At 55.3% G+C, this 57,671-nt stretch carries 50 protein-coding genes and 1 riboswitch (1 of these 51 running past the window's edge); of the genes, 28 read left to right on the top strand and 22 right to left on the bottom strand.

Going from position 1 to position 57,671, the window contains the following annotated elements:
• From ACR8BF_RS19805 to ACR8BF_RS19795, 3 genes are all read left to right on the top strand, one after another.
• Positions 1-745, top strand: the 3' portion of a protein-coding gene (locus ACR8BF_RS19805; protein WP_434745981.1) for a sugar phosphate isomerase/epimerase family protein. It extends 317 nt beyond the left edge of the window; the window shows 745 of its 1,062 coding nt (coding positions 318-1,062); its start codon lies off the left edge, out of view; the stop codon is at positions 743-745.
• Positions 746-796: 51 nt separating this feature from the next.
• Positions 797-1,777, top strand: coding sequence for a LacI family DNA-binding transcriptional regulator (locus ACR8BF_RS19800; RefSeq protein ID WP_434745980.1), 981 nt, complete (start codon positions 797-799; stop codon positions 1,775-1,777).
• Between the two features lie 165 nt (positions 1,778-1,942).
• The gene (locus tag ACR8BF_RS19795) at positions 1,943-2,668 is read left to right on the top strand and encodes a pirin family protein (RefSeq protein WP_179898354.1); all 726 of its coding nucleotides are present in this window, start codon (positions 1,943-1,945) and stop codon (positions 2,666-2,668) included.
• Between the two features lie 40 nt (positions 2,669-2,708).
• Here the strand turns inward: ACR8BF_RS19795 and ACR8BF_RS19790 are convergent, their stop codons facing one another.
• From ACR8BF_RS19790 to ACR8BF_RS19775, 4 genes are read right to left on the bottom strand one after another with little or no spacing between them, the layout of a single operon-like run.
• A complete protein-coding gene (locus ACR8BF_RS19790) occupies positions 2,709-3,530 on the bottom strand; it encodes an alpha/beta fold hydrolase (protein ID WP_292985942.1) in 822 nt (273 codons plus the stop codon).
• A gap of 48 nt (positions 3,531-3,578) precedes the next feature.
• Positions 3,579-5,207 (bottom strand): MFS transporter, encoded by a 1,629-nt coding sequence (locus tag ACR8BF_RS19785; protein WP_179898352.1) that lies wholly within the window; start codon positions 5,205-5,207, stop codon positions 3,579-3,581.
• A complete protein-coding gene (locus ACR8BF_RS19780; protein WP_434745979.1) occupies positions 5,194-5,616 on the bottom strand; it encodes a DoxX family protein in 423 nt (140 codons plus the stop codon). The genes ACR8BF_RS19785 and ACR8BF_RS19780 overlap by 14 nt, the downstream gene beginning before the upstream one ends.
• 2 nt (positions 5,617-5,618) lie before the next feature.
• The gene (locus ACR8BF_RS19775; RefSeq protein WP_434745978.1) at positions 5,619-7,496 is read right to left on the bottom strand and encodes an amidohydrolase; all 1,878 of its coding nucleotides are present in this window, start codon (positions 7,494-7,496) and stop codon (positions 5,619-5,621) included.
• A gap of 287 nt (positions 7,497-7,783) precedes the next feature.
• On the opposite strand from ACR8BF_RS19775, the gene ACR8BF_RS19770 reads away from it, so the two are divergent.
• From ACR8BF_RS19770 to ACR8BF_RS19750, 5 genes are all read left to right on the top strand, one after another.
• Positions 7,784-8,476, top strand: coding sequence for a hydrolase (locus ACR8BF_RS19770; protein WP_179898349.1), 693 nt, complete (start codon positions 7,784-7,786; stop codon positions 8,474-8,476).
• Between the two features lie 61 nt (positions 8,477-8,537).
• Positions 8,538-8,747, top strand: coding sequence for a XapX domain-containing protein (locus ACR8BF_RS19765; protein WP_179898348.1), 210 nt, complete (start codon positions 8,538-8,540; stop codon positions 8,745-8,747).
• A gap of 16 nt (positions 8,748-8,763) precedes the next feature.
• Entirely contained in the window at positions 8,764-9,018 is a 255-nt protein-coding gene (locus ACR8BF_RS19760; protein WP_292985936.1) for a XapX domain-containing protein, read from the top strand.
• A 43-nt stretch (positions 9,019-9,061) separates the two neighbouring features.
• On the top strand, positions 9,062-9,445 hold the full coding sequence (locus ACR8BF_RS19755) for a response regulator transcription factor (protein WP_179898347.1): 384 nt from the start codon (positions 9,062-9,064) through the stop codon (positions 9,443-9,445).
• Positions 9,445-14,985: a trifunctional serine/threonine-protein kinase/ATP-binding protein/sensor histidine kinase gene (locus ACR8BF_RS19750; RefSeq protein ID WP_434745977.1), complete on the top strand. Its 5,541-nt coding sequence runs from the start codon at positions 9,445-9,447 to the stop codon at positions 14,983-14,985. The genes ACR8BF_RS19755 and ACR8BF_RS19750 overlap by 1 nt, the downstream gene beginning before the upstream one ends.
• Before the next feature lie 28 nt (positions 14,986-15,013).
• Here the strand turns inward: ACR8BF_RS19750 and ACR8BF_RS19745 are convergent, their stop codons facing one another.
• Positions 15,014-15,634, bottom strand: coding sequence for a response regulator transcription factor (locus ACR8BF_RS19745; protein ID WP_313698795.1), 621 nt, complete (start codon positions 15,632-15,634; stop codon positions 15,014-15,016).
• Positions 15,635-16,449: 815 nt separating this feature from the next.
• On the opposite strand from ACR8BF_RS19745, the gene fdhF reads away from it, so the two are divergent.
• Both fdhF and ACR8BF_RS19735 read left to right on the top strand, forming a co-directional pair.
• Positions 16,450-19,422, top strand: a complete 2,973-nt coding sequence (gene fdhF, locus ACR8BF_RS19740) for a formate dehydrogenase subunit alpha (RefSeq protein WP_434745976.1) — start codon at positions 16,450-16,452, stop codon at positions 19,420-19,422.
• A complete protein-coding gene (locus tag ACR8BF_RS19735; RefSeq protein ID WP_179898343.1) occupies positions 19,422-19,907 on the top strand; it encodes a DUF1641 domain-containing protein in 486 nt (161 codons plus the stop codon). The genes fdhF and ACR8BF_RS19735 overlap by 1 nt, the downstream gene beginning before the upstream one ends.
• Before the next feature lie 16 nt (positions 19,908-19,923).
• Here ACR8BF_RS19735 and ACR8BF_RS19730 read toward each other — a convergent pair whose 3' ends face one another.
• Positions 19,924-20,334, bottom strand: coding sequence for a GFA family protein (locus tag ACR8BF_RS19730; RefSeq protein ID WP_434745975.1), 411 nt, complete (start codon positions 20,332-20,334; stop codon positions 19,924-19,926).
• 202 nt (positions 20,335-20,536) lie between these two features.
• On the opposite strand from ACR8BF_RS19730, the gene uilS reads away from it, so the two are divergent.
• Positions 20,537-21,397, top strand: a complete 861-nt coding sequence (gene uilS, locus ACR8BF_RS19725) for a UilS family quorum-quenching N-acyl-homoserine lactonase (RefSeq protein ID WP_434745974.1) — start codon at positions 20,537-20,539, stop codon at positions 21,395-21,397.
• A gap of 280 nt (positions 21,398-21,677) precedes the next feature.
• Here the strand turns inward: uilS and ACR8BF_RS19720 are convergent, their stop codons facing one another.
• The 4 genes from ACR8BF_RS19720 to ACR8BF_RS19705 all read right to left on the bottom strand — a co-directional run bounded on the left by ACR8BF_RS19720 (position 21,678) and on the right by ACR8BF_RS19705 (position 24,761).
• Positions 21,678-22,319 carry a DUF1109 domain-containing protein gene (locus tag ACR8BF_RS19720; protein ID WP_434745973.1) on the bottom strand — a complete coding sequence of 214 codons (642 nt, stop codon included), beginning with the start codon at positions 22,317-22,319 and terminating at the stop codon, positions 21,678-21,680.
• The gene (locus tag ACR8BF_RS19715; protein ID WP_179898339.1) at positions 22,306-22,860 is read right to left on the bottom strand and encodes a sigma-70 family RNA polymerase sigma factor; all 555 of its coding nucleotides are present in this window, start codon (positions 22,858-22,860) and stop codon (positions 22,306-22,308) included. Before ACR8BF_RS19715 ends, ACR8BF_RS19720 begins: the two co-directional genes overlap by 14 nt.
• A gap of 71 nt (positions 22,861-22,931) precedes the next feature.
• Positions 22,932-24,173 carry a protein-disulfide reductase DsbD family protein gene (locus tag ACR8BF_RS19710; protein ID WP_434745972.1) on the bottom strand — a complete coding sequence of 414 codons (1,242 nt, stop codon included), beginning with the start codon at positions 24,171-24,173 and terminating at the stop codon, positions 22,932-22,934.
• A gap of 24 nt (positions 24,174-24,197) precedes the next feature.
• The gene (locus ACR8BF_RS19705; protein WP_179898337.1) at positions 24,198-24,761 is read right to left on the bottom strand and encodes a peroxiredoxin; all 564 of its coding nucleotides are present in this window, start codon (positions 24,759-24,761) and stop codon (positions 24,198-24,200) included.
• 362 nt (positions 24,762-25,123) lie between these two features.
• Here ACR8BF_RS19705 and ACR8BF_RS19700 point away from each other — a divergent pair, with 362 nt between their 5' ends.
• Both ACR8BF_RS19700 and ACR8BF_RS19695 read left to right on the top strand, forming a co-directional pair.
• A complete protein-coding gene (locus tag ACR8BF_RS19700; RefSeq protein WP_434746207.1) occupies positions 25,124-26,332 on the top strand; it encodes an aldose 1-epimerase family protein in 1,209 nt (402 codons plus the stop codon).
• 422 nt (positions 26,333-26,754) lie between these two features.
• Positions 26,755-28,041 carry a methyl-accepting chemotaxis protein gene (locus ACR8BF_RS19695; protein ID WP_434745971.1) on the top strand — a complete coding sequence of 429 codons (1,287 nt, stop codon included), beginning with the start codon at positions 26,755-26,757 and terminating at the stop codon, positions 28,039-28,041.
• A 221-nt stretch (positions 28,042-28,262) separates the two neighbouring features.
• Here ACR8BF_RS19695 and ACR8BF_RS19690 read toward each other — a convergent pair whose 3' ends face one another.
• The gene (locus ACR8BF_RS19690; RefSeq protein ID WP_434745970.1) at positions 28,263-29,036 is read right to left on the bottom strand and encodes a HalD/BesD family halogenase; all 774 of its coding nucleotides are present in this window, start codon (positions 29,034-29,036) and stop codon (positions 28,263-28,265) included.
• 99 nt (positions 29,037-29,135) lie between these two features.
• Here ACR8BF_RS19690 and ACR8BF_RS19685 point away from each other — a divergent pair, with 99 nt between their 5' ends.
• On the top strand, positions 29,136-30,041 hold the full coding sequence (locus tag ACR8BF_RS19685) for a LysR substrate-binding domain-containing protein (protein ID WP_434745969.1): 906 nt from the start codon (positions 29,136-29,138) through the stop codon (positions 30,039-30,041).
• Between the two features lie 55 nt (positions 30,042-30,096).
• Here ACR8BF_RS19685 and uca read toward each other — a convergent pair whose 3' ends face one another.
• The 6 genes from uca to ACR8BF_RS19655 form a co-directional block, all read right to left on the bottom strand.
• Entirely contained in the window at positions 30,097-33,708 is a 3,612-nt protein-coding gene (gene uca, locus ACR8BF_RS19680; RefSeq protein WP_434745968.1) for an urea carboxylase, read from the bottom strand.
• Positions 33,709-33,820: 112 nt separating this feature from the next.
• Positions 33,821-34,456, bottom strand: a complete 636-nt coding sequence (locus tag ACR8BF_RS19675) for an urea amidolyase associated protein UAAP2 (RefSeq protein WP_434745967.1) — start codon at positions 34,454-34,456, stop codon at positions 33,821-33,823.
• A 10-nt stretch (positions 34,457-34,466) separates the two neighbouring features.
• Positions 34,467-35,195, bottom strand: a complete 729-nt coding sequence (locus ACR8BF_RS19670; protein WP_434745966.1) for an urea amidolyase associated protein UAAP1 — start codon at positions 35,193-35,195, stop codon at positions 34,467-34,469.
• On the bottom strand, positions 35,192-35,977 hold the full coding sequence (locus ACR8BF_RS19665) for an ABC transporter ATP-binding protein (protein WP_434745965.1): 786 nt from the start codon (positions 35,975-35,977) through the stop codon (positions 35,192-35,194). The genes ACR8BF_RS19670 and ACR8BF_RS19665 overlap by 4 nt, the downstream gene beginning before the upstream one ends.
• Positions 35,974-36,789: an ABC transporter permease gene (locus tag ACR8BF_RS19660; protein WP_090965396.1), complete on the bottom strand. Its 816-nt coding sequence runs from the start codon at positions 36,787-36,789 to the stop codon at positions 35,974-35,976. Before ACR8BF_RS19660 ends, ACR8BF_RS19665 begins: the two co-directional genes overlap by 4 nt.
• A 24-nt stretch (positions 36,790-36,813) precedes the next feature.
• Positions 36,814-37,869, bottom strand: coding sequence for a putative urea ABC transporter substrate-binding protein (locus ACR8BF_RS19655; protein WP_179898329.1), 1,056 nt, complete (start codon positions 37,867-37,869; stop codon positions 36,814-36,816).
• A 60-nt stretch (positions 37,870-37,929) separates the two neighbouring features.
• Positions 37,930-38,028: riboswitch (guanidine-I (ykkC/yxkD leader) on the bottom strand.
• 211 nt (positions 38,029-38,239) lie between these two features.
• Between ACR8BF_RS19655 and ACR8BF_RS19650 the strand changes: the two genes are divergently transcribed.
• A complete protein-coding gene (locus ACR8BF_RS19650) occupies positions 38,240-39,289 on the top strand; it encodes an ABC transporter substrate-binding protein (RefSeq protein ID WP_434745964.1) in 1,050 nt (349 codons plus the stop codon).
• The gene (locus tag ACR8BF_RS19645; RefSeq protein ID WP_434745963.1) at positions 39,289-40,014 is read left to right on the top strand and encodes a molybdate ABC transporter substrate-binding protein; all 726 of its coding nucleotides are present in this window, start codon (positions 39,289-39,291) and stop codon (positions 40,012-40,014) included. The genes ACR8BF_RS19650 and ACR8BF_RS19645 overlap by 1 nt, the downstream gene beginning before the upstream one ends.
• Before the next feature lies 1 nt (position 40,015).
• Here ACR8BF_RS19645 and ACR8BF_RS19640 read toward each other — a convergent pair whose 3' ends face one another.
• Positions 40,016-40,399 carry a cupin domain-containing protein gene (locus ACR8BF_RS19640; RefSeq protein ID WP_434745962.1) on the bottom strand — a complete coding sequence of 128 codons (384 nt, stop codon included), beginning with the start codon at positions 40,397-40,399 and terminating at the stop codon, positions 40,016-40,018.
• 265 nt (positions 40,400-40,664) lie between these two features.
• Between ACR8BF_RS19640 and ACR8BF_RS19635 the strand changes: the two genes are divergently transcribed.
• Positions 40,665-41,462, top strand: coding sequence for a MetQ/NlpA family ABC transporter substrate-binding protein (locus tag ACR8BF_RS19635; protein WP_162303273.1), 798 nt, complete (start codon positions 40,665-40,667; stop codon positions 41,460-41,462).
• 118 nt (positions 41,463-41,580) lie between these two features.
• Here the strand turns inward: ACR8BF_RS19635 and ACR8BF_RS19630 are convergent, their stop codons facing one another.
• Entirely contained in the window at positions 41,581-42,288 is a 708-nt protein-coding gene (locus tag ACR8BF_RS19630) for a phage antirepressor KilAC domain-containing protein (protein WP_434745961.1), read from the bottom strand.
• 381 nt (positions 42,289-42,669) lie between these two features.
• On the opposite strand from ACR8BF_RS19630, the gene ACR8BF_RS19625 reads away from it, so the two are divergent.
• Together ACR8BF_RS19625 and ACR8BF_RS19620 are read left to right on the top strand one after the other, a co-directional pair.
• Complete coding sequence (locus tag ACR8BF_RS19625; protein ID WP_292985893.1) at positions 42,670-43,104, top strand: 6,7-dimethyl-8-ribityllumazine synthase; 435 nt, start codon at positions 42,670-42,672, stop codon at positions 43,102-43,104.
• A 50-nt stretch (positions 43,105-43,154) separates the two neighbouring features.
• A complete protein-coding gene (locus tag ACR8BF_RS19620; RefSeq protein WP_434745960.1) occupies positions 43,155-43,628 on the top strand; it encodes a DUF1348 family protein in 474 nt (157 codons plus the stop codon).
• Positions 43,629-43,673: 45 nt separating this feature from the next.
• On the opposite strand, the gene ACR8BF_RS19615 is transcribed toward ACR8BF_RS19620, so the two are convergent.
• Positions 43,674-44,072 carry a hypothetical protein gene (locus ACR8BF_RS19615; RefSeq protein WP_179898321.1) on the bottom strand — a complete coding sequence of 133 codons (399 nt, stop codon included), beginning with the start codon at positions 44,070-44,072 and terminating at the stop codon, positions 43,674-43,676.
• Between the two features lie 357 nt (positions 44,073-44,429).
• Here ACR8BF_RS19615 and ACR8BF_RS19610 point away from each other — a divergent pair, with 357 nt between their 5' ends.
• From ACR8BF_RS19610 to ACR8BF_RS19600, 3 genes are all read left to right on the top strand, one after another.
• Positions 44,430-45,200, top strand: coding sequence for a MerR family transcriptional regulator (locus tag ACR8BF_RS19610; protein ID WP_434745959.1), 771 nt, complete (start codon positions 44,430-44,432; stop codon positions 45,198-45,200).
• Between the two features lie 121 nt (positions 45,201-45,321).
• On the top strand, positions 45,322-45,711 hold the full coding sequence (locus tag ACR8BF_RS19605; protein WP_434745958.1) for a DUF1090 domain-containing protein: 390 nt from the start codon (positions 45,322-45,324) through the stop codon (positions 45,709-45,711).
• A 464-nt stretch (positions 45,712-46,175) separates the two neighbouring features.
• Positions 46,176-47,450 (top strand): Glu/Leu/Phe/Val family dehydrogenase, encoded by a 1,275-nt coding sequence (locus ACR8BF_RS19600; protein ID WP_179898318.1) that lies wholly within the window; start codon positions 46,176-46,178, stop codon positions 47,448-47,450.
• A 42-nt stretch (positions 47,451-47,492) separates the two neighbouring features.
• Here ACR8BF_RS19600 and ACR8BF_RS19595 read toward each other — a convergent pair whose 3' ends face one another.
• On the bottom strand, positions 47,493-48,662 hold the full coding sequence (locus ACR8BF_RS19595; protein ID WP_179898317.1) for an ROK family transcriptional regulator: 1,170 nt from the start codon (positions 48,660-48,662) through the stop codon (positions 47,493-47,495).
• Positions 48,663-49,008: 346 nt separating this feature from the next.
• Here ACR8BF_RS19595 and ACR8BF_RS19590 point away from each other — a divergent pair, with 346 nt between their 5' ends.
• The 5 genes from ACR8BF_RS19590 to ACR8BF_RS19570 are packed head-to-tail and all read left to right on the top strand — an operon-like array spanning position 49,009 to position 53,990.
• Positions 49,009-50,205, top strand: coding sequence for an extracellular solute-binding protein (locus tag ACR8BF_RS19590; RefSeq protein ID WP_434746205.1), 1,197 nt, complete (start codon positions 49,009-49,011; stop codon positions 50,203-50,205).
• A gap of 9 nt (positions 50,206-50,214) precedes the next feature.
• A complete protein-coding gene (locus ACR8BF_RS19585; protein ID WP_179898391.1) occupies positions 50,215-51,123 on the top strand; it encodes a carbohydrate ABC transporter permease in 909 nt (302 codons plus the stop codon).
• Complete coding sequence (locus ACR8BF_RS19580; protein WP_292985881.1) at positions 51,113-51,952, top strand: carbohydrate ABC transporter permease; 840 nt, start codon at positions 51,113-51,115, stop codon at positions 51,950-51,952. Before ACR8BF_RS19585 ends, ACR8BF_RS19580 begins: the two co-directional genes overlap by 11 nt.
• A 2-nt stretch (positions 51,953-51,954) precedes the next feature.
• A complete protein-coding gene (locus ACR8BF_RS19575; protein ID WP_434746204.1) occupies positions 51,955-52,902 on the top strand; it encodes a carbohydrate kinase family protein in 948 nt (315 codons plus the stop codon).
• A 2-nt stretch (positions 52,903-52,904) separates the two neighbouring features.
• Positions 52,905-53,990 (top strand): ABC transporter ATP-binding protein, encoded by a 1,086-nt coding sequence (locus tag ACR8BF_RS19570; RefSeq protein WP_434746203.1) that lies wholly within the window; start codon positions 52,905-52,907, stop codon positions 53,988-53,990.
• A 69-nt stretch (positions 53,991-54,059) separates the two neighbouring features.
• On the opposite strand, the gene ACR8BF_RS19565 is transcribed toward ACR8BF_RS19570, so the two are convergent.
• Positions 54,060-56,000, bottom strand: coding sequence for a methyl-accepting chemotaxis protein (locus tag ACR8BF_RS19565; protein WP_179898312.1), 1,941 nt, complete (start codon positions 55,998-56,000; stop codon positions 54,060-54,062).
• Positions 56,001-56,522: 522 nt separating this feature from the next.
• Between ACR8BF_RS19565 and ACR8BF_RS19560 the strand changes: the two genes are divergently transcribed.
• Positions 56,523-57,653 (top strand): Fic family protein, encoded by a 1,131-nt coding sequence (locus ACR8BF_RS19560; protein WP_434746202.1) that lies wholly within the window; start codon positions 56,523-56,525, stop codon positions 57,651-57,653.
• Positions 57,654-57,671 lie beyond the last annotated feature (18 nt).

The following is a 57,671-nucleotide window of genomic DNA, read 5'->3' as shown; positions in this document are numbered from 1 at the left end:
AGGCGATCCCGCCCGGCGTACCGAATGGGCTATCACCACGCTGAAGCGGGCAGCCGCGGCCTCTGAGAAGTTAGGGTTGCGGGCTCACGCCACCTTTTCCGGCTCGCTCGCCTGGCCCTGGTTCTACCCGTGGCCACCGCATCATAAAGCGCTGTTTGACGAGGCGTTTGCCGAGCTGGCGCGCCGCTGGCTGCCGGTGCTGGAGGTGTTTGATCAGCATGGCGTTGACCTCTGTTATGAAATTCACCCTGGCGAAGACCTGCATGACGGTGTCACGTTTGAGCGTTTTCTGGCGGAGGTGAACCATCATCCGCGCTGCAATATTCTGTTCGATCCCAGCCATCTCCTGCTGCAACACATCGACTACCTGCAGTTTATCGACCTCTATCATTCGCGTATCAAAGCCTTTCACGTCAAGGATGCTGAGTATCAGCTCAACGGGCGCAGCGGAGTGTATGGCGGCTATCAGCCATGGCTGGCGCGTGCCGGACGGTTCCGCTCGCCGGGTGATGGGCAAATCGACTTCAGCCGCATCTTCAGTAAGCTGGCGCAGTACGACTATGACGGATGGGCGGTTCTGGAGTGGGAATGCTGCCTGAAAGAGGGTGAGACCGGGGCGCGTGAAGGGGCCGCGTTTATCCGTCGGCACATTATTCCTGTGTCTGACCGCGCCTTTGATAATTTTGCTCTGGCAGAGAACGGCCCGTCGGTTCGTCATCAACTGGGTCTGAATCGCGACGCCTGAAGCGAAGTTACTGTGGGTGGGTTTTGCAGGCGTTAAAACAGAAGGAACTCTATGTCTGTTCAGAAAATCGCGCGGATGGCCGGCGTCTCAGTCGCTACCGTTTCCAGAGTGCTGAATAACAGTGACAGCGTAAAACCGGTTAATCGGCAAAAAGTCCTCGCAGCAATCGAAGAGAGTAACTATCAGCCTAACCTGCTGGCGCGCCAGTTGCGCACGGCGCGTAGCTCAATGATCCTGGTGTTGGTTTCCGATATCTCCAATCCCTTCTGCGCTGAGGTGGTCAAAGGCATTGAGGAGCAGGCGGAGAAAAACGGCTATCGTATCCTGTTATGTAACTCGGGTACGGATATCGCCCGTTCGCGATCCAGCCTGCAACTACTTTCCGGCAAGATGGTGGATGGCGTTATCACCATGGATGCCTTCAGCAAACTGCCGGAGCTGAGTCAGCTGATAGGCGCGGCGCCCTGGGTACAGTGTGCCGAACATGATGATAACGGGCAGATCTCCTGCGTCGGCATTGATGATGACGCGGCTGCGCAGTCAGTGGTGCGCTATCTGGCTGAGCACGGGCGTCAGCGGATCGCGCTGATCAACCACGACCTCAGCTACCGCTATGCCCGTCTGCGTCAGCAGGGCTACATCCACCAGCTCGATAACCAGCAATTGACCTGGCAGGCTGTCGCGTTCGCCAGGGAGTTGAGTTTCAGCGCCGGTAAAGCGGCGATGAATCAGCTGTTAGCTGCTGAGATACCACCTGACGCGGTATTTGCGGTTTCCGATACGCTGGCCGCCGGGGCAATGGCTGCGATTCATCGGGCGGGCCTGCGTATCCCTCAGGACATCGCTGTGGTGGGTTTTGACGGCAGTGAATTGGCCGGGATGGTCTCACCGCCGCTGACAACGCTGGCGCAGCCCTCAAAAGAGATAGGACGTCGTGCCTGTGAACTGGTACTGCAAAAAATTGCCCGGCCCGACGCTCTGCCGCAATGTGTGATCATGCAGGGTGAGCTGGTCGTGCGAGCCAGCAGCTGAAAGCGTAATCCTTAACCCCTTCCTGCGCTAAACCTGCGCTCATATTGTCCACTTAAATGAGACAGTAATTGCCGATTCACGTCATTGTGTGACTGACAGGTTTACTTATATGCTGTCTCTATCGAAGGGCATCCGCACTTCCTCAGGATAACTAAGGGGCAGAATATGATTGAGCAAAGATTGTCAGAGCAACGCGGTGTGGGCGATCACGGCTGGCTGAATTCACGCCACACTTTCTCTTTTGCAAACTACTGGGATCCGAAACAGGCAGGCTTCTCCGATTTGCTGGTGATCAACGATGACCGGGTTGCCAAAGGACGCGGTTTTGGTGCCCACCCGCACAGCAACATGGAGATTATCTCTTATGTGCTGGAAGGGGCGCTGGAGCACAAAGACTCGATGGGCACGGGTTCGGTCATCGTCCCAGGCGACGTGCAGCTGATGAGTGCGGGCAGTGGTGTGACCCACAGCGAGTTCAACCACTCCGGCACCGAGGGTGTGCATTTCCTGCAAATCTGGGTGGTACCGGCAGAGAAAAACAGCCCGCCAGGCTACCAGCAGATCTCCGTCAGTGAGGCGGATAAACGCGGTAATTTGCGACTGATTATTTCGCCGGAAGGTGAAAACGGAGCATTACGGGTACGTCAGGATATTCGCATCTATGCGGGATTGTTCCAGGGCGATGAGCAGCAGACGATTACGCTCCCGGACGATCGCTACGCCTATATTCATGTGGCGCGCGGCAGTGTCAGAGTTAATGGCCTGCAGTTTAATGCCGGAGATGGCGCACGGGTTCGCGACGAGAAAACGCTGTCGTTCAGCCATGGTGAAGGCGCGGAGGTGCTGCTATTCGATCTTCGCCCAAATGAAGTGAATCATCCAGGCCGTTAAAACGAAAGCTGCGCGATTTACACCGCGCAGCTTTTTTGCCTTACCTGGCGTTAAGAAACGCCAGCAGATCCTGATTCAGTTGATCCTGATGCGTCACCGCGAAACCATGCGGCGCGTTGTCATAGACCTTGAGTTCAGCCCCCTCAATCATCTCAGCCGCCACTTTGCCGGTGGATTCAAACGGCACGATCTGGTCGTTACTGCCATGAATCACCAGTGTCGGTACATTCACTTTCGCCACGTCAGCACGGAAATCGGTCTCCGCGAAGGCGGTCACGCAATCCACGGTGCTCTTCAGTGAGGCCAGCAGCGCGATGTTCAGCGTCTGTGTCATTACGCCATCAGAAACGGTCTGCCCGGCGTTGGTACCATAAAACGGTGTAGCAAACTCTTTGATAAACTGCGCGCGATCCTTGAGCAGGCCATCACGTATTCCTTCGAATACCGACATATCGACACCCTGCGGATAGTCTGCCGTTTTGCCAAAGATAGGTGTGACGGCCCCGAGCAGCACCAGTGCCCCGACGCGATCGCTGCCATAGCTGCCGATATAGCGCGTGACGTCGCCGCCACCCATGGAGAAACCCACCAGCGTCACGTTCTGCAGATCGAGATGGGTGATCAGGTCGTTGATGTCAGAAGCAAAGGTATCGTAGTTATTACCTGTCCAGGGCTGATCTGAGCGGCCAAAGCCACGACGGTCAAACGCAATAACCCGATAGCCGTGGTCGGCCAGGAAGTGCATCTGGCTGTCCCACATGTCGGCATCCAGCGGCCAGCCGTGGCTGAACAAAACAGGCTTGCCGGTGCCCCAGTCTTTAAAGTAGATCTGTGTACCGTCGGTCGTTTTAAAGGTGCTCATGGTATTGCCCTCTGTATGACGTGATGAATGATAAGAAGGTGAAGCCAGTCACACTGGCGCCACCAGATAACGAACCTCGGGAGAGTTTTCACCCTGATGAAAAGCGAAAACCCGCCGCTCTATCTTTTTGTCGTTGATGGTGTAGCGCTCTTTCTGACGCAGATGTTCGACCCAGGAGCCGACCACAAACGTCTCAACGAAAATGCCGGGCTGCAGGATATCTTCATAAAGTGACCAGTTGATGGCGCCACCACGACGCCTTACCCGCCGCATATCCTGCATGCAGACGGTAAAGGCATGTGCATCATCAATATTAATCCGGTATTCGTAATTCACCATTACCGGTCCACGTTCATGTCGGATATCCAGCGCAGGGGCATTAACGCCATCGCCGATCATATCGAGATTAAGATCGGGATCCTGATCGAGCCGCCAGCGCCAGACGGTAGTGCTGGCGAGCACCATGCCCAGCGCGGCGATGCAGAGCGACAGCGGAATGCCGAAGTGTGAGGCGAGCTGTCCCCAGAGGGCACTGCCTGCGGTCATCGAGCCAAAGAACACGGTCAGATAGACCGCCAGCGCACGCGCTTTCACCCATTTCGCGGCACTGCGCTGCGCGCCAAGATTCAGGGTCGACAGCACCGCAATCCAGGCGAATCCGGTAAAGAACTCAAACGCATTCAGCAGCCAGACGTGCCGCACATAGGCCAGCGCCAGCATGGTCAGGGCGAAGAGGAGACTGGCGAGCACCATCAGGCGATCGGAGCTGAGGTGACGACGCAGACGCGGCAGCAGCACCGCGCCGGTAATCGCGCCAACCCCGATGCAGGCCAGCATGACACCGTAGCCGCCAGGGCCGAGGCCCAGCTCACGGCGCGCTACCAGCGGCAGCAATGCCCAGCCCGCGCTGCCAAACAGGAAAAACGAGAAGGTTCGCACCAGCACGTTACGTAAGACCGGTGCCGCGTGAACGTAGCGCAGACCCGCCCGTACCGCCGGGAAGAAGTGTTCGGGTGGAAGGCGCTGCACGCTCGGCTCCGCTTTCCAGCGCCAGAGCACCCAGGTGACACCCAGCACGGATAGCGCATTAAGCAGGAAGACCATCCAGGGGCCGGCGAACGACAGGATCAGGCCACCCAGTGCCGGTCCGATGGCGCGACTGATATTAATGCCCAGTGAGTTAAGAGCAATGGCAGGCCCGAGCTCCGGTTTGGTCACCAGATCCGGCACGATCGCCTGGAAGGGCGGCGAACTCATGGCGGCACCTGCGCTCAGTAAAAAGGCAGCGGCCAGCAGCACGTCGGGTGTCACATGGCCGGTCCAGGCCAGTACGGTCAGCCCGGCGGCGGCGGTAAAGGTCCACAGCTGAGAAAACAGCAAATACTTACGGCGGTCAACGATATCTGCCATGACGCCGGAAGGCAGTGCGAACAGAAACATCGGCAGGCTGCTGGCTGCCTGCACCAGCGCCACGGCCAGGGGATCGGCACTCAGCGTCAGCATGGTCCAGTTCACGCCGACATCGTTCATCCATGAACCGATATTGGAGACTACGGTGGCGATCCACAGCATGCGGAACACCGGCTGGCGCAGTGGCTGTAACGGCGAAACCTCCGAAGCGGGCCGCACCTCGGGCTGCTCCTGCTCCAGCTGGTGGATATCATTAACCTGTGCCATGACGGACCCCCTGATGTTTTGCCGCGCCAATGCGCCAGCCGCCTGGCCCGGTCAGCGCCAGCGTGGTAAAGATAATGAGCAGCAGCCAGCCGAACTGACCTTCCGCCAGTGACCAGCCAGGATGAACCACCAGCATGGCGACCAGCAGTACCGCGATGATCGGCAGGCAGGCAATCCGGGTTCCCCAGCCGGTAATGATAAAAATCGGGCAGATGACCTCCGCCACTATGGCCGGTAACAGGCTCATCATCGGTCCCAGCCCGAAGGGATCTTCGATGCGTGTCAGTTCTTCGCTGAAGTGCAGAATTTTCGGCAGCCCATGCACCTGTAACAGCAGCAGGCCGCCGGTCAGGCGCAGGAAGAACAGCCCCGCGTTGATGCGGGGCGAAAGCGTGATAGCGTTATTCATGATTAAAATGCGAAGCAGCTGCAGCCGAGCGCGCCCCAGAAGGCGTTATCTTCGGCGACGGGTACGCTGGATCCACGGGCGATCTCATGCGAGTGGCGATGAACACCGCACGGGCCGCTACAGTGGTGGACAGCGGGCATCATGCCTGCCCGGCTCTGCGCAACCGGTGGGGCACTGCGATAGTGACCCGGCACATTCACCACAGGTGACCACTCCGGCAGGACCGGAATAGCAGGGGGTGCATCTGCGCTAAACGATCCGGCGGCATAGACGATATTGCCATCCACCACGGTCAGCACCGACTCAATGCCTTTGATCTCCTCTTCAGACACGCTGAAAAAGTCTTTGCTCAGCACCGCCAGGTCCGCCAGCTGTCCGATCTTAAGCTGGCCTTTTTTGCCCTGCTCGCTGGAGAACCAGGCGCTGCCCTGTGTCCAGAGCATCAGCGCCGTTTCGCGATCAAGGCGGGCACTGACATCGTACATCTGCATGCCGCCCACGGTGCGGCCAGAAACCAGCCAGTAGAGCGCGGTCCAGGGGTTGTAGCTGGCCACGCGGGTCGCATCGGTGCCCAGTCCCACCGGCACGCCGGTCTCCAGCATTTTCTGAACCGGCGGAGTATGGCGAGTGGCTTCAATGCCATAACGTTCAGCAAAATATTCACCCTGGAATGCCATGCGATGCTGCACGGCAATGCCGCCGCCCAGCTCGTTGATACGATCGATATTGCGCTGAGTGATGGTTTCCGCATGGTCAAAGAACCAGTGCAGACCATTGAACGGAATATCGCGGTTCACTTTTTCGAACACATCCAGCATCCGGCTAATCGATTCGTCATAGGTCGCATGCAGACGGAAAGGCCAGCGATGCTCAACCAGGTGGCGCACGACGCGCTCCAGCTCATCTTCCATGCCGGGCGCTAAGTCCGGACGCGGCTCAAGGAAATCTTCGAAGTCTGCCGCAGAAAACACCAGCATTTCGCCTGCGCCGTTGTGACGGAAATAATCGCTGCCCTGACCTGGCGTGAGCATGTCCGTCCACTTCTCAAAGTCTTCCAGTTCATGACCCGGACGCTGCGTGAAGAGGTTGTAGGCGATACGCAGCGTCATCTGTTTTTTCTGATGCAGCTCCGCGATCACTTCGTAATCTTCGGGGTAGTTCTGGAAGCCGCCGCCCGCATCAATGGCGCTGGTCAGGCCCAGACGATTCAGCTCGCGCATAAACTGACGGGTGGAATTGACCTGCTGTTCCAGCGGCAGTTTCGGTCCTTTCGCCAGCGTGGCGTAAAGGATCATTGCATTGGGACGGGCAATTAACAGGCCAGTGGGATTGCCGTTGCTGTCGCGCTGGATTTCACCACCCGGCGGGTTTGGCGTCTCTTTGGTGTAGCCAACCACTTTTAGTGCGGCGCGATTGAGCAGGGCGCGGTCATAGAGGTGCAGAACGAAGACCGGCGTGTCGGGTGCCGCTTCGTTAATCTCATCCAGCGTCGGCATCCGGCGCTCGGCAAACTGAAACTCGGTCCAGCCTCCCACTACGCGAACCCACTGCGGCGAGGGGGTACGCAGCGCCTGCTCTTTCAGCATCCGCAGCGCATCGGCAACCGATGGAACACCTTCCCAGCGCAGCTCAAGGTTGTAGTTCAGTCCCCCGCGAATCAAATGCAGGTGTGAATCGTTCAAACCCGGCACGGCGGTGTGGCCCTTAAGATCGACCACTTTGGTGCCGTCGCAGTGAAACGCCATCGCCTCTGCCAGCGTGCCTACCGCAACGAACTTGCCATCGCGAATCGCAACCGCTTCTGCCACCGGATTACTGCGGTCGACGGTATGAAATTTGCCATGGGTCAGGATCAGTTCTGCTTTACCCAGCGTAACCATAGATGCTCCTCAACGGGGTTGTCCCACTCAGCGCGGGACAGGAAGTGCCGCAGACAACAGGGCACGAATACGCCGGATTATGGTGAGCGGGCTAATGGGTCGTCTAGTTATACAGAGGGATACCTATACCTTCGTATAGTTATACGCAGAGATAATAGTTTGCTGTTGCACGTCGCCCTACACTACGACCAGACAGCCAGCAGCAGCGCGATAAACCTGCACTGACCGTCATTTTGCTCCGCGCCAGTTGGCGGAAAATTCGGTACATAACCTCTATGGGTGAACGCATGTCCAACGCTAAACTTGAAGTCCTCACGCCACATAACAGCCAGATTATCTTCATCGACCAGCAGCCGCAGATGGCCTTTGGCGTGCAATCTATTGACCGCCAGGTGCTGAAAAACAACACCGTTGCGCTGGCGAAGGCGGCGAAAGTCTTCAATATCCCCACCATCATCACAACCGTAGAAACAGAAAGCTTCTCGGGTCACACCTATCCGGAGCTGCTGGACGTGTTCCCGGGCCTTGATATTCTGGAACGCAGCTCAATGAACTCCTGGGATGACCAGAAGGTGCGTGATGCGCTGGCGGCCAACGGCAAGAAAAAAATCGTGGTGTCAGGTCTCTGGACCGAAGTGTGCAACAACAGCTTTGCGCTCTGCGCAATGCTGGAAGGCGGCTACGAGATCTATATGGTGGCGGATGCATCAGGCGGCACAACTAAGGAAGCACACGACTACGCCATGCAGCGCATGATTCAGGCGGGAGTTGTGCCGGTGACCTGGCAGCAGGTGATGCTGGAATGGCAGCGTGACTGGGCCAATCGTGACACTTACGATGCGGTGATGAACATCGCCAAAGAGCATTCAGGTGCCTACGGCATCGGTGTGGATTACGCCTATACGATGGTACACAAAGCACCTTCACGTCAGAAAAGTGAACATCGTACCCTGGCACCGGTTCACGCACCGGTCCGCTAAGCGGCGTCCTGCTGACTGGCAGCTGTTGCCAGTCAGCAGCGAGGCACAACAGGAGCTGGTCATGAATCCGTTACTTGTTTCCCTGGCTGCCGGGGTGTCGATAGGCCTGCTTTATGGTCTGCTTAAGGTGCGTTCACCGGCCCCGCCCGCGATTGCGCTGGTGGGTCTGCTGGGAATGCTGCTGGGTGGTGCACTGGTGCATGCGGTCACACCCGCTGAAAAGCCGTCAACCGCCCTGGAACAACCCGATGCGACATCCGTTTCATCTTAATCCGGATAAGCTGAACATGTTGAAATCCTACATAATATCACTCGCGGTGGGCTTGCTCGCCGGGGTAATCTATACCCTGATTGACGTCAACTCCCCGGCACCGCCGATTATTGCCCTGGTGGGGCTGTTTGGCATGCTGGTGGGCGAACAGTTAATTCCGCTGGCTAAACGTCTGCTCCGTCGACAGCCGGTGACGCTGAAGTGGTTCCGCCATGAGTGTGTGCCAAAAATCAGTGGGACGCCGCCACCCGACGGTGATCACACCCCCTAAGTCCTCGCATGCCGCACAGTGAGGCGTTCCAGAGGAAACCTGCATGGCGCTCTCTCAGCGTATTGTCATTGTTGATGATGAACGCGCGGTCCGCAGTGGACTGAGCAATCTGTTGCATTCAGACGGCTATTCAACCCGATTATTTGAGTCCGGTGAGGCGCTGCTGAGCGATGATGATGCGCTTTCTGAGGCGGGCATGCTGATTATTGATGTTGGACTCAAAGGCATGTCTGGTTTTGAGCTGTACACAATCCTGAAGCAACGACCCGTTTTGCCGCCAGTGATTTTTATTTCGGCCGATCCTGAAGAAACTACCTTGTGGTATGCCATTGCATTGGGTGCCGTCACTTTTTTGCGCAAGCCAATTGATGTTGATAATCTGCTGACACTGATACATGGCCAGTTATCTCAGGAAGATGTGCGCTGATGAGCATCCTTTCGATTAACTTCAATGAGAGTGACGACGCAGGGATTGCGATTGAAGATTGTGACACGCTGATGCCGCTGGCGCAGCAGGGCTGTCTGCTCTGGATGCTGGCGCGCCGTCACACTGGTGAGTCAATGATTATCGCCACTGCTAACAGTGACGATGTCACGTTTCAGGCGACGCAGCAGCTCAAAAATGAGCGTGGGCTGGCCGCTTATCTTTCCCCACGCTGGGCCATCGCCGCCACCGGCTCTACCCGTTATCTCAACCGTTATGCGTTGATATACCCCACGTTTCCTTTTCGAACCCTGGCTAACAATCTCGCAACGCCGCCTGATAAAATCGCCGACTTCCTGCAGGTCGCGTTGCAGCTTTGCTACACGCTGGGTCAGGCGCATCATCAGGGCATCGTGCATGGAGATATCAAGCCGGGCCATTTTTTCATCACTGACGATGGCCGGTTCCGGCTGGGCGGATTTGGACTCGCCTCGCTGGCGGCGCAGTCAGCGGAAAAAAACAACCTGCGCGCCTCAGGCGGCACGCTGGCGTATATGTCTCCAGAGCATACCGGGCGCACGCCACATCCAGTGAGTAGCCTGAGCGATCTCTACAGTCTGGGTGTGGTGCTGTATGAATACCTCACTGGCAAGCTGCCGTTTGGCTCGCCTGATGCAGGTGAAGCGGAGTGGATTCATCATCACATTGCCACTGCCCCCCGACCCGCTCATCAGGTCAGAGAAGATGTGCCGCCGATGCTTTCGATGATTCTGCTGCGTCTGATGGCAAAGTCACCCGCTGACGGCTATCAAAGCGTACAGGGACTGATGGCCGATCTGCGACGTTGCCAGGCGACGCTGACAACAGAGAACACTATTGCACCGTTTACGCCCGGTCTGCAGGAGCGGTTCAGCACCAGCTTTCGGGCCGAGACACTGTTCACTCAGCATCCGCAGGCCCGCGTGTTGCTGACGACGCTGGAGTCGGTCAACCGCACGGGAACGCAGAGCCTGGTGATGCTGAGCGGTGCGCCCGGATCGGGCAAATCGGCCATTATCGCTTCCGCCCTTAAAACGCTGCAGCACCGACAAATTCTCCTTGCCGCCAGCAAAGCCGATCAGCATTCGCCAGGCGCGCCCTATGCCGCAGTGGCCTCCGCTTTCCGCACGGTTACGCTTTATCTGCTGGGACTGTCAGCGCTGGAAGTCAGCAAATGGCGTGGACGATTATTGCGGCTGCTAGGTGGGTATACCGATCTGGCCATTGAGCTGGTGCCTGAGTTAAAACAGCTGCTGAATATCCAGACCTTACAGCCGCAGGTGCGCCATGCGCCGGATGCCCGCGAGCAGTTTAATCAGATGGTCTCTGCGCTCATACAGGCTTTTGCCACGCCGGGCCGTCCGCTGGTGATGCTGATTGATGATGTTCACTGGGCTGACAATGCCACGTTGCAACTGCTGGAAAACCTGGTAACCCGCAATGAGCACCTGCCGTTTATGCTGGTGCTTGCTTTCCGGGAGGGCGAATCAATGCCTTGTCCGATGATTGCCGGGTTTCTTCTGCGGCTCAGAGCCGCTGCGCCACGGGTCGTGTCGCTAACGCCGCAGCCGCTGAGTGTGAAAAGCATCGGCCGCTGGTTGTCGGGAATGCTTCATTCACGGCCCGGCGGCAATCGTGAGCTGGCACAGATTCTCTTCGAGAAAACCGGTGGTAACCCGCTCTCGATGCAGGAGTTCTTTCGGCAGGCGGTGGAAGATGGGGTGATTAACTTTCGTCAGAACCCACCGAAATGGCATTACGACAGTCAGGCACTGACTGCGCGTCACTACACCGACAATGTGGCCACGCTGGTGTTAAATCAGCTGGCACGGATGCCGGAGATCACCCGACAACTGCTGGGATCGCTGGCCTGCCTGGGCGCCAGTGGCGAGCTGTCGCTGTTAAGTCATCTCTCCGCGACGCCTGTGGCGTTAATCCAGCGGCAGCTTGAACCGGCTGTCAGCGGACGTTTCATCACTCTGACGGGTGTGCACTATGCGTTTACTCACGATCGGGTGCACAACGCGGCGTTATTACTTCCCGACCTCCGCCAGCAACAGCATCTTCACCAGCAGGCAGCAGCATGGCTATCAGCAACAGTTATCCGCGCTGATAACAGTGAGATGCTGTTCCGCGCGGTTTATCACATTGGCATGATTGCTGAACTGCCGCTCAGTGGCGCAGACCGCGAGCGTTACTATCCTCTCTGTCTGCGCGCGGCGCAGGCGGCAAAACGTGCCGGCGACTATCTCTCGTCGCTGCGCTATCTGCGCACCGCTCAGCGCCTCAGTCTGAGGATGGTGACCGGCAATGACTTTATGCTCGGTTTTGATGAGGCGGAGTGCGAGTTTCTGCAGGGTAACCTCACTACAGCACAAACGCTCTGTACCCGACTGCTTGGTGAGCCGGGCACACTGAGCGAAAAATCGATGGCCGCCTGTCTTTCTGCTGAAATTCACATGCGCCAGTCTGACAACCATCTTGCGCTGGAAACGGCGCTGGCCTGGCTGGCGGTCTTTGGTGTGCATCTGAACCGGGATCCTGGTGACGCGGAAATTGATGCCGCATGGCTGGCGCTCAGGGCGCGAATCGGCGATTCACCGCAAACTGCTTTTTCCCGGCTGCCGCTGAACACGGATTCTGAAATTGAATCGGTGCTTAATCTGATGGCCAGCACCATTTTTGTCTCTGCCTACGACTGCCCGCAGCTGCATCTGATTCTGGTGTGCCGGATGCTGGAGATGACGCTGGAACACGGCATGACCGGTGCTTCTGCGTTTGGCCTGGCCTGGTTCAGCGTACTGACGGGCGAACGCTATCAGGCCTGGCATTTTAGCTATGCCTGTGGCCGGGTAGCACGGGAGCTGGTGGAGCAGCATGACTTTATACGCTACAAAGCCCGCACGCTGCTGCCGCTGGATCAGGTGGGGATTTGGACGCAGCCGCTGGCTGTCGCCGTAGAATGCGCCCGTGAAAGTTTCCGCGTTGCGGTAAGGCACGGCGATCGCTCCTTTGCCTGTCTCTCGTTGCGGCACCAGATCATGAATTCGCTGACACGAGGCGATCACCTGGAGTCGGTGATGACCTCCATTGAGCGCGGACTCGCCTTTACCCGCAAATCGGTTTATCCCGATGTAGAGAACGTCTTGCTGATGCAAAAGCAACTGGTGATGCAGGTGCGTAACAGTAACGGATTCAGAGCGGGTGACCGGGATGAGGTTTTGCCGCTGGTGGCGGGCAGTGAGCCTGGGCTACTCTCCGGCCCTAAAGCAATGGTGCGGTTCTGGTCGGGGCTGTATCGGGGAATGGCCCATTTCTATGCAGCTGAATACAGTGACGCCCTGCGCTGCCTGACAGAAATCCAGTCGTTGATTAATGCGGTGCCTGCGTATATCTACCTGATGGATTTACATTTCTACAGTGCATTGTCCCTGAGTCATCAGCCAGAAGCGGCTGACAGCGACGCGCTGCGCTTTCATCTGGATAAGTTTGCCGGCTGGACTGATCTCAATCCTGGTCTGTTTGCGGACAAATATGCCCTGCTGAGGGCCGAGTGCGCCCGACTTAAGGGCGACACAGGCGAGGCGCTGAAGCAGTATGAAAGTGCGATTCGTCTTTCCCGTCAGGCCGGCTATCTTCACATTCATGCGCTGGCAAATCAGCTGGCGGGCCGCTGCTGTAAAGCCCTGCAGCTGGATACCGCCGCAGAGGCTTACATTAAGGCCGCCATGGTCAGCTGGGAGAACTGGGGTGCACAGGCGATGGTACGTCAGCTGGAACAGCACTATCCGCATCTGGCTGCGCCGTTGCAAAACAGCGCGCTGGCGACCATTCCGTTTACCCAGGATGCCACTTTCTACGACCTTGAAAGTGTCCTGACCGCCGTGCGAGTCCTGACGGAAGAGATCAACCTGGATCGGTTGATTCACACCCTGATGCGGATGCTGCTGGAGCGGGCCGGTGCCCAGCGCTGTCGCCTTATCCGCATTCTGGATGGCAATCTGCCAGAGACGCAGGCCTGGGCGGAAAGCACGGCCGATGGCGTCCGGGTGCAGATTGTCAAAGAGCGGCCCGACGCGACCGACCTGCCATTATCGGTGCTGTCAGCGGTAATCCGCACCGGCCAGGAGATTCGCACTGGCAAACCCGAGACGTTCAGTCCGTTCAGTCAGGATCCTTACCTGGTCGCCTCAGGTGCGGCGGTGCTCTGTGTTCCGATGTTCAGACAGGCCAACATGGTCGGGGTGCTCTATCTGGAAAATCGCCTGATGCCCGATGCCTTCACCGCTGAGCATTCCCATATCGTGAAAACACTGAGTGCGCAGGCGGCGGTTTCACTGGAGACGGCGCGACTCTACGCGGAACTGCTGGAGGAGAACAACCATCGGCGGCGGGTTGAAAAACAGCTGCGTGCCAGTAAAACTTCGCTAATGCTTGGCGAGAAGATCAGTCATACCGGGACCTGGCGCTGGGAAGTGACCGAGGACATGATGATGGTCTCTGAAGAGTATGGCCGTATTCTGGGCCTGCCAGCAGATCAGAAGGGGTTGTCGATGGCAGACTTCCTGACCCGCGTTCATCCTGATGATCATGAATGCATCAGCGAACTGGTAACGCAAAGCGTCAGTCAGGGACGCAGCATGCAGGCTGAGTTCCGTGTGCTCAGGCCAGATGGTGAATGTCGCTACATCAAGGGTATAGGGGAGCCGGTAGACAACTTCCCCGAGGTAAAAGAGTATTTCGGCACCATTTCCGATATCACCTCGCAGCGTCTGGCGGAGGATAGCGCGCGAATGGCACAGGCGGATCTGGCGCGTGTCACCCGCGCCACCACCGTCGGGCAGCTGACCGCATCCATTGCCCACGAAATCAGCCAGCCGTTGATGTCGATCGTGGCGAATGCAGGTGCCAGCCTGCGCTGGCTGAAGCGGGAACCGCTGATGCTGGAAAATGCCAAAAGTGGTCTGGATGAAATTATCAAAGAGGGACAGCGTGCCGGGGAGATTATTCGTGGTCTGCAGGCGCTGACCCGCAATCATGAATCGAGTTTTGCTTCGGAAAACCTGCATCTGATTGCGCGTGACATTCTGGCGCTTTCCCGGATTGAGCTGGAGCGACGCGGGATTTCGCTGGAATTGAAACTGCGGGCCGCTAAGGCTGATATTTTCTGTGACCGTGTTCAGATTCAGCAGGTGCTGCTGAATCTGGTGATCAATGCGTTCGATGCCATGTCAGAGGATTTACCGCGTGTGGCAGTGTTGCGCCTGACCTCAGAGAATCCGACGCCCGATACACTGCGTTTTGAGGTGCTGGATAGCGGTTGTGGTCTGGCTGACGACGTGCGGGAAAGGATCTTTGAGTCGTTCTATACCACGAAAAAAAGTGGTATGGGCATGGGGCTGACCATCAGTAAAGGGATCATCAAAAAGCATCGTGGGGAGCTGGGTGCAGAGAATCGGGCGGAAGGGGGCAGCCGTTTCTGGTTTACGCTGCCGCTGGGATAAGCGAGCGGGCCCCTTTGTCTGCCTCGCCTTAGCGACGTCGGCTATGATCAATATTGAGCCGCTCTGCAGCCCGCACCAGATCGGTTAGCGAGCGCGCATTCATCTTCTCCATGACGCGGCGCTTGTGGACTTTAGCCGTAATTTCACTGACGCCCATTTCGGCGGCGATCTGCTTATTCAGCAGGCCGCTAATGGCCAGCATCATCACCTCGGTTTCACGCGGCGTCAGGGTCTGATGTCGCTGCACAATCTCACGCCGCTCTTCAGAAGAGGCCAGATTCTGCTCTGCAATCTGTAACGCTTCCGAAACCGCCTGCAAAATACGCTCGGGATCAACGGGCTTCGTCAGAAACTCGTAAGCGCCGGTTTTCATCGCCCGCACCGTGACCGGAATAGTTCCGAAGCCGGTCAGGAAGATAGTGGGAATGGCATAGCCGCGATCGATCAACGCCTGAGCAACATCAAACCCATCTGCGCCGGGCAAATTAATATCCAGAATCAGGCAACAGGGAAGGGGAGTCAAAGCGTGAGCCAGGAAATCATCAGCTGAAGAGAAAGAGATAACCGTGTAATCCTCGGCGGCGAGCAGATTGCACAGTGCAGAAGTCACTGCCGCGTCGTCGTCAACTATATATACGATGGGATTCATAATGACCTCATTTCAGCCAGAGTTTAAATGATGACTTAATCAAGCATGATGCGTAAAGAGGCCCTGAGGAGTGTACATCGGGCAGGGTTAACAGGATGTTACCATAACAGTAATCATTATCATCTTATAAATAACGTCCTGTTAAATTTAAGATAAATCACTGATAGATATGATTAAATTATGAGCATCCAGTCATGGGGCTGTAAAGTAATCCTCGTTTTAAGTGTTGTGCGTTGTCATTTAAGCGCCATATTCCTGCCATGCCTGAGTTATTTATTTGCGGCCAGGAGGATAGTGCCTTGAAAGGGTGAAAATAGTCCATAAGCCGGTTTACCTTTTTTCAGCAGAACCCAATGTGCAATAACGAAGTGACGGTGCGTAATTAATTCAGGTATTAATCGGTACTGCAGATGAGGGCAGGGTTAATAATGACCGCAGCCTGAATACGGCAAAATGTGCAGATTGGTGGTGATCTCACCTCTTTTCGAAATAAGAGGAGATTTGGCGCTTTATATAGTTACAACATACAAAAATATTCATTACCCATTGCAACTTAAACCACCGAGCTGCTATCGCCTGGCACCATAAAAAGTCCCGCTCACATTTATTAATGATGTGCCAGAAAACCCGACGGAGTTCACGCGGTAAGAAGTCATTACATTTAAAAAAACCTTACCTGTCAGCTATTAACCTCAATAAGCGTAGCGGTATCCATGGCGCGGCGGCTAATCCTCACTAAGCTTGTGATGCAACCCTTTAAATACAGGGGTATTTTTCCAGCCGGAATCTTTTTGCATTGTCGTCATGAGGCTTATATGAGTGAAAATTACTGTACCATTCTCTTCAATGGTGAACGGTTAAAAGGGTTAGCTGATCAACCGCTGATCGACTTTCTGGACGCACACGGAAAAAAATTACCTCATGTCTGCTATCACCCGGCCTTGCCGCCGCTGCAAAGCTGCGATGTCTGTTGGGTAGATGCCAATGGCGAGCGGGTTCGCGGCTGCACGCTTCGCACTGAAGAGGGCCTGGCGGTGCAGAGTGAAGGCAGTGCGCTCAAAGCCGCACAGCAGGAAGGCATGGATCGGCTGCTCAACCGCCATGAGCTTTACTGCACCGTCTGTGAGCACAATACCGGTGACTGCACGCTGCATAATGCCGTGGCCGATATGCACATCCCGATTCAGTACTATCCTCATCAGCCCAAGCCATACGCGAAAGATCACTCCAACCCGTTTTACACCTACGATCCCGATCAGTGCATCTTATGCGGGCGCTGTGTTGAGGCGTGCCAGAATGTCGAGGTCAATGAGACGCTGTCGATTGACTACACTCAGGCTCATCCGCGCGTGCTGTGGGATGGCGGAACCGAAATTGCCGGTTCCAGCTGCGTCAGCTGTGGACACTGCGTCACAGTTTGCCCCTGTAATGCATTGCTGGAAAAAACCATGCAGCCCGATGCAGGTCCGTTTACCGCGATGGATGAGGGACTGAAGCGTCCGTTAATCGATTTCGTCAAAACGATGGAAAACAGCATCGGCATGGGTCCGATTACCGGCGTCTCCAACATTGATGTCGCGCTGCGCCAGTCGGAGATCAAACGCACTAAAACGGTCTGCACCTATTGTGGCGTGGGCTGCAGCTTTGAAATCTGGACCCGCGATCGCCACATCCTGAAAATTCAACCGGTCGCGGAAGCGCCAGCTAATGGCATCTCTACCTGCGTTAAAGGTAAGTTCGGCTGGGATTTCGTTAACAGCCCGGCGCGTCTGACGACGCCCCTGATACGCGAAAATGGCCGGTTCCGGCCTGCCAGCTGGGATGAGGCTTTGCAGCGGGTTGCCGAAGGCTTACAGGGCATTGCCCGGAATTATGGTGGCAATGCGATTGGCTTTATCGGTTCCAGTAAAGCCAGCAACGAAGAAGCCTATCTTACTCAGAAAATCGCCCGTTTAATCTTCGTCACTAACAATGTCGACAACTCCTCGCGCTATTGCCAGAACCCGGCGACAGAAGGGCTGTTCCGCACGGTGGGCTATGGTGGCGATGCCGGAACGATTGAAGATTTACAACAGACCGCTCTGATTGTGCTGGTCGGCAGCAATCTCTCCGAGAACCATCCGGTGATTGCATCGCACATCAAACAAAGCCACAAACATCGTGGTCAGAAACTGCTGGTCGTTGATCCCCGCCGTCATGAAATGGCGGAGCGGGCGGACTGCTATCTGCGCATCCGACCTGGCACTGACATTGTCTGGGCCTCGGCGATGGCGAAATATATGTTCGATCACGGTTATGCGGATGACGCTTTTCTGGCCCAGCGGGTCAATCAGGTTGAGGAGTACCGCAGCTCACTTGCTCCCTTTACGCTGGCTTTTGCCAGTGAGATATGTGGACTGAGTGAATCCGAACTGATTCAGGCAGCGGAAATGATCGGCCAGGCGGGCAGCGCCTGCGTATTGTGGGCGATGGGCATTACGCAGCACAGCCATGGGGCTGACACCAGTACAGCGCTGTCAAACCTGCTGCTGGTCACCGGTAACTACGGTCGGCCTGGCACCGGCGGCTACCCGATGCGTGGACACAACAATGTGCAGGGCGCCAGTGACTTCGGCTGCCTGAGCAATCTCTATCCGGGCTATGAAAAAGTCACTGATGCAGCGGTACGTGAAAAATGGGCGCGTGCCTGGGGCGTCTCGCCTGAAGCGCTTTCCGATCAGCCCGGTGCAGATAATTTCAAAATGGTGCAGCAGGCCGGTGAAGGTAAAATTCGCGCGATGTACATCACCGGAGAAGAGACGGCCTTTGCGGATGCCGACGCCACGTCGGTTCATGCCGCCTTCAGCAAGCTGGAATTTATGGTGGTTCAGGACATCTTTATGTCACGCACCGCCGAATTTGCCGATGTCGTGCTGCCCGGTGCGCCCAGCGTGGAGAAAGAGGGCACGTTTGTGAATACCGAGCGGCGCATCCAGCACTTTTCGCCCGCCATGAAACCGCTGGGCGACTGTCGTCCTGACTGGCAGATCTTTACCGAACTTGCTGCACGCCTTGGTCATCCGTGGCATTACCCGAATCCAGGCGCGATTATGGCAGAAGCAGCAGGCATCGCAGAGATTTTCGCGGGGGTCAGCTATGAGCAACTGATCGGCTGGCAGTCGCAGCTCTGGCCCGTCAGCGCTGAGGGTGAAAGCACGCCGCGTCTCTATACGGAGAGGTTCAATTTCCCGGATGGCAAAGCGCGTCTCTATCCACTAAGCTGGCAGCCGCCTGCCGAGCAGGAGGATGCCGAATACAATCTGCTGCTGAATAATGGCCGGATGCTGGAGCATTTCCAGTCGATGAATCAGACCGGGCAGGGTGGCCGCATGATGTCGCTGTCGCCCAATGCCTTTGTTGAGATCTCACCGGAGCTGGCTGCCGAGCGTTCGCTGAATGAAGGAGAGTGGGTGCGCATTACCTCGCGGCGCGGATCGCTGGATGTGCCGGTTGTGATCACGGAACGTGTGGCGGGCAACGTGCTGTTTATGCCGATTCATCACGGTAAAGATGGCGTCAACGCGCTGACTGGCGAACATCACGATCCCGATGTGAATACGCCTGCTTACAAAGAGATCGCCGTCAACATGAAACGCGTCGATCGACGTCCGCAGCCTAATCCGATGCCCCTACATAACTTTCGCTACGGCAGTCGTACGCCACTGGATCACCTGCCGATTGAGCAGAAATGGCAGCAGGCTGGCTATCGTGAACCGCCAGAACATGTCGAAAAACCGGAGAAATTCTAATGGCAGAACGGATGAAGTATCAGGTCCCGCCGACACGCACCGAGCCGACTGCGCGGGAGGCAATGGATGAGCTGATCGAAAATCTCCACCAGCACGGCTTTCTGCGGCTGGCGAACGATCTGGTTAAGTCGAATAACGAAGTAGGGAAAATTCTGGTATCAGGCCTTAATCAGCCCGGCACCCAGAATGCGCTTCAGAATCTTTCGTTGCTGATGATGACACTGGGCAGCGTACCGCCGGAGCATTTTAGTCATCTGCTGCTGGCGGTGCGTGATGCTGCGATGGCCGTTAAGCCGGCGCGGGATGAGGCGCGGCAGGAAAAAGTCGCGCCGGGCATACGTGGCATCATCCGGTTACTCAATGATGAGGATCTGTGGCGCGGACTGCGGCCGATCTTCGCTGCGCTGGAAGTCTTCTCACAACAGATCGACCGTGAAGAGGAGAAGCCGATTACCCGCTTCAGTGGCAAGCCCACCCGGCAGTAGTTCAGTCCGCGGTTATTCAGGATTGGGTGGGGGTGTAGACCAGATGACCGGCTACACCGCCTTTGCCGCCATCTTTTGGGTGATTGATGCCATCGGAGACGGGCACATCGGTGAAATCAAACGGTGAAACACCCTGCAGACAGGCGACATTGACCCCAAACTGATCGGGCTGAGAGCGGCTCTGATGAAAAGTATAGATACCACATACGGAGCAGAAGTAGTGCCCCACCTCTTTGCTGTTAAAGCGATATTCGGTTAGCTGCGCTTCACCCTGCGTCAGCTCAACCTTTGTTGCAAACACCACCACCGCGCCGCGCATCCGGCAAAACGAGCAGTTGCAGCGGCGCACCGTGTTAAATCCATCCTTCAGCGTCACCCGGTACGCCACCGCGCCACAGTGGCATTGTGCTGCCATTTCATTCTGCATCGTGATCTCCTGTTTTGTTAAACACGCCCGCTTTCAGCCTACGCCAAAGCCTGCGATTTGGCAGCATCGGGTGCTGATTTGTCGACCACTCAGACGGAAAGTGTCGCCCGTCTGATCTGGATCGAAGTAAAAACGGTGGAGATGTGAAAGGGTGCTTGCTGAATTTTATGATCTTCAACCTCAGCAAGGAGTATGACCCACGATGGCGTTATCCACCCACACACTGCCAGAAGGCATCGTGCTGACGCTGCGTCAGCCTGCAGCGGCCACTAAATCCCCGGTGATTATTCTGTGTCACGGCTTCTGCGGTATCCGGGAGATCTTATTGCCTGCGTTCGCACAGGCATTTACCCAGGCAGGTTTCGCTACCGTGACCTTTGATTATCGCGGATTTGGTGACAGCGAAGGCGAGCGGGGCCGTCTGGTGCCTGCGATGCAGATCGCGGACATCCTCTCGGTTATCGCGTGGGCAAAACAACAACCGGCGCTGGACCCGAGCAGAATAGATTTATGGGGCACCTCTTTTGGCGGATGTCACCTCTTTGGCGCGGCAGCGAACAACCCGGATGTAAAATGTGTTGTCAGCCAGCTCGCCTTTGCGGACGGGGAAGAGATTGTCACCGGGCAACTGGACGTGACAGAGAAGGCGGGCTTTATTGCTACGCTGGAGAAGATGGATCAAAAGCGGCAGACCAGCGGCAAAGAGATGTTTGTGGCCATTACTCGCGTCCTGAACGATGATGAGTCAAAGGCGTTCTTCGAGGAGAACCGTTATCAGCACCCGAAAATGGACATCAAAATCCCGTTTTTAACCGTACGGGAAACGCTGCTCTACAAACCCGCGATCAATGCTGCGAAGGTCACCTGTCCGACACTGGTCGTGGTCGCTGGTCAGGATAGCGTGAACCCGCCGGAACAAGGACGTGCGCTGTTTGATGCGGTAGCCGCAACGGATAAGCAGTTCTTTGTGGCCGAAGAGGCCCGCCATTACGATATTTACAGCGGTCTGCACTTCGCGTCAGTGATTAAGGTGCAGACGGCGTGGTTCGCGGCACATTTGTAATCTGAATCAGGCTCGCTTCTGCGTGGTGTTCACTGACCTCTGTCGCGCGCCCGCAGGAGCGCGTTTATTCCATGCTGACTATTGCGCAGGTTCACACCAATCTCTTCAGCCTCAAACGCCTCATGCCGTTCTTTATCACGCTTTTCTTCCACTACCCGCGTTGAGATTTAACGCCATTTCGCCACGATACATCGTACCGTTAAAAGCTGTCAGCCCGGCCTCCGGACTCATGGCACAGCCGCCAATAAATGCCTGAGCAAACAGAATATTAACAAAGTCATTACTCTCCCAGCCGAATCCAGCGGCGTCCGGCCAGCACCGTCAGCGCCACAATAGTAATGCCTGCAGCCAGATGCATGGAGAAATCAACGATATGCAGATGGGTGTCATGACACAGCGACAGCAGCATTGATGAGGTAAACGCGCTGCCGCAACCGCTCAACGCCAGGCTGCGCGAAGGATAGAGTGAACGGGTGCGCTGCAGGGCAATCACCGACAACAGCATCATCGGCACGCTGGCCGACAGCATAAACAGATAACAGTGTATCCCTTCACCAAACCGGTTCCCGCCCGCTGGCGGGGATTCAGATGACATATTGATCAGATTCAGCCCCAGCCACAAAACCGCCATCAGCAGTGGCCAGCGCAGGTTGATCGGTTTTCGTCCTGCAATACTTAGCGTAAAAGCGGCCGCCAGCGTGCTGCCCGCGATAACGAGCGACAGCAACACGGCAACCAGCGCAAACAACGCGCCAGGCTGAGACCAGTCAGTCAGACTGGTGTGAAACGCCCAGCTGCTCAGCGCCCCACAAGGCAGGGCAAGCGCGATCCAGCCTGCAACGCGCCATGTAACAGGCCAGACGCGCTGCACCGGCTGCGCAGACGCGCTGAGGTGATTAATTAACTGGTCATGATTTCTCATGATGACCCCGTCCATATTTTCGAAGATTGACCATTGCGCGATGCAACAGGGATTTGACCGCAGAGAGAGACTGATGAGTTTCAGCCGCTGTCTGCGCAAGACTCTGTTCGCGCAGATGCACCGATTCGACGATCTCCCGCTGGCGCAGCGGAAGGGTGTCCAGATACCCGGAAAGGATATCTGTATCCCAGGCGGACTCTGCGCTTTCAGCAGGCTGTCGTTCAAGCTCCTCATCGTCCTGAACTTCCTGACGACGACCGTGTTGCCGCAATGCATCAACGGTTCGTGCAGAGGTGATGGCTGCAACCCAGGGAAGTATCGGGCGCTGCGGCTCGTAGGTATGTCGTACGCGATGGATCGCCAGCAGCGTTTCCTGAATCACATCCTCGACCAGCACCTCGTCACGGATTTTTCTGCACACAAGTGCCCGGATGGCCGGAACCATCGCTTTCAGTAACTGGTTATAGGCAGCTTTGTCGCCCGCCTGCGCCCGGGCCATTAAGGCTGGCCACTGCTGTGCGCGTGGATCAGTGGCTGACATCGATCATCAGCAGTTCAGCGCACAGTCGCCGTGGCCTGACAACACGCCAGAAAATCGCTTCATTAATCGTCTCAGGTTTTCTTTCCTTTTACCGTCGCCTGATTCAGCGCTGAAATCACAATGCCAGGGGTGAGCACCTGCGGCAGCACCACCGGTTTACCGCCGTCGGCCGGGTAGACCACGTAGAGTGGCAATCCACCGCGTCCGAAATCGCTCAGCGCCTGTTCAACATCAGGATTGTATTTGGTCGAATCTGCGACCATATAAATGGTACTGGTCCGCGCCATTGCGGCTTTTACCGCCTGCGTCGAGAGCGAGGTGCGATCGTTCACCTGGCAGGTAATACACCAGGACGCGGTAAAGTTCACCAGGATGGGCTTGCCCTGACCTTTGATCGCGTCAACGTTCTGCGGCGACCAGGCCACAGCGGCAGCGGCCTGTGAGGCCGTTTCCGTTTCAGCGGGCGCGCTGGCAAAACTGTTCAGATTTAATAACGGCACCATGACCAGCGCCAGGAAGAAAGCAGTCGCAACATGCATTACCACATGGCGCTGTCCCATCATACGGCGTTTCTGCGCCATACCATACAGCCAGGCGGCAAAACTAAACAGTAAGCAGCAGGCCAGAATCGCAGCCAGTGCCGACGATCCCGCCTGACGTTCGAGTACCCAGATGAGCCAGCCAACCGCGCCCAGCATCGGGAACGCCAGACCCTGTTTTAAGGTGATCATCCATGCACCCGGCTTTGGTAATATTCTCGCCAGCACCGGGAAGAAAGAGATCAGGGTAAAAGGCGCAGCAAAGCCCAGCGCCAGTGAAATAAAGATGACCAGACTCACCAGTGGAGGCTGAGTCAGAGCATAGCCTACCGCGCTGGCCATAAAGGGGGCGCTACAGGGGGTGGCGACAATGATGGCCAGCGCGCCGGTCAGTGCTGAACCCACTAAACCTCCGCGACTGCCGCCCATTTCGCCAACCCGCTGTACTGATAATCCCACTTCAAACAGTCCGAGCAGGTTCAGTGCTGAGCCGAGCATCACCAGAATCAGCGCGGCGATCACCAGCGGCGATTGCAGCTGGAACCCCCAGCCCACCGAAGCACCACCTGCTCTTGCCAGAAGCAATACCGCGGTCAGCGCAACCATCGTCACTACGACGCCCAGTAAGAAGGCCAGGCCCTCTGCGCGGGCGTGCGAAGGCGATTCATGATGGCGGATCAGGCTCAGCGCTTTCAGCGAGATCACCGGAAACACGCAGGGCATAAGGTTCAGAATAATGCCGCCCAGGAAGGCGGCTGCAATCGCAGTCAGCATGATGTACCTGCTCAGAAGATGAAGTTATGCCGGATTGGCCTGACGATATTTTTTAACGGCATCCATCGCTTTCTGAATATGCGTATCAGGATTTTTATCGGTGAAGCTCAGCAGAATCTTGCCGTCGGGCGCAATCACATAAGAGGTGCGGTCTGAGAGCTTCTGACCTTTCATCTCCATCGTGCTCTTATATTCTGCCGCCACTTTGGCACCGGGATCGGCTGCGACGGTAAATTTGTCACGGCATTCCAGCTGCGAGAATTTAGCAATCTGATCGGTATTGCCTGCGGTGACACCGATCACGGTCGCTCCCTGTTTTTTGAATTCATCTGTCGCTTCAGCAAAGTCATGTGCTTCGAGCGTACAGCCAGCGCTGAACGCAGCCGGGAAGAAGTAAAGGACAACCGGGCCTTTTTTCAGGGCCTGCTGCAAAGAGAAGGTGGTCGACTTACCCGCGAGAGCGGCGTCGAGTTTGAAGTCCGGCGCTTTTTCACCGACCTGTAACGCCGCAAAGGCGGATGTTGCCGGAACACTCAGTGCCAGTAGCGTTGCGACGGCCAGGGTTTTCAGGGTGTTTTTCATTGGCATTACTCTCTCCATTGACGAACAGACGGGGTTGTCTGACGCCTCTGATAAAAGGTTCGTTTAAAAATGGAAAAAGTTGCGCGGCAGAAGATTTTTTTTTCATATTTTTTTCATTGTGCTTCATCAGCCCGCCTTTATCAGAACCTTGCCTTTAAGCTGAATCGAATAAAGCTAGTGTCAGCAAATTTCACCTGATTCCCTGTTTTTATCCCTCTCTCGCTGTCATCAGTGTGATTCAGGCCACAATAATGCGGCTAACTCACTGCCTTTTCTCAACAGGTGAGCATCATCACGTTTATCTTCAGTCCCATTAAGTAAATTTCCCTTACGGAATGAAAAAACGATTCAGCAAATTGGGGCGAATGATGAAGATCAAACTGGCGTTAACGGTACTGGCAGTACTGGTTTCAGGTTCTGCAGCGGCAAAAACCTGGGTGCTGACAAGTGCTGAACAGGGCACAGAACAGGGAAACTGGAAGATTTCCAGTAGTGAGCTGAAGTCTCAGGGCAAGCCGTTCAGCATCGAGCAGAAAGTCCTGCATGGCGGCAAGCAGGAAGGCAGTAAAATCATCACAATCCACAGTCCGGATGGTCTTACCATCACGCTTAGCCCGACCCGTGGCATGAACTTACTGCGCGTTGAAGGCTTTGGCACGCGTATGGGCTGGGATTCACCGGTTAAAGAGGTCGTCAATCCTGCCTACATCAATCTTGAGAGCCGCAACGGTCTGGGCTGGCTGGACGGTTTTAACGAGATGATGGTGCGCTGCGGCTACGAATGGACCGGTCATCCGGTCACCGATCAGGGACGAATCTACACGCTGCACGGTAAAGCGGGGAATACTCCGGTTTCTCAGCTGGAAGTTGAAGTGGCAGATGCGGCACCACACGAAATCCGTATTCGCGGCCTGATAAAAGAGAGTACCTTCAAGAAAGCTGATTTGCAGACCATGACCGAGCTGCGTTACGTGCCAGGCAGCAACAGTTTCAGCCTGCACGATGTGTTAACTAATCACGGTGACTATCCGCACGATTACCAGATCATCTATCACAGCAACTTCGGTAAACCTATTCTGGAAGAGGGCGCGCGCTTCCTGGCACCCATGTCCGGCATCAGCCCGTTCAATGACTACGCGAAAGCCGGGCTAAAGGACTGGCAGACCTACAAAGGTCCGACCAAAGACTTTGATGAGATGGTGTTCAACATCAAGCCACTTTCAGACAGCAATCATCAGACTGTCGCTGCGGTGATCAATAAAGCCGGAAACAGCGGTGCATCGATTCAGTTCGATACCCGTCAGCTTCCGATGCTGACGTTATGGAAAAACACCGACACGCTGAAACAGGGCTATGTGACTGGCATCGAGCCAGGGACAAGTTATGCCTATCCGGTCACAATTGAACGCGAACAAAAGCGTGTTAAGCAACTGCAGCCTGGAGCCAGCACAGCGTTTGATCTGACATACACCTTGTTGCACAGCAGCGAGCAGGTTAATGACGTTGAGAAACGCATTAAGGGCATGCAGGGTGAGACGAAGATTGATGTGAGCGAGACGCCGATAGCAAAAGAGTAATCATCATAACGCCCCGGTCAGTGTGCCGGGGCCATTTTAATCTGACTGACCTGAAATTGCTGTTCACTCCTTAACGTTTCTTAAGCGCGAAACTACCGTGCCTGCCTGACGCTCTTCGGACTTATCTCTTCCTTTGACTGACGCGCCTGTAAATTCCAATAATTTCATTAAACGCTGGCTGATTCGATGCGCCCTGAAAACTTAACTAAAACTAAAGTCCCGATAATCTCTTCCGATAATACACAGAAGGTATGCTTTCAGGCATAAACATGTTTTTCCGGGAATAACCAGATTGGCAGGACTACATCAGTAACGCCACATGTGTGCAAAACGATTTTTATTGCATGTCACAGGTATTCAGCTGATGCGGAATTACGTGAATGAAAAACGAAGATAGATAACCATCGCCTCGTGAGGTTTGCATGTTTAATCTTAGTAAAGTCGTACACAGGGTGACAAAACCCAATTCTCTGGACATGGCTGATGACGTCAGCGCAATCAAATGCGCGATGGGATGGGTAGAGTTTTCTCCCCAGGGTCAGGTCATTATGGCGAATGATATGTTCCTCGATATGACAGGCTACTCCCTGAATGAAGTTGTCGGTCTGCATCACAGTTTATTCTGCCAAAGCAGGTACACCAAAACCCCGGAATATGCGAGGTTCTGGCAGGCCTTATCTTCAGGAGAGTCGATAAACGGTGTGTTTGAACGTTGCAGGAAAGATAAATCCGTTTTTTATATTGGCGGTTCATATTTCCCTGTAAGGAATAAACATGATGAGGTGATAAGAGTAATAAAAATTGCGAGTGATATCACAGAAGAACATAAAAAACTCAAAAGTAAAGAAGCCATAATCAGTGCGATTAACGCTTCGATGGCCCTGATAGAATTTACCACAGAGGGTGAGGTATTAGGCGCAAACGACAACTTTCTGAAGTTAATGGGTTATCAGCGCGATAATATTATCGGTAAACATCATCGGATATTTTGTTTTAATGATTTTTATACTAAAAATCCGGATTTCTGGGCGAAAATAAGAGGGGGACACTCTTTCAGCGGGCGATTTGAAAGAAAAAACATTGCAGGTGAGCGGGTCTGGCTCGAAGCGAATTATACACCCGTTCTTGATGCCAATGGCGCGATCGAAAAAGTCATCAAAATTGCGTCGGACATCACTGTCAGAGTCGAAAATGCGAGAAGAATTGCTGATATTGCAGTGACTACTTCGGAAGAGACTTCTCAGATCTCGCATAATGCCAAAGAAGTATTAGATGAAACTGTCAGAAATTCCATGCTGGTATCCGATAAGGTGGAAGTCGCTGCTGAAGTTAGCAAAAAACTTTACGAATCTGCAGTCAATATCAGTGAGATAATATCAACAATCAGCAGTATCACGTCTCAGACCAACATTCTGGCGCTCAACGCAGCTATAGAAGCTGCAAGAGCCGGCGAAGCTGGCAGAGGATTCGCTGTAGTGGCGGAAGAGGTCAGGCGACTGGCAGCATCCACCTCCACATCAACGCAGAAAATTACCGCTGTCATTGAAGAGAACAACCGGCTTATCAATGATATGTATCATCAGCTTGATGAAATAAAAAATATCATTTCAAGTGAAAATGACAAAATTAGCGATCTGGGAAGAAGCTTCCAGGAAATTAATAGCGGCGTGAATGAGTTTTCTACTGTCATTAATCAGCTCAATGCCTGATACCCGGCGTCAGCTCTGCTTGTAACGCACCTTTGTGAGGTGGTAGCAGGGCTGGCAATGCGTCATTCTCTCTTATTTAACATAAGATAGATTATGCGCACTTTTGATTGGTGGCCTGACAGAGGTTAATCCTGTAATCAAACCTCATCTGGCTTCTGCTGGCAACCTGCCGATGACGCTGAAGTAATCGGCTGGCGTGCCCTGACCGACACGCCCTGATGTCAGAGTCTGCCGTAAAAAGTCATACGCGCGGTTTCTGATAAGGCAATATCCGGCTGAGTATTGTAAGCCAGCACGGCAAGCATCCTCGTGACCTCGCCTTCGGTTGGGGTTACGCGATGCAAAGAGTTACGACCGCGAAAAAGTACCAGATCGCCGGCGTCAATCTCCAGCGCGTCAACCGGCTGGCGCTCGTCCAGCACTGCGTCAACGCCTGCGAAGTTCATCTCACCGGCATCGGCATCCCGCAGATCCTTCACATACTGAAACAGCCCGCCCGCCAGTGGTTTTTGTACCAGCAAGGTGATAGCAAAGGAGGAGTTGTCGAAGTGCCAGCCGAGTTCCTGTCCGTGAGGCGCGTAATGCAGGTTGATTGAGGAAAGCGGATCTGCGTAAGGATAGAGTGCTTTCTCTTCCAGCACATCACACAGGAAACGCTGGAACAGTATGTCATTATAAAGTTGACGCAGCGGTGAGTCGGCAGCGATCACATCATCCGTGATACAACCTTTGGTACTGAGCACATCCCGATTGCGCGGATGATCGGCGCTGAAAGCGTCATCAGGCTTCATCAGATAGACATTGTGTTTGCTGTGGTTGTGATAGGCCAGATGACGCTGCGCATTACCCTCTTCAATGATCGCCTCTAAAGCCTGTGGTTTTAAAAACTGACGCAGTACCAGCGCGCCCGACTGTTTTAATTGCTCACGACAGCGTTGACGCCAGCCATGATCGGCCAGCGGATGAAGATCGAGACGAACAAGGGAACCAGACATAGTAACCATTCTCACGATGGGCAGGTGTAATGGTACTCTACCTGTCACCCGCCACGCTGCGTAACGATAAAAACTTACTGCACGCATAAGGAACAGTTAATGCCTGCCCAATTGCCACGGCTGCCAAAAATCAGCGTCATACAGTCATTTAAGGTGGCCGCCGAACTGGGCAGCCTGGCAAAAGCCGCCGCCCAGTTGACAATAACCCCCGCGGCGGTGAGTCAGCAGATTCGCCAGCTGGAGGAGCAACTCGGCAGCACCCTTTTTCTGCGCACGCAGAGCGGCGTGATGCTGACTGACACGGGTAAAGAGTATCTGCGCTATGTCACCGAAGCCTTTGATATTCTTCACCTCGGTCAGCAAAACATCCGCCATGCGGCCAGTGCGCCAAAACTCACGGTCTACGCATTACCGGCGCTGGCGTCGAAATGGCTGTTGCCCCGGCTGGCGAGCTGGCGTGACCTTTGTCCGGATATCGATCTCTCATTATACGGCACGCATGCTCAGGTCGATTTCACCGCGATGCCTGCCGATTTTGTCATCTGCTTTGGTGAAGATCGTTACCCGCAGTTAGACAAACTTAAGCTCTTTCATGATGAGGTGCTGCCGGTGGCCAGTCCGGTTCTGCTGCAACGCTTCACGCCAGAAACGGTTCTGAGCGAGGCACCCTTAATCCATCTCGACTGGGGTAATGAAGGACGATTCCTGCCGGACTGGCAAAGCTGGTTTCAGGCCAAAGGCATGGATGAACCCCGGCCGCAGCCCGCATTCAGCTTCAATCTGACCTCGCTGGCCATTGACGCGGCGGTCGCGGGTACAGGACTGCTGCTGGGGCAGCGACGCCTCATCGCGCCGGAACTGGCGCGTGGCGATCTGGTTGTGGTGGATAATCTTTGCCTGCCGCTGAGCAAGCCCTACTTCCTTGCCTGGCCGCAACGTACGCTGAGCCAGCCTGGCAGTGAGGCGATGTTCCGCTGGTTAAGCGAGCCGGGCGCGAGCTCATAACCTGCGCCCGGTTCTAAAGCAGTGGGCGCAACTTTCACGGCACCACCTACTCTGCTCATCCTCGTGCATTATCCTCAACAATGACCGCCACGCGCTGCCCTGCACGCACTGCGCTGCCTGGCTGCACGCTGACCTGCTGAATAATGCCGTCGCACGGCGCCAGAAGCGGGATCTCCATTTTCATCGACTCCAGCACTACCAGGATATCGCCTTCACGCACCCGGCTGCCCGCCGTCGCCTGCACCTGCCATAGATTACCCGAAACCGGGCTTTCAACGCCCTGCTCACCTGCCTGCAGCGGTGCATCGCCGCCTTCATTCACCGCACTTTCCTGACTGTCGTAATGCGCCTGGCCGCTGGCTATCCAGCGGTCACGTTCAGCATTAAATGCGCTTTGCTGATGATCGCGAAACTCGCCGATACTTTCCGCTTCACGGACGAGGAAATCCTGATACTCCGCCAGCCGCAGTGTGCTGTGCTCAATACGCAGCGGATAGCGACCCAGTGGAAAATCGCGACGAATCTGCAATAGTTCTTCCGCTGAAACCGGATAAAAACGGATCTGATCGAAAAAGCGCAGCAGCCAGGGTTTACCGCCAAAATCGGCCACTTCGTGATATCGGTTCCACATCTGCAGCGTGCGTCCGACAAACTGATAGCCGCCTGGCCCCTCCATGCCATAAACGCACAGATAAGCGCCGCCGATACCAACCGAGTTTTCCGCCGTCCAGGTCCTGGCCGGGTTATATTTCGTGGTCACCAGCCGATGGCGGGGATCCAGCGGCGTGGCGACCGGCGCGCCAAGATAGACATCGCCCAGCCCCATCACCAGATAGCTGGCTTCAAACACGGTATTCCAGACGGCCTGCTCATCCGGCAAATCGTTTATCCGGCGGATAAACTCAAGATTGCTCGGGCACCAGGGCGCATCCGGTCGCACGGTGGTCATATATTTTTCAATGGCCTTCTGACAGGCCGGATCGTCCCAGGAGAGCGGCAGATGCACCACACGTGTGGGCACCTGCAGGTCATCACTCATGCAAACCCTCTCCCACTCTCCGCGCACCCATGCCAGCAGCACATCAAGCGTCAGTGTTTCCGGCTGGAAGTGGATTTGCAGCGAGCGGATCCCTGGCGTGATATCAATAATGCCCATACGGGATTGCGCTTCCAGCGCCTGCATTAACGCGTGAATGCGAAAACGCAGCACCAGATCCAGTTCCGGCTCACCTGCCTCCAGCAGCAAGTGCATATCGCCAGAAAGACGCGCCACCAGGCGTTTAGCCGCTTCACCGCAGGTCATCACGATGGGCGAAGTCAGCGGCGCAGGCTTCCAGTGAATGTCCTGTGGCTGGAGCATGGTCAGCTCGCTGCGTCTGCCCTCTGCCAGTCTCCGGGCCGTCGGGATATCCACCGCCACAAACCGGACTTTGTCACCAGCTTTGAGCTGTCCCAGCTGCCAGAGGTCCGCCTCGATAACCGTCACCGGGCAGACAAATCCGCCGAGACTCGGGCCATCCGGTCCCAGAATGACCGGCATATCGCCGGTAAAATCGACCGCGCCGATGGCGTAAGGGTTGTCATGAATGTTCGAGGGGTGCAGCCCCGCTTCGCCGCCGCTGTCGCGGGTCCAGATCGGCTTTGGTCCCATCAGACGCACGCCGGTACGGCTGGAGTTAAAGTGCACTTCCCAGTCTGTCGCAAAGAACGTCGCAATGTAGTCCGGCGCAAAGAACTCAGGTGCACCATGTGGACCATAAATGACTCTCAGCGTGCGCACCGTAGCGAGTTCTGTGCGCAGCGCAATGGGCAGCTCCGCGCCGCCTGGGCTCGCGGCTTGTGGAGCCAGATGCATTACGTCACCGCTGCGCAGCGCCCGTCCGGCGTGTCCGCCAAACTGTCCGAGGGTAAAGGTACTTTTACTGCCCAGATAGTCTGGCACCTGAATGCCACCGCTCAGGCAGAGATAGCTTCTGACGCCAGGTCCATTCATCGCGCCCAGCTTCAGCGTTGATCCGGCCGGGATGGTAAAGACAGTGTCCATCGCCTGTTCAGCGCCATCCAGTGCGACACTCAGCGGCGCGCCACAGATCACCGCCTGAATCGCAGTGTTAAATTTCAGGGTGGGTCCGTTAAGGGTGATTTCCAGCGCGGCGGCGCCTTCAGCATTGCCCAGCAGACGGTTGCCGAGACGCAGGGCGCGATCATCCATCGGCCCTGACGGCGGCACACCAACTGCCCAGTATCCCAGACGTCCGGGGTAGTCCTGAACGCTGGTCTGGGTTCCTGCACTCAGCACCTCAACCGTTGCCGCCTGATAGCCGAGCTGCTCCAGGCAGCGGGTCCAGGGTTCACCCGCCGTGAAAGGGGCAAAGGCTAAAATCTGTAACAGATAGAGGCGGTTGGTTTCTACGCCATAGAGACGGGTTTCCGCCAGTGCCTGTGCCAGGGTGGCGATGGCTTCATCGCGTGTGGCGCTGAAAGCAATCGCTTTTGCCAGCATCGGGTCGAAGAATGGCGGGACTTCACATCCCGCTTCTACCCAGCGGTCAATGCGCAGGGATTTACCGTCGGCCGCCGGGAAAACGACTTCGGTTAATAGTCCGGGTGAAGGCTGGAATTGCCGACCCGGATCTTCGGCGTAAATGCGTGCCTGCACGGCATGGCCCTGCGGATGCAACCCGGCGGCTAATGCGGTAAGCGAGGTCAGATCGCCTGCCGCCAGCTCAATCATCCATTGCACCAGATCCACGCCCCAGACCTGCTCCGTCACGCCATGTTCAACCTGCAGGCGCGTATTCACTTCGAGGAAATAGAACTGCTGCGCTGCGCTGTCATAGACAAATTCTACGGTTCCGGCGCTGCGATAGTTGACCGCTTTTCCCAGAGCGATAGCCGCCGAGCAGAGTGCGTTGGCCATGCCATCGGGCAGATTCGGCGCAGGGGTTTCTTCAATCACTTTCTGATTACGTCGCTGCACCGAGCAGTCGCGGACGCCCAGCGCGATAACCTCGCCCTTGCCATCACCGAAAATCTGCACTTCAAGATGCCGGGCGCGTTCGATATATTTTTCAAGAAACACACCGGCGTCGCTGAAGTTGTTCTGGCCCAGACGCTGCACGGTTTCAAACGCGTCTGACAGCGCCTGCGCATCACGACAGACGCGCATACCAATGCCACCGCCGCCCGCGGTGCTTTTGAGCATCACAGGATAGCCGACACGCTCTGCGGCGCGATGCGCTTCGCTGACATCCGCCAGCAGTTCACTGCCTTCCAGCAACGGCACACCTTCGGCTTTCGCCAGCGCGCGGGCCGTGTGTTTAAGGCCAAAGGTCCGCAGCTGCTGGGGCGTCGGACCGACAAAAATCAGTCCCGCAGCCTCACATGCCTCAGCAAAGGCGGCGTTTTCAGAAAGAAAACCGTAGCCCGGATGGATCGCTTTGGCTCCGCTCTGCTGCGCGGCGGCGATGATTTTTTCCGTCACCAGATAGGTTTGTGCAGCAGGCCCTTCGCCCAGGCTCAGCGCCACATCCGCCTCACGGATATGTAAACTGCTCAGGTCAGCTTCAGAATAGACGGCGACCCCTTTCACCTGCATAGCACGCAGCGTGCGCAGGATGCGACAGGCGATCGCACCGCGATTGGCAATCAGTAAGGTATCAAACATAAGCGAACTCTCAGGGATGCGGGTCGTCCCGCAAAATTCGAAATTCCCTGGGGCCGTCCCCGGGGCTGACCGGCACGTAACGGGCGGCCGGCGGGTGGTTCAGCGGGCTGGCTTAGTTCCAGACCAGCACTTCAGCGGGTGTCGGGTTCCAGCCGTTGCAGGGGTTATTCAGCTGCGGACAGTTGGAGATCAGCACCATCACGTTACACATCGCGACCAGTTCAACGTATTTGCCGGGCGCAGATAACCCGTCTTCAAAGGTCAGGCCGCCTTCAGGCGTGACCGGAACGTTCATGAAAAAGTTGATGTTAGCGCCGATATCGCGCTTATGAAGACGGCCATCGTGCAGGCAGGCGCAGAGGAAGTTATCCCGACAGCTGTGCATGTAACGCTTATCCTGGGCATAACGGACGGTGTTGCTCTCCTGCGAACAGGCACCGCCCAGGGTATCGTGGCGGCCACAGGTATCGGCAATGATCGTCAGCAGCGGATTACCAAGATTCGAATAGAGCACGCTGCCGGTGGTCAGATAGACCTTTCCCTGACGACGCAGCGTTCGCTGAGGATCGTAGCGTTCCCGCGGGTTATCGGTGTTGTAAAACAGGGTATCAATCGCCTGATTTCCTTCGAGGTCGAGCAGGCGCAGCGTTTGCCCTTTTTTTACCTCGAACAGCCACGGCTCGCCTGCCGGGATCACGTGGCGATAGACAGCATCTTCAGAACGACGATCAGAATTGATAAGTGTCATCGCAGTCTCCTTACAGGGCAAAAAGTTGGGTGTTGTGAAACGCGCGCTGGTTTTCACCGCGCGTGACCATTGCTGCGCTGACGGCCTGCATATCGTCGGCCTGATACCAGCTCAGCTGGACCGGACGCGGGAGATAGTCGGTGGCAGGATCCTGCGGATGTGGCAGTGCGGTCAGTACCATCAGCACGTCCATGGGCGCATAAAGCTCAACGAAATCTCCGGCCCGGCTGTTGTCTGCGCTGAACCCAAAGCGGCCCTGTTCATCGACGGTAACCTTGCTGAAAAAGTTGACGACCATCAGAAGATCTTCCAGGCCCAGATCCCATTTGCCCGTTTCAACCAGCAGATTATCCATGCCGTTACGGGTGAAGCCGTTGCGCCGTTCCTGATAGCGACCGGCGCCGTACTTCTCCTGTGTTTCCGCCGCGTTGAGTACGCCGCCAAACGGATCATGCCAGCCGCAGCTATCCGCAACGATCGCGGCCAATACACGGCCCATGTCGGAGTAGAAGCAGTGGCCTGTGGTCAGGCGTGCGGTGTGCTGGCCTTTCAGGGTATCCGGCAGATTCAGCCGTTCACTTTTCTCGTGCGGATTGAGCATCATCATGCTGACGTTCGCACCGCCCTCGATATCGGTCAGGCGCAGGATCTGCCCTTTGCGCAAAATCAGCGAGGTATGCGCGCCGCCGGGCAGCGGCTCTTCGCGCAGGCTTGGGGATGAATGAAAAAGTTCTGTCATTGGGCGATCTCCTTTAGAGGATAAATGTTGTTCTTACTGCCGGCCGCCAGCTGAGAGAGTCGCGTTTCATTGAGCGGGATGTCGTAAGTGATGCGCGCGCCCCACGCATTGGGAGCCTGCGGGTCGATGCGCACTTTGTCGAACACCAGCAGCCGGGTACCCAGATTGAAGCCTTCGGCGAGGTCATGCGTGACCATAAACACCGTCATCCGGGTTTCGCTCCACAGCTGGAGCAGCAGTGCATGCATATCTTTGCGGATGCCGGGGTCGAGCGCGCCAAAGGGTTCATCCAGCAGCAGCACCCGTGGCTGCATCACAAATGCCTGAGCAATGGCCAGCCGCTGCTGCATTCCGCCAGAAAGCTGAGCCGGATATTTATCCAGCGAATGGCCCAGCCCGACTTTCACCAGCATCTGTTTTGCCTGTTCCCGGGCCTGACGTTTCCTGGCACCAAACAGCCGCCCGGTAAAGGGTGAAGCCGGAAGTTCGAGGCCAATGACGACGTTATCCAGCACATTGAGGTGAGGGAAAACGGAATAGCGCTGAAACACCACGCCACGAGTGCGATCCGGCTCTCCGGGCAGGTGTTCACCATCCAGCGTGATCGATCCCCGCGTTGGCTTTTCCTGACCGAGCAGCAGGCGTAAAAACGTCGACTTACCGCAGCCGGACGCTCCCACCAGCGAGCAGAACTCGCCCTCTTGCACCTGCAGATTGATGCGTTCCAGCACCACGTGGTCGCCATACTCCTGCCAGATATTTTTGATATCGATAAAACTCATTCCCGGCCTCCTTCCGCCCAGGGGAAACAGGCTTTGTGCAGCTGACGCAGCGCAAGATCCATCAGCCACGCCAGCAGCGTGATCCAGATGACATAAGGAATGATCACATCCATCGCCATGTAGCGACGCACCAGAAAAATGCGATAGCCCAGGCCGGCGGTAGCGGAAATGGCTTCGGCTGAGATCAGAAACAGCCATGCGGAGCCAAGCAGCAGACGCAGCGAGGTGATTAGCCGCGATAAGAGCTGTGGCAGCACGACCCGCAGCACCACCGTCCAGCTATTTGCCCCAAGGGTTTGCGCTTTGATGAACAGTTCGGCGGGGATCTCGCGCGCCCGATGTTCCAGATCACGCGCCAGCATCGGCGTAATGCCGATGACGATCAGCATCACTTTTGACAGCTCATCCAGCCCAAAGACGATAAACAGCATCGGCAGCAGCGCCAGCGGCGGGATCATCGATACCACGGTCATAAACGGAGACAGCGCGGCACGGGTCATCGGGAAGACGCCCGCCGCCACTCCGATGCAGAGACCAATCAGTGAAGAGATGACGAGGCCGGTCAGCAGGCGGCTTAAGCTGATCCACGTGTCCGCCCACAGCAGATATTCCCCACTGCGCTTGTCCGGGGTAAACGCCATCCGGTCGATGGCCGCGATCATCTGCGACAGACCGGGTAGCAGTTTGTCCTGGGGATTAGCCTCCAGACGCACCGCCGAACTGATGAACCAGACGGCGATCAGCAACACAAACGGTAATAGCATCAGCGTCAGGCGCATTCCCTGTCGGGGATAGCGGTTAATGTGGCGCATGGCAAAAACTCCTGAGATCGGTGATTAGAGCTTGCCCGCAGCGGCCATCTTCAGATAGCTGTCGTCAAAGCGCAGTTTAATGTTGGCTTTATCGCCGACGGTGACGTTGCCAGGGAAGCTCATGCCGATGAAGTCAGCGCTCTGTGCGCCATCGCCCAGTAAGCCTTTATCAAAGGAGAACGCGGCGACGCGCTGCATGGTTTTCGCAATATCAGGTGAAGCGACAAAAGTCTGGGTTTCGGCGGGGGTCCAGAACAGGTGGGTGGTTTTCAGCTGCGCCTTGTAACCTGCGAGGTCAGTACCGGAATCGGCAGCCATTGCGCTCAGCGCCTGCGTATCCCCGGCCTGCATTTTCGCCATCATCTCAAACCACGCGCCGGTCAGCGCCTTGCCGAGTGCGGGATTGTCTTTCAGGGTGTCGGTATTCACCACCATCATGTCAATCAGCTCGCCCGGCACGGCCGATGAGCTGAAGACCTCAGTGGTTTGCGGGGTCTTTTTAATGACCGAAAGCTGCGGGTTCCATGCCACGGCCGCTTTGACGTTGCTGGTGCCGAAGGCTGAAACGATATCGGCATCGGAGGTGTTCACAACTTTGACATCTTTTTCCTGCAGTCCGGCCTTCTCAAGACCTCGCACCAGCAGGTAATGAGAAACAGACAGCGCCGGAAGATAGACCGACATCCCTTTCAGATCGCTGAGTTTCTTATTTTCCCCTTTCAGCACCACGCCATCGTTACCCTCGGAATAGCTGCCGGTGATTAGCGCCGTGGAATCAACACCACCTGCCGCAGGAATGGTCAGGGCATCCATGTTGGTCATGGTGCAGCCGTCGAACTGTCCGGCGGTGTACTGGTTAATCGACTCGATATAGTCATTGAGCTGAGTGATATGAATTTTAATGCCATATTTACTGGCCCATTTATCAATGATTTTCTCATTGCTGATGGTGCCCCACGGCATCCAGCCTGCGTAAATGGTCCAGCAGATATTGAACTCTTTTTTGACTGCGGCGGAAGACGGCGCGCTGACCAGCAGCGCCAGAGACATAACAAGCGTCAGGAGGGGTAATTTCTTCATGGTTGACCTCTGGTTGGCACAAAAAAACGGGAGCAGCGCAAGACACCAGATGGTGCCGCTGTCTCCCGGGCTTTTGTCCCGCCGTGTAACCTCGCAGAGGTCGCCAGCTCTCGGACCAGACATTCACCTGCGTGAACCGGAACCCTAGCCAGCTATTTGCTATCAGTAGTGTCGAACGCTGCTTACTGTTCAGACTTCAGCAAATGGCGTGCCAGAAATTAAAATCATAATAATCAGTTAAATAGCGGTAACAGAATTCGTAAGGCACCGGGATGGTGAGCCAGTAACGGGCGTTGCACATAATCAGTGCCGTGACGCACGTCACTATTCGCTATATAATCGAATGCATAACGATTTTTGAGGACAGTTAATGAAGCGCTTCTGCCAGGCATGCACACTCGGTTTACTGATACTCCTTCCGCTCTCTTCCCAGGCATCACGCCAGATTACCGATCAGATTGGCCGCCAGGTCACGATTCCAGACCACGTCGATCGCATTGTGGTGCTCCAGCATCAGACCCTGAACCTGCTGGTGCAGATGAACGCCACCGATAAAATCGTGGGGTTGATGGCGAACTGGAAGCAGCAGCTCGGCGACAGCTATGCCCGTCTGGCTCCCGAACTCAGGCAGAAAGCCACGCTGGGCGATCTGACGCATGTCGATCCTGAAAAACTAGTGGCGCTGCATCCGCAGGTCGTGTTTGTTACCAACTATGCGCCGCATGAGATGATCGACAGCATTACCGCGCTAGGGATCCCTGTCGTGGCTATTTCGCTGCGTCATGACCAGCCGGGTGAAAAAGCTAAAATGAATCCGACGCTTGATGACGAGGAGATGGCTTACGACAAAGGGCTGCGCGAAGGGATTACGCTGATTGGCGAGATCGTGAATAAACCCGCAGAAGCGAAAGCGCTGATTGAGGCGACCGATCAGGGGCGCAAAATTGTCAGCGACCGCCTGAAGGATATCCCGTCGGAGAAACGTATTCGCGCCTATATGGCCAATCCGGAACTGACCACGTATGGCTCAGGGAAATATACCGGCCTGATGATGCTGCATGCGGGCGCGGTCAACGTCGCTGCGGCGACCGTGCAAGGATTTAAAACCGTGTCGATGGAGCAGGTGATCGCCTGGGATCCGCAGGTGATTTTTGTTCAGAATCGCTATCCCTCTGTTGTGAATGAAATCAATAGCTCACCGCAATGGCAGGCAATTGACGCGGTTAAAAATCATCGCGTCTGGCTGATGCCGGACTACGCCAAAGCCTGGGGTTATCCGATGCCGGAAGCGATGGGGATTGGCGAAGTGTGGATGACGAAAAAACTCTATCCGCAGAAGTTTCAGGATGTAGACATGAGCAAGCTGGCTAACCGCTGGTATCAGCGCTTCTATCGCACCACATATCAGGGGCCCGAATAATGCGCGTACTGGCGGCGGGTAGCCTGAGAACAGTCTGGCCCACGTTGACGTCGCACTTCCAGGAATCAGTCGATACCCGGTTTGGCCCCGCCGGTCTGCTGCGCGAACAGATTGAAGCCGGTGAGCCCTGCGATCTCTTTGCTTCCGCCAGTGAGGCACATCCGCAGAGACTGCTGGCTGCCGGGCGGGCACTGGCGATCATCTCTTTTGCGACCAATAAGCTCTGTATCACGGTGCGCAGCGATCGGCTGCAGGCGGGAGATGACTGGTATCAGTTGCTCACCCGTGACTCGCTGCGGATCGCAACCTCCACGCCAGCCGCTGATCCGTCGGGAGATTACGCGCAGGTACTTTTCACCCGGATGGGCAAGGCGGGTAAAGCAGTGCGACAGCGCGCAATCCCGCTGGTGGGCGGACGGGATTCCGCAGCTATTCCCGCAGGCAGGCTCGCGGCGGAATGGGTTATTAACACGTATCAGGCAGATCTGTTTATCGGTTATGCCAGTTATCGGGATGCCCTGAGTCAGATTGCCGGGCTGACGGTGATTGATATCCCGGAGGCTGTTAACCCTGTTGCGCGCTATACCTGTGCGGTTATCACGCCAGAGGCGGGACGTCTGGCGGCATTTCTGCGTTCGGAACAGGCAAAAGCGATTCTTGAGGAAGCGGGGTTTATTACAGTGCTGCCTTACGGCAGCGGGAGACACTGCCGTGAGGTGTCATGATTTAAAACTCTTCCGGCTCCCCCGGCAACGGCTCGGTCAGTTCCTGCCCTTTTACTCCGGCATAGGTGATCACCAGTTCGGCAGGCTCATTCAGGGTATAGCCGCGATGCGCGCTGTTGACCGTTTCATTGAGAGCTTCACCCGCATGGAATGTACGCTGCTCGCCGCTCTCTTTATCCTCAACAATCAGGGTGCCGGAGAGAATAAACGCCGCATTCGGCATCGGATGGGTGTGCCACGGCAATGAAGTGTGAGCAGGCAGTGACAGCCGCATAACCGTGATTTCAGGTTCGCCAGCAGGATAGGATTCAATAACTTCACCATTCCAGGCCTGGCTGCTGCGCATAACTTCAACTGCGGTGATCCCGCTATCTTGCTTAGACATGATTAATCCCTGTAAATATTCAATGGAAATCCAGTAGTGACTCGTTAGTAAGCGTAGAAGAAAATCAGATGGGTGCCTGCTGCGATTATTGACCGGAAAAATAAGGCCTTTAAATCCCGTAATACGTGCAGAGAAACATTAAGAGTCTGGTTAATTAATGTTCGAAAACAGTGTTGTGGTTATAAGATATATTCCCCCGTCAGTACGCAACCTGTGCGTTCTGTATTATCTTTTAAGCCATCAACCATCTGAGGGATTTCTGATAATGAAAGGTCTGTTTACGGCATTACTCGCCAGTTCTGTTTTATTATTATCTGCCTGTTCAAAAGACGACGATAACAAAGTTAAAGTCGCGATTAATACCGGGCCCGATGAAGCGATCTGGCAGGTGGTTCAGCAGGTTGCTAAAGATAAATACAAGCTCGATGTTGAAGTGCTTAACTTCAATGACTATGTGCTGCCTAATGAAGCGCTGAATAACAAAGAAGTCGATGCCAACGCCTTCCAGAGTCTGCCGTATCTTGAGTCACAGTCTAAAGAGCGAGGCTATAAGTTCGCAGTAGTGGGTAAAACCTTTGTCTTCCCGATTGCGGCTTATTCGCACAAAATCAAAAACATCAGTGAGCTGCAGAATGGTGCCACTATCACCATCTCTAACGAAGCCACCACGCTGGGTCGCAGCCTGTTGCTGCTGCAGGCGCAGGGACTTATTAAACTGAAAGACGGTGTGGGTTATTTGCCTACCTCGCTGGATATCATCGAAAATCCAAAAAACCTGAAGCTGGTTGAAGTCGACACCCCCCAGCTGACCCGCACGCTGGATGATCCAAACGTCAGCCTGTCGATTATTAATACTAACTTCTCGGCTCAGGCTGGATTGTCAGCACACCGTGATGGGTTATTTATGGAAAGTGCCTCGTCGCCTTACGTGAATGCGCTGGTATCACGTGAAGACAATAAAGATAGCGATAAAATTCAGAAGCTGAAGGCTGCGCTGCAGTCACCGGAAGTCGCGGCTAAAGCGGAAGAAGTCTATAAAGGGGATGCGATTAAAGGCTGGTAATTCGCCCGTTAATCGATCCTGATTGATCAAAAAGGCCGCACTTTGTTGCGGCCTTTTTTACTTTTGCGTTTTCAGCCTGCGCTCACCGTAAGCATTCCCCGGAATTGCAGAGACGCAATTATGCGGCTGCGCCCTTAGGCTGAGCAGAGAGATGCCCTGCCCACAGGCTGGCGACCCATTTCACCCCTTTAGAAGTGAAGCGCGCCTGAGAGAATGCGTGCTGGTTTTCGCCCGTGCCAGTATGCAGCGTAAAGTAGCCCGCCTGCAGATGATAGTGCTGCGGCGTCAGGGTGCCTTTGGAGCGATACATAATGTTGCGCTCCAGCAGGAACTGGCGGAATTCCGGCTCTTTCACTTTCAGCATTTTGCAGAGCTGGCGAAAGCCAAGACAGTCATCGACCTCGACGAAGTTATCAAAGAACGCTGCCTTGGGAGCCGAGAGAGCCAGCTGCTGCTCTGCCGCCTGACGCTGTTCAAATTGCTCAGCCCAGGCGCGAGCGGCTTCAGCCGGGTTGGTAAAGTCAGGAAGATGGGTAGTTTTCTCGCGATCCTGCCAGCGATCCAGCACTTCAGCAGTAAAGCCGGGCGACAGGCGAGCCACAGCCAGCAGCGAGTCACGTTTGCACAGGCGATACTCCTGACGCACTTCCCCTTCCCGCTCATAGTCATTCACGATGAGTGGCTGGGAGAGACGCTGAGCCGTCTCCAGACTTTTGATTAACCGCTTCACTTCTCCGTGTGTAATACCCGTCATCTGAGCCAGCTCGCGGCTGCTCATTGTGACCGATTGTTCCAGAGACCTGAGGCTTTCAGTCGAAATCATCATGGGTTCACCCCTCACTTACGCTACCAATACCCGGCGGGCAGTCCATTTATTATACAAATACCTGTTCAAATATCCAGTATTTTATTTAAGCAGTGACGTAACTGGAAGCGATTACGCAAACAGGTTAGTGAGGGGCGCTGGGGAGTAAGTGTTGAACGCCGAAAAGCACGCGTTGCCTGCCTTTGCTGCAGCATACAGAGGTAATCAGGGCATCTGTTATTTACATATAATCACAATGATAGACACAGACTCTTTACATTACAGTATAGTGAAGGTTGTCAGCAGGTTACTGACCTGTCAGGCACACTATTTTTTGATTCGGGGTGCAGGGGCGCAATCTGGCCCGTTACCACTGGGTGTCACCTTTTACAGGAGTAAGTCATGCAGCCGTTGAAAGTCGCCTTTATTAAAGCAAACTGGCACAGCGAGATCGTTTCTCAGGTTCTGACCGGTTTCGAACAGGAACTGGAAAGACGTGGTGCGGCATATGAAATGAAAACATGGGACGTGCCGGGCGCTTTTGAAATGCCGCTGCTGGCGCAACGTCTGGCGCAGACCGGCAACTATGATGCGATTGTCTGTGCGGCACTGGTCGTCGATGGTGGCATTTATCGCCATGATTTCGTCGCACAGGCGGTGGTCAGTGGTCTGATGCAGGCACAACTGGCGACCAACGTACCGGTTTTCTCGGTGTCCCTGACGCCTCATAATTTCCAGCCATCAGCAGAGTTTATCGACTTCTATACGCAGCACTTCGTGAAGAAAGGTCAGGAAGCGGCGCGTGCCGTCTGCCAGATCCACGCACTGGAACTCTGATTATTCTGGATGCGGCTCACGCATCTGCCTGTGTTGTTAAGGAGAGAAAGTTGGAAAATTCACGTCCGCCCTTACCCCCCTTTACCCGGCCCGAACAGGCGATTGAAAAAGTCCGGCTGGCTGAGGATGGCTGGAATAGCCGGGATCCTGAGCGCGTTGTGCTGGCCTATTCAGCGGAAAGCCAGTGGCGTAATCGCGATACTTTCCTGACCGGTCGGACAGCCATTGTCGCCTTCCTGCAGCAGAAATGGCAGCGGGAGCAGCAGTATCGGCTGATCAAAGAGTTATGGAGTTTTGACCAGAACCGGATTGCGGTGCGGTTTGCCTATGAATGGCATGACGAGGAGCACCAGTGGTATCGCTCCTACGGCAACGAGAACTGGGGGTTTGATCTGCAGGGATTAATGATGCAGCGCTTTGCCAGCATTAATGATCTGAAAATCAGTGAAGAACAGCGGCTGTTTCACTGGCCACAGGGACGGCGCCCTGACGACCACCCTTCACTAAGCGAACTCGGCTTATAGCGGAGGCGCATTCAGCGGAGAGCGCTGCTCTCCGCCGTTATCTGCTCAGCCCTGCTCGCCCTTGTTCTCAACAAAGGTAGCTTTGTTGCGCGTGACTGTATAAGCCACTTTTTTGACATCTTCCGGTGACGTGGTCACTTCTACCGGCGCAATGGTCACCCGTCCCATACCAAACAGCGTTGGCACATAGCCACCAATCTGATGCTTTCCGGCCGGAACATGCAGCAGCATGCTTTCGCCGTTAGGCAGTCTGCCTGCGTCTTTACCATCTACAGTCAGGAAGACACTGGAGCCATCATCTGCGCGGGTCAAAATGTGTGAGACATCAATTTGTGTCGGACCAGCAGCAAATTCATTTTGTGCATCGGCGGCGGCATTTTTCTTCGCGCAGCCGGTCAGCACAGCAGCAACCGTCACAACGGCGAGAGTATAACGATAACGCATTGGGCACTCTTTCTCCTGATCATCAGAACCCGCTATTTTAGCAATTTGATCGGCGGATGTAAGAGGGAAAAGAGTCGGCATGCTCTTAAAAACGATAGATCAGGCTCATATCCGGTTCAGTTTGTGTAAAGAATATTTACTGAATAAATACACAGTCTTTTTTGACTTGCAGAGGCGCTTTTAACCCTCTGATCATCATGAATTTAACCAGGGAATAAAGGTGAATAAGCGTAGCGTAACAGGGCCTGCTCGTTGATTTCAGACTGCTTTTCCCTGTTAATTGGCTGTCAGAAGGTTCATAGTGGTTGCTCATCCCCGGCTACTGTCGGCGGCCTTTCCCTCAAAAGAGGGCACGATATGCATTCTTTTACTACCGATACTGTTTGCGCCATAACGGGCGCCCATCCCGCGAACCTTAAACGCTGGATGAAACAGGGTTTGCTGACGCCACAGCAAAATCCGGATTGCTGGAGTGATGAACACCTCAGCGAAATCTATTCCCTTGTTGGCTTAACCGCCACAGGTGCCACGCTCGAAGAAATCAGACAGGGGCAGCTGGCCGCCTCAACGGTGATCACCCATGGCTGGGCGGCGCGCAAAGGCGACATGCTCTGGCAACTGGAATTTGGCACACCGCTGTCGCTTTCACGTCAGATGCACAACATGTCCAGTAACTACAGCGGTGATGATTTCATCATTAATCTGCTGCGGCCACTGAGTGTCTGGCTTAATGCTGATCACCGTCGGGGAGCGTCGCGACGCCTTGATCGTTTTGAGCAATCCGTTAAGCAGCAGGCTGACAAAGTGATGCGCGTTTCATCGCGTAATGAATCTGCGATTCCTCTGTTCCTGGAAGCGGTGAGCGTGCTTGATAAAACTGAAATCTGGCTGGAAGCGATTCGTCTTACTGCGATGGGCTTTAATGTTGCGGTTGACTCACGTGCGACCGGCTTGCCCGCCATAAAAACTGAACTCCATCAGCATCATGTAATGTGGTGTGGGGCCGGGATTAGTCAGCAGATGCAGGATTATTTCGAACAGCAGAGTCAGGATGGTCATCCTGTGATGCTTAGTGGCCCTGATCGTAACCTGCATTATTCACACTCTGACGCCTCCAGCGCTGCCTGATAGCAGGCAGCTCCTTCTCCTCTCCGCTTTTCTGCTCCAGTAAATATTTTTTTCCGTTAAGAATCACTTAAGGTGACTGCGTATACTGACGCCTCAACCCTGACTCATTGACGAGACTACGATGAAAAAAACGTTACTGACATTCAGCCTCTGCCTGTTGCCACTGACTTTCACTGCTGCTCATGCGGCATCTGCCCTGACCGGTTGTGCCGCCAAAAAGCAGGAGATTGAGACCCAGCTCTCTTTTGCCCGCCAGCACAATAATACCCATCAGGTTGCCGGCCTTGAGACCGCCCTTCGCGAAGTGAATCAGAACTGCACCGAAGGCAGTCTGTTAAAGCAGCGCCAGGAAAAAGTGGCTGAGAAAAAGGTTAAGGTGCAGGAACGCGAACAGGAACTGGCAAAAGCGAAAGCGGAAGGACGCAGCGCCAGCAAAATCCAGAAGCGTGAAGATAAACTGGTAAACGCTCGCCAGGAGCTGAAAGAAGCCGAACAGGCTCTGCATCAGTAATCCTTCCGGGCCAGACCCGTATGCTGGCCCACTGCTAGACACTTTTTACTTATCACTGCTCTTACTGCTCTAAATCACTGATTAGCCTGTGCAATTCTTCTTCGATTCATTACTTAAGGTAATCCTTTGATTACTTATTCTCATGCACTGAACCGGGGCATCAAAGTCAATCAGGTAACAATCAATTATTTAACTTTTTGAACATCCTCAAAGAATTGAAAGATAGCGATTTTTCTTTGATATGCAGTCATTACGCACTTCTGCCGCATCTTTATTCGCCTTAAAGCGGTCATTGAACCTTATCTATTCACTTTCTCTGCCCCAAAACGGGGCGCCACTGCACTTAAACAGGGCAGTGCCCCCATCATATTTGTTTCAGAAGTGTTAGATTATGTCCGCGCAAGATAATGCGCTCACCGTCCACGGTTCCACCCAATAAATGACTTCATTAAGAAAGGTTTTTTATGGATAAGTTATCTTATGCGTCTGAAAGCAGCACATCTGCCTGGTCCACCTACTTACAGCAAATTGACCGGGTTGCGCCTTATCTGGGCGATCTTTCACGTTGGATAGATACTTTGCGTCATCCAAAACGTGCGTTGATTGTTGATATTCCTCTTCAGATGGACGATGGCTCAATTCGCCACTTCGAAGGCTATCGCGTTCAGCACAACCTTTCGCGCGGTCCAGGTAAAGGCGGTATTCGTTATCATCCGGATGTCGACCTTAATGAAGTCATGGCGCTCTCCGCATGGATGACCATCAAATGTGCGGCGGTTAACCTGCCCTATGGCGGCGCTAAGGGCGGTATTCGCGTTGATCCTTTCAAACTGTCCGATGGTGAACTTGAGCGACTGACCCGCCGTTATACCAGCGAGATCGGCATCATCATTGGACCGCAAAAAGATATTCCTGCGCCAGATGTCGGCACCAACAGCAAAGTGATGGCATGGATGATGGATACCTATTCCATGAACCACGGCACAACGATTACCGGCGTTGTCACGGGCAAACCGATTCATCTCGGTGGTTCTCTGGGCCGTGAAAAAGCCACCGGTCGCGGTGTATTTATCACTGGACGAGAAGTGGCACGTCGCGCCGGCATTGAGATTGAAGGCGCGCGCGTTGCAGTGCAGGGTTTCGGTAACGTTGGCAGCGAAGCGGCACGCCTGTTTGAAGAGGCGGGCGCCCGCGTGGTTGTGATTCAGGATCATACCGCGACACTCTTTAATGCCGATGGCATCAACATGGCTGCCCTGACCGAGTGGCAGATTGCCAACAAGCAGATTGCCGGCTTCCCTGGCGCGCAGAGCATTGAGAAAGAGGCGTTCTGGACCACAGGAATGGATATTCTGATTCCGGCGGCACTGGAAGGTCAGATTACCCGCGAGCGTGCTGAAGTCCTGAGCTGCAAAATCGTGCTGGAAGGGGCAAACGGTCCGACCTATCCGGATGCGGATGACATGCTGGCAACGCGCGGCATTATCGTCGTTCCGGATGTGGTCTGTAATGCCGGCGGCGTGACCGTCAGCTACTTCGAATGGGTTCAGGACATGGCCAGCTTCTTCTGGAGTGAAGATGAGATCAATCGTCGCTCAGACAAGATTATGACGGAAGCGATGGTTCACGTCTGGGAGAAGTCGAAGGAGAAAGATTGCTCACTGCGCACGGCGGCTTATATCGTGGCCTGCGAACGTATTCTGATGGCGCGTAAAGATCGCGGTATCTATCCGGGTTAATGCTTATGGCGCTGTTGCCTGCAACAGCGCCGTTTTCATTGCCTACTTCATCAGCACCTGAAACTTCGGGTTAAACTCATCAAAAATCGGTAAGGCTGCAGCACCCAGCGCAGCGGTATCGCTACCGGTCATGCCAGTCTTTAATCGCATATCAAAGAGATACCGTCCCCGCACTGACTGATAAAGGGGTGGCAACCGTTCTACGATCTGCTCCAGCAAGGACGCAGGCATCATCCCACCAATTATCACCGCCTCTGCATCAAACACCGACTCCAGAATATTGATCGCCTGGCGCAATGGCGTCATCACGCTCTCAATCCATGCGGTGAAACGCGCGGGTTCAATCTGCAGCAGATCGTCAGGTAACGCCCGCATCGGATCGAGACCGCAGAATTCATAAGCTGCCTGTAACGAGACATACCGTTCCAGGCAGCCCTGATTACCGCAGTAGCAGTCGCGACCGCCCGGCTCCACCACAATGTGTCCAATCTCGCCTGCGTTATGGGCGTGGCCGGTATAGATGTGGCCATCAGTGAAGATCCCCGCGCCAAGGCCGGTGCCGATGTAGAGATAGATAAAGGAGTTAAGGTGGCGCGCCGTACCGTGGAAGCGTTCTCCAATAGCGGCTACTGTGGCGTCGTTTTCCAGCGTCACCGGCAGGCCGCTGAGGGTGCCGAGCTCCGTCCCGATATCAACCTGCTCCCAGCCGTTCAGTGTGGTTGGCCCCACTGAAGAGATGCCCTCAACCCCAAAAGGACCCGGCATCACCACGCCAATCCCCAGGACTTTCTGCCACTGCGCGCCGAGGAAGGCACGCATCTCCTCCAGCACGCCGGCAATGCACGCCAGAGTGGCAGCAGGCTGCGGCTTTTGCACCATAACGAGGCGGCGGAAATGGACTTCGCCGCTAAGATCGACCAGCACCAGCAGCAATGTCTGATGATCAAGATGAATGCCGATCGACCAGGCACTGGTGGGATTAAGCGTGACCGGAATGGATGGCTGACCGCGTCCGCTACGGCGCGGCTGGCGGCTGGTCAGCAGTTCGGCCTGCTCCAGCTCTGCCACGATATTCGAAACGGTCTGCGGCGTCAGTGCCGTCATTCGGGCCAGTTCGGCACGGGTCAGCTCACCGTGCAGACGAATGGCTTCAATCACCACACGCCGGTTATGCGCCCGCGCATGTTCAAGGTTGGTACCCGAGGTTTTCATGTTGTTTTCCATTACAGCGGGACCCGACAGTATTCGTCCCCGGGAGCATTCCGGCAAACAATATCTTTGATGCAGCACGCAATTCTCGCGCATCAGAATAGGCAATTTTGCCATAAAAGTGCAGTCTGAGTTTCAGCGTTGTTACGGCTTTGTTGCTTGCTTTCTACTACTTGTGGCACGCCGTTTGCTTAGTTCTCTACGGTCAGTCTGCACACTGACCAGAATTTTGCCCCTGATTAAATCAATCAAATTGATTTAATTAACCATCAGCCTGTTGCTGCATAGTGGAGAAGACCATGTCACAGCGTTATACCCTAAACTGAAAGCCGGGTTTGCCGCCTTACTGATGTTAAGCGCAGGCAGCGCGGCGGCGGCCAGCCAGATCAATGCGCTGTTTATGACCCAGGCGGCCTATAGCGAAAATGATATCCGCGCGATGACGCAAAATTTTCAGAAGCAGCATCCGGATGTCACCGTCAATCTGGAGTTTGTTCCTTATGAAGCGCTGCACGACAAAATCGTGGCGGCGCGCGGCGCAGGCGGTAATGGCTATGATGTAGTGCTGTTCGACGCCATCTGGCCTGCGGAATTTGCCCGTTTCGATTTGCTGCAGGATGTGAGCGCACGCATTACGCCAGAGGAGAAAGAGAAGGTCTTCCCCGGCGCAATGAACACGGTGGTCTACAAAGGTAAAACGCTGGGTATGCCGTGGATCCTTGATACCAAATACCTCTATTACAACAAAGCGATGCTGGCTAAAGCGGGCATCACCTCGCCGCCGCAGACCTGGCAGCAGGTGCTGGATGACGCGAAGATCATCAAAGATAAGAAGATTGTCACCTATCCGCTGGTCTGGAGCTGGTCTCAGGCTGAAGCGCTGGTGTGTGACTACACCACGCTGGTGTCGGGCTTTGGTGGACAGTTCTATCAGAACGGCAAACTCGATTTCTCCAGTCCGGCCTCACTTAAAGCGCTGAACATGATGAAAAGTTCGCTCGATGATGGGCTGAGCAATCCGGCTTCGCGTGAATATCTGGAAGAAGATGTGCGTAAATCATTCTCTAATGGTGATGCAGCTTTCGCGCTGAACTGGACCTACATGTACAACATGGCGAACGATCCTAAGCAGAGCAAAGTGGCGGGCGACGTTGGCATCATGCCCGCCCCGGGCGATGCGCCTGGAAAAGTGGGTGCAGTGAACGGCTCAATGGGACTGGGTATCACCAAAGGCAGTACGCATGCTAATGAGGCGTGGCAGTTCATCCAGTACATGACCTCACAGCCGGTTCAGAACCAGTATGCGAAGCTCAGCCTGCCGATCTGGAAATCTTCTTATCAGGATGAGGCGGTGAAAAAGGATCAGGAGAGCCTGATTGCCGCAGCGGACAAATCGCTAAACGTGATGCTGTCACGTCCGGAGACGGCTGACTATTCGCGCCTGTCGAACCAGCTGCAGCAGCAGTTACAGCAGGTATTGCTGGGTAAAATGCCCGCGCAGGACGCGATGGCGACGGTTGATAAAAGCGCCGCCCGGTTGCGTTAAGGAGTCATGATGCTGAGTTTGCGTCAACGCGAACAGCGTCAGGCATGGGTGCTACTGGCACCCATGCTGCTGGTGATGCTGCTGTTAACCGCCTGGCCTCTTCTGCGTACCATCTGGCTTAGTTTTACCGATGCGGCGCTTATTGGCAGCGGTGAAACCCCTGCCTGGATTGGGCTGGAAAACTATCTTTATGCGCTTAGCGATCCCGATTTCCGGGCGTCGATCTGGCGCACACTCTATTTCACTCTGGTTTCTGTCACCGTTGAAGGAATCATCGGCGTGCTGGTCGCGCTGCTGCTGAATCAGAAATTCATCGGGCGTAATGTGCTGCGGGTGCTGGTGATTCTGCCCTGGGCGCTGCCGACCATCGTCAACGCGATGATGTGGCGACTCAACTTTAACCCCGATTACGGCAGCATCAACGCCCTGCTCAGTCAGATCGGCTTCATTGATGGCTATCGCAGCTGGCTGGGATCGCCGGATTCAGCGCTCAATGCGGTGATGTTCGCGGATATCTGGAAAAACTATCCGCTGGTCACCCTGCTGGTGCTGGCGGCGCTGCAGTCAATCCCGGAAGATCTGTTTGAAGCAGCTCGACTGGATGGCGCATCTGCCTGGCGCCGGTTCCGGGCAATTACTTTCCCGGCGATTGTCGCTCCACTCGGCGTCGCGCTGGTGTTACGCACTATCGATGCCTTTAAGATCTTCGACATCATCTACGTGATGACGCGCGGCGGGCCAGTAGACAGTACCAAAACCCTGAGCTTTTTCGTCTATCAGGAGTCGTTCAGTTACCTGCGTGCCGGCAGTGGTGCCGCCTATGCGATACTCATGACCCTGATGTGCGCCCTGCTGATCACGCTCTATCTGCTGATGTTATGGCATCAGCGCCGCCGGAGTTCTGCTTATGAAAACTAAACTGCGACGGGTGCTGCGTTATGGGGCGGCGCTGCTGGTGGCCATCAGCATTCTGGCCCCGATGGGCTGGCTGTTTCTGATGAGCGTCAGTTCTGCCAGCGATCTTTCCCGCGTGCCGCTGGAGTGGGTGCCGCGTCAGTGGGATTTCAGTCGCTATCAGGGGCTGGTTTCGCTGGCACCGAACCAGCCAGGCAACATTTTCCTGCATGCGCTGGGGAACAGCCTGCTGGTGGCGACGGTGGCCACGGTGATCTCATTGCTGCTGGCGATACCGGCGGCGTTCAGCTTCTCACGCTACAGCGGTCGCGATGCCTGGCTTTCCGGCGCACTGGCAATCTACATGGTGCCGCCGGTGGCGTTTGTGCTGCCGCTTTATTTTCTGCTGCAACAACTGGGGCTGCTCAACACCCGTCCCGGCCTGGTGATGGTCTACTGCTCGCTAATCCTGCCGTTCCTGACCTGGATGCTCAAGAACCAGTTCGACTCGCTGCCACGTGACATCGAACAGGCGGCACGGCTGGATGGCCTGCGCTTCTGGCAGGTTCTGCTGCGCATCACACTGCCGCTGGCGAAACCGGTACTGGGTGCCGCTGCGCTGTTTGGCTGGTTGCTCGCCTGGGATGAGTTTTTCTACGCGCTGCTGTTCACCAGCAACATTTCGGCACAGACCCTGCCGGTCGCCATTGCCGGTTTTACCGCCGGACGCGCGACTGACGACGGACTGATCGCGGCGATTGGCATTCTGGCTTCGGTGCCGCCTCTGTTTATTGCCATCTGGTTGCAGAAGACGCTGGTCAGCGGCCTCACCAGCGGCGGAAGTAAGGGATAAATATGGATACTACCCACGCGTCCACGCTTTATGTGGTGGGCAATATTAATGTCGATTTAATCATGAGTACGCTCAGCGACTGGCCGAAGCGCGGCACAGAAGTCATGCTGCAGCACAGCGAGTTACGTCCTGGTGGATCGGCCGGTAACTGCGCGCTGGCGCTGGAGGCAATGCAGGTGCCGCATCGGGCCATCGCCAATCAGGGTGACGATGGATTCAGCCACTGGCTCGCCAGTCACTTTCCCCACAGCGCCGCACACTGGCCGCGTTATGCCTGTGAAACCTCGCTGACGGTGGGCGTGACCCATCCCGATAACGAGCGATCGTTTCTCAGCAATCACGGCCATATTACCGTACTGACCGCAGACGATGTGCTGGCCCAGCTGCCGTTGCAGGCGACACCCGGTGACATCGTGCTGCTATGCGGCACCTTTCTTTGTCTTGAACTTTATGATCACTATCCGGCGCTACTGGCCGAGCTGCAGCAGCGTGGCTTTTGTGTGGCTGTGGACACCGGCTGGCCGCCCGCGGGCTGGAGCGATGGGCTTCGTCTGGAGATGGGGGCCTGGTTAGCGGATTGTGACTGGCTGCTGCTGAATGAGGTAGAAGCGCTGGGTTTAGCGGGTGCAGACCTGCTGGAACAAAGCGGTAAATGGCTGTCCTCTCAGCTCAGTGGCCGCGGCGGCTGCGTGATTAAGTGTGGCGCAGAGGGCGCGCGTCTCTGGTCTGCCGCCTCGGTGCAATTTGCCGCCGGCCAGCCAGTGACGGTGGTCGATACCATTGGTGCCGGTGACAGTTTTAATGCCGGTTTTCTGACGGCACTGCTCTATTGCCAGTCATCGCTCACCGCGCTGCGCTGGGGCATTGACGTGGCCTCACAGGCGATAAGCAGCTCTCCGCGCCGCTATCCCAGCTGGCAACAACTCCAACTATCACATGAGGTGCGCTGAACATGGCCAGTGTTGAACTTGTACAGGTGGCGAAGCGCTACGGTAAACAGAGCGTGCTGCACCCGCTGGATTTAACCATCCCTGACGGCAGTTTTACCGTGCTGGTCGGCCCCTCCGGCTGCGGTAAATCCACCCTTCTGCGACTGCTTGCGGGTCTGGATACGGTCTCTGACGGTGCGATCATGCTGGATAAAAAGCAGATTAACGATCTCGATCCTGCCGACAGGGATATCGCCATGGTGTTTCAGAGCTATGCACTCTATCCGCACCTCACCGTCGCCGAGAATCTGGCGTTTCATATGCAGGTAAAAAAGGTGAAGCGAGACGAGCAGAAAAGCAAAATTGCCCGAATCGCCGGTATTCTCGGTATTGATCAGCTGCTGCAGCGTTATCCACGCGCCTTGTCGGGTGGACAGCGGCAGCGCGTGGCGATGGGACGTGCGATGGTGCGCAACCCGCAGGTTTTTCTGTTCGATGAGCCGCTTTCTAACCTTGATGCGCAGTTGCGCATGGAGCTGCGCGCCGAGATTAAGTCTTTGCATCAGCGTTTCAAAACCACGATGGTCTATGTCACTCACGATCAGGTCGAGGCGATGACGCTGGCGGATCAGATTGTGGTGATGAAAGAAGGGGTGATAGTGCAACAGGGTGCGCCGCTGGCGATTTACGATCGTCCGGTTAACACCTTTGTGGCGCGGTTTATCGGTTCACCGCCGATGAATCTGCTGGATGCCCGTTTTCAGATACGAGACCGCGTGCCTGGCGTTCTCTGTGGTGAGCAGTGGCTGCCACTGCCGACTCGCTGGCACAGTGCCGCGCAGCAGCAGGCTGATCAGCCTGTTACGCTGGGCGTACGCCCTCACGATCTGATCAGTGATGTCAGCGGGCAACCGGCGGCGGTGAATATTGTAGAAATTACCGGCGAATCGACGCTGTTGCATCTGAACTGGCAGGGTTTTCCGCTGCATATGCAGCTGAGTGGCCGCAGTGACGCCGTCCCGGGCGGCACGCTTTCGGTGACTGTAAATCCAGATAAAATGCATCTGTTTGATGCCAGTAGCGGTGTGCGGCTGATGGAACAGGGATAAAAACAAACCCGCCGATGGCGGGTCTGTTTTTTGCAAAGCGGAGGCTGGCTCAGGACGCCCACGCTCGTCTTATGCCAGGTGGAACTGTTCCACCGTCTGTGACAGCTGCTGCGCCTGATCTTCCAGCGAACTGGCGGCTGCCGACATCTGCTGCACCAGCGCGGCGTTCTGTTGAGTGACACCATCCATTTCATTGACGGCAATCGTTACCTGGCTGATACCACGCGCCTGTTCGCTTGACGCTGTGACAATCTCACCGATTATGCCCTGCACCGAATTCACCGCGTGCATCATCTCCTGCATGGTTTTACCGGCATCGTTTACCAGCCGGACGCCGCTCTCAACCCGTACACTCGACTCTTCAATCAGTGCACCGATCTCTTTTACCGCATTCGCACTGCGCTGGGCCAGATTACGCACTTCGGAGGCGACCACCGCAAAACCCCGGCCCTGTTCACCAGCACGTGCTGCTTCTACCGCCGCGTTCAGTGCCAGAATATTGGTCTGGAAGGCGATGCTGTTGATCATCGTAGTAATGTCGCCGATCTTTTTCGAACTGTCGTCGATCTGCGCCATAGTCTGCACCACCTCACCCACCAGCGACGCACCGCGACTGGCAATATGCGTGGCATTTTCAGTCAGGCTGGTTGCCTGCTGCGCGTTGTCGGCATTCAGGCGAATCGTGGCACTGATCTGCTCCATGCTGGCTGCAGTCTGCTCCAGCGCGGCAGCCTGTTCTTCAGTGCGTGATGCCAGGTTCAGGTTACCGCTGGCAATTTCGCCCGCGCCCTGACGCACCGATTCACTGGAGTCTTTAATCTGCCCGACAATCTGCCGAAGCTGGCTTTGCATGGTGTGAAGCGCGAAGAACAGGCTGCTACTGTCGCCGCTTTTCACTGCGATCCTGTTATCCAGCTTGCCATCGGCCACGGCCAGCGCAATATGGGCTGCTTCAATTGGCTCGCCACCAATTGGGCGCAGCACTTTACGGCTGAACAGCATGCCGAGTACGGCGCCAACCAGTAGCACACTGAGTACCATTAAACCTACGGCCCAGGTCAGTTGACGGTTAGTCGCCGCCATTACCTGACTGACTGGTGCAACGACGCCAAGATACCAGGGCTTGTCACTGTTTCCAATCACTACCGGCTGCCAGGTGACCAGTGCGTCTTCACCCAGTACGGCATCAAAATGCTGTACGACGTTGGACGTAAAACCATCTTTTTCGCCTTTCCAGGGTTTCCCGGCTTCATCTTTCACCGGCGAGGAGACGACATTCCCGTTACTGGAGAGCAACAGCGCATAGCCGCTGCCCTGCCAGGGTTTAATCTGATTCACTTTCTGTTGCAGTGATGCCAGTGAAATATCAGAGGTGACAACCGCCTTTAAGTTGCCCTGATCCACAATCACGGCAGCGACGGAGGTGAGCAGAGTCGGCACGCCGTTATAGGCATAACTATAAGGTTCGGTGAGCGTATCTTTTTGTGATTTTTGCGGGACCAGATAGTAGTCGCCCTGACCCGGCGTCAGATAGGAGAGCAGCGGATGCATCGCGTATTTCCCTGATGCGTCACGATCCACAAAAAAGGCATAGCGGCCCTGGGGGGCCTGACCCGGCTGTGAGGCGAACGAGGCATCACGGCCATCAAAGGCATTCTGTTCGAATATGACTGACATCGACAGATAGTCAGGATTCGCGCGCAGCGCATACTCCATCACCTTATCGGCGGCTTTACGATCGGTAATGCCAGCCTGAGGTAACGCGATCAGACTTTGGCCGAGAAGACTGGCGACATCGCGTGCATGACCCAGCTCCTGCTGTACCTGTAAGGCGCGGCTCTGGGCAATCTGATGCAGATACTTTTCAGCCAGTTCTTTCTGTTCTTTACCTGACTGCCAGCTGAGGACCCCGATAGTCACGGTAAATCCCAGCACTATCGTTAAACCACCCATGATTAACATCTGCGCACGGGTGCTCATTTTTTTCTTATGTGTTACCTGACTGGCCATAGTGATTCCCCTGGAATTTACCCGTTTCTATCACTCCTTTTGTTTGTGGTGCTCCTGAGATCATCTATCGGCGGCGTTTTTTTGAACTTTAATGGGGGTCATCCCGACGTGACAGGCGTCTCACTGGGCGTGATGCAGGGAAGTTGATCGCAAAGGGGTTATGGCTTTGCTCATCACCGGGGCTTTTTTTGATCTGCAACAATACTGCTGCCCGCTATTACTGTCAGTTTATGTCAACAGTTGTTGTAGCCCCTTATCGCAGTGGAGAAAAAACAATGATCGGTAAATCAGGACTGGCTGTTGGGATGGTTGTCTGGTTAGCGTATGTCGCCTGGATCGTTCACTACTATTCAGACACCTTTATGCAGTTCTCCCGCTAAGCAAACAGGACCTTCGGGTCCTTTTTTTTGCACTCAATTCTGTCCGACTGGCCTGTGAGCCAAATATGCGTTATTATCGACTCATTATGTGAGCCGAATAGAATCATCTATTCGGCTCATTCTTTCTGATTGTGAGCCGACTATGAGCGTGAACTGGATCTGGCAACAGCCGGACTGGCCCCATTTTCAATGGCAGGATGCTGTGCTGTTACCTCGTCTGCGCCACCTGCAACAGCAGCGCGGTTTGCTGCTGGGCCGTGCCAGCCTTCAGTCAGACAGCGAGTCCCAGACACTTGATACCCTGCTGAGCAATATCCTCTCCTCTTCTGCGATTGAAGAGGAGCGGGTCAACGTGCAGTCAGTGCGCTCCTCGCTGGCGCGCCGGTTAGGCGTGACGGAAGAACAACCCTATCCGGTCTCTGATCGATCAGAAGGCCTGGCCGCGATGATGCTGGATGCGATAAACAATCGCAGCCAGCCGCTGACGCTGGACCGATTATGCCAGTGGCATCACTGGCTCTTCCCGGCCGATGAATGGACAGTGCAGCGCCTGAGCGTTGGCACGCTGCGTGGCAGTGAACCGATGCAGGTCATCTCGGGACGAATTGATCGGCCCAGGGTTCATTTTGAGGCTCCAGCGCGACAGGGTCTGGAATCCCAGCTGACGCAATTTATTGAGTGGTTCAATAGTAGTCAGAATGATGTGATGCTGGACCCGCTGCTGCGTGCCGCCATCTGCCATCTGTGGTTTGTCACATTGCATCCTTTTGATGACGGTAACGGTCGTATCACGCGCGCATTAACCGACCTGGCATTGGCGCAGGCCGACAGCCAGAGTATTCGCCTCTATGCCATGTCACCGGCCATTCTGGCACAGCGTGCCGGTTATTACCGCATCCTGGAGCAGACCCAGAAAGGCGGTCTGGACATCACCAGCTGGCTGGTGTGGTTTCTGGATATTCTGGATGAGAGCCTGAAACAGGCGATGAACGTTATTGATCGTACCCAGATCAAAGCGCGTTTCTGGCACCGGCATCAGGGGATAGGATTGAGTCCGGAGCAGGTAAAAGTACTGAACCGACTGTTAGATGGCGGCGAGCAGGGTTTTGAACTGGGAATCAGTGCCAGCCAGTATCAGAAGGTGGCGAAAGTGAGTAAAGCCACCGCGACCCGTCATCTGGCCTATCTGGTTGAAAAAGGCTGTCTTTACCGGCTTGAGGGAGGTGGCAGGAGCACCCGCTATCAGGTTAAAACCGGCGAGAAACTCAAGTAACCATGGCATAAAGGCATT

This window comes from Candidatus Pantoea rara (assembly GCF_051136265.1).
In the GTDB taxonomy this organism is placed as follows: domain Bacteria; phylum Pseudomonadota; class Gammaproteobacteria; order Enterobacterales; family Enterobacteriaceae; genus Pantoea; species Pantoea rara.
The sequence above is the reverse complement of the archived record's forward strand: the minus strand, read 5'-3'. Positions and strand labels throughout refer to the sequence as shown.

Coding starts and splice junctions, on each gene's coding strand:
- ACR8BF_RS19660 (WP_090965396.1), bottom strand. CDS start 36,789: ATGCGCCACATTAACCGCTATCCCCGACAGGGAATGCGCCTGACGCTG.
- ACR8BF_RS19755 (WP_179898347.1), top strand. CDS start 9,062: ATGGCGCTCTCTCAGCGTATTGTCATTGTTGATGATGAACGCGCGGTC.
- ACR8BF_RS19750 (WP_434745977.1), top strand. CDS start 9,445: ATGAGCATCCTTTCGATTAACTTCAATGAGAGTGACGACGCAGGGATT.
- ACR8BF_RS19675 (WP_434745967.1), bottom strand. CDS start 34,456: ATGACACTTATCAATTCTGATCGTCGTTCTGAAGATGCTGTCTATCGC.
- ACR8BF_RS19665 (WP_434745965.1), bottom strand. CDS start 35,977: ATGAGTTTTATCGATATCAAAAATATCTGGCAGGAGTATGGCGACCAC.
- ACR8BF_RS19800 (WP_434745980.1), top strand. CDS start 797: ATGTCTGTTCAGAAAATCGCGCGGATGGCCGGCGTCTCAGTCGCTACC.
- ACR8BF_RS19715 (WP_179898339.1), bottom strand. CDS start 22,860: ATGTCAGCCACTGATCCACGCGCACAGCAGTGGCCAGCCTTAATGGCC.
- ACR8BF_RS19560 (WP_434746202.1), top strand. CDS start 56,523: ATGAGCGTGAACTGGATCTGGCAACAGCCGGACTGGCCCCATTTTCAA.
- uilS (WP_434745974.1), top strand. CDS start 20,537: ATGGCGTTATCCACCCACACACTGCCAGAAGGCATCGTGCTGACGCTG.
- ACR8BF_RS19760 (WP_292985936.1), top strand. CDS start 8,764: ATGTTGAAATCCTACATAATATCACTCGCGGTGGGCTTGCTCGCCGGG.
- ACR8BF_RS19655 (WP_179898329.1), bottom strand. CDS start 37,869: ATGAAGAAATTACCCCTCCTGACGCTTGTTATGTCTCTGGCGCTGCTG.
- ACR8BF_RS19705 (WP_179898337.1), bottom strand. CDS start 24,761: ATGCCAATGAAAAACACCCTGAAAACCCTGGCCGTCGCAACGCTACTG.
- uca (WP_434745968.1), bottom strand. CDS start 33,708: ATGTTTGATACCTTACTGATTGCCAATCGCGGTGCGATCGCCTGTCGC.
- ACR8BF_RS19775 (WP_434745978.1), bottom strand. CDS start 7,496: ATGGTTACGCTGGGTAAAGCAGAACTGATCCTGACCCATGGCAAATTT.
- ACR8BF_RS19635 (WP_162303273.1), top strand. CDS start 40,665: ATGAAAGGTCTGTTTACGGCATTACTCGCCAGTTCTGTTTTATTATTA.
- ACR8BF_RS19690 (WP_434745970.1), bottom strand. CDS start 29,036: ATGTCTGGTTCCCTTGTTCGTCTCGATCTTCATCCGCTGGCCGATCAT.
- ACR8BF_RS19570 (WP_434746203.1), top strand. CDS start 52,905: ATGGCCAGTGTTGAACTTGTACAGGTGGCGAAGCGCTACGGTAAACAG.
- ACR8BF_RS19565 (WP_179898312.1), bottom strand. CDS start 56,000: ATGGCCAGTCAGGTAACACATAAGAAAAAAATGAGCACCCGTGCGCAG.
- ACR8BF_RS19720 (WP_434745973.1), bottom strand. CDS start 22,319: ATGAGAAATCATGACCAGTTAATTAATCACCTCAGCGCGTCTGCGCAG.
- ACR8BF_RS19710 (WP_434745972.1), bottom strand. CDS start 24,173: ATGCTGACTGCGATTGCAGCCGCCTTCCTGGGCGGCATTATTCTGAAC.
- ACR8BF_RS19685 (WP_434745969.1), top strand. CDS start 29,136: ATGCCTGCCCAATTGCCACGGCTGCCAAAAATCAGCGTCATACAGTCA.
- ACR8BF_RS19795 (WP_179898354.1), top strand. CDS start 1,943: ATGATTGAGCAAAGATTGTCAGAGCAACGCGGTGTGGGCGATCACGGC.
- ACR8BF_RS19650 (WP_434745964.1), top strand. CDS start 38,240: ATGAAGCGCTTCTGCCAGGCATGCACACTCGGTTTACTGATACTCCTT.
- ACR8BF_RS19770 (WP_179898349.1), top strand. CDS start 7,784: ATGTCCAACGCTAAACTTGAAGTCCTCACGCCACATAACAGCCAGATT.
- ACR8BF_RS19645 (WP_434745963.1), top strand. CDS start 39,289: ATGCGCGTACTGGCGGCGGGTAGCCTGAGAACAGTCTGGCCCACGTTG.
- ACR8BF_RS19600 (WP_179898318.1), top strand. CDS start 46,176: ATGGATAAGTTATCTTATGCGTCTGAAAGCAGCACATCTGCCTGGTCC.
- ACR8BF_RS19785 (WP_179898352.1), bottom strand. CDS start 5,207: ATGGCACAGGTTAATGATATCCACCAGCTGGAGCAGGAGCAGCCCGAG.
- ACR8BF_RS19700 (WP_434746207.1), top strand. CDS start 25,124: ATGAAGATCAAACTGGCGTTAACGGTACTGGCAGTACTGGTTTCAGGT.
- ACR8BF_RS19780 (WP_434745979.1), bottom strand. CDS start 5,616: ATGAATAACGCTATCACGCTTTCGCCCCGCATCAACGCGGGGCTGTTC.
- ACR8BF_RS19695 (WP_434745971.1), top strand. CDS start 26,755: ATGTTTAATCTTAGTAAAGTCGTACACAGGGTGACAAAACCCAATTCT.
- ACR8BF_RS19730 (WP_434745975.1), bottom strand. CDS start 20,334: ATGCAGAATGAAATGGCAGCACAATGCCACTGTGGCGCGGTGGCGTAC.
- fdhF (WP_434745976.1), top strand. CDS start 16,450: ATGAGTGAAAATTACTGTACCATTCTCTTCAATGGTGAACGGTTAAAA.
- ACR8BF_RS19585 (WP_179898391.1), top strand. CDS start 50,215: ATGCTGAGTTTGCGTCAACGCGAACAGCGTCAGGCATGGGTGCTACTG.
- ACR8BF_RS19610 (WP_434745959.1), top strand. CDS start 44,430: ATGCATTCTTTTACTACCGATACTGTTTGCGCCATAACGGGCGCCCAT.
- ACR8BF_RS19640 (WP_434745962.1), bottom strand. CDS start 40,399: ATGTCTAAGCAAGATAGCGGGATCACCGCAGTTGAAGTTATGCGCAGC.
- ACR8BF_RS19590 (WP_434746205.1), top strand. CDS start 49,009: ATGTTAAGCGCAGGCAGCGCGGCGGCGGCCAGCCAGATCAATGCGCTG.
- ACR8BF_RS19575 (WP_434746204.1), top strand. CDS start 51,955: ATGGATACTACCCACGCGTCCACGCTTTATGTGGTGGGCAATATTAAT.
- ACR8BF_RS19605 (WP_434745958.1), top strand. CDS start 45,322: ATGAAAAAAACGTTACTGACATTCAGCCTCTGCCTGTTGCCACTGACT.
- ACR8BF_RS19615 (WP_179898321.1), bottom strand. CDS start 44,072: ATGCGTTATCGTTATACTCTCGCCGTTGTGACGGTTGCTGCTGTGCTG.
- ACR8BF_RS19670 (WP_434745966.1), bottom strand. CDS start 35,195: ATGACAGAACTTTTTCATTCATCCCCAAGCCTGCGCGAAGAGCCGCTG.
- ACR8BF_RS19745 (WP_313698795.1), bottom strand. CDS start 15,634: ATGAATCCCATCGTATATATAGTTGACGACGACGCGGCAGTGACTTCT.
- ACR8BF_RS19580 (WP_292985881.1), top strand. CDS start 51,113: ATGAAAACTAAACTGCGACGGGTGCTGCGTTATGGGGCGGCGCTGCTG.
- ACR8BF_RS19595 (WP_179898317.1), bottom strand. CDS start 48,662: ATGAAAACCTCGGGTACCAACCTTGAACATGCGCGGGCGCATAACCGG.
- ACR8BF_RS19630 (WP_434745961.1), bottom strand. CDS start 42,288: ATGATGATTTCGACTGAAAGCCTCAGGTCTCTGGAACAATCGGTCACA.
- ACR8BF_RS19765 (WP_179898348.1), top strand. CDS start 8,538: ATGAATCCGTTACTTGTTTCCCTGGCTGCCGGGGTGTCGATAGGCCTG.
- ACR8BF_RS19625 (WP_292985893.1), top strand. CDS start 42,670: ATGCAGCCGTTGAAAGTCGCCTTTATTAAAGCAAACTGGCACAGCGAG.
- ACR8BF_RS19735 (WP_179898343.1), top strand. CDS start 19,422: ATGGCAGAACGGATGAAGTATCAGGTCCCGCCGACACGCACCGAGCCG.
- ACR8BF_RS19790 (WP_292985942.1), bottom strand. CDS start 3,530: ATGAGCACCTTTAAAACGACCGACGGTACACAGATCTACTTTAAAGAC.